The sequence below is a fragment of the Streptomyces sp. NPDC045701 genome (assembly GCF_056432045.1).
Genome location: NZ_JBWKJV010000012.1, coordinates 1 through 41856 on the forward strand (window position 1 = coordinate 1; position 41856 = coordinate 41856).

A 41856-nucleotide genomic window follows, 5' to 3' on the forward strand; every position below is an offset into this window, starting at 1 on the left:
GCACGCTGTTGAGTTCTCAAGGAACGGACGCTTCCTTTGTACTCACCCTCTCGGGCTTTCCTCCGGGCGCTTCCCTTCGGTCTTTCGTGTTTCCAGTCTAGCAGATCCGTTTTCCGTTTCCGCCACCCGCTGGAGCGGGCTGCCGGGCCGTTCTTCGCTTTCGCGCTTTCCCTTTCCGGCGGTTCCGACTCTATCAGCCTTTTTCCGGCCCCTTGACCACTCCGGCACACAGAGGTGTAGACCAGTGGTGTAGACCAGTTAGGATCCGGGCTTGAGAGTCGCTGCCGGCCTCCGACTCAGAGTTGCGTCGTGGCCAAGCAGGGGTACGACCCTACCGCCCGTTGACAGTTGAGGCAAATCGCTTCCGGAGGCCCCTAGGGCCGCCAACCTGAACCTACAGGGCGAAACCTGGACTTCTCATGACATACGCTTCGGATCAGTACGCCGTCCAGGACAGCCAGTGACGGCGCCACAGAATCTCCACCCCTGGGAGGCCCCCATGACCACCGTGACGTCGCCGCTCGAGGGCCGCGCCATCGGACTCGCCGCCGTGCCCGACCCGGTCTTCTCCGGGGCCATGGTCGGCCCGGGTACCGCCATCGACCCGGTGCGTGAGCCGTCCACGGCTGTGGCCCCCGTCGACGGCATCGTCGTGTCCCTTCACCCGCACGCCTTCGTGGTCGTGGACGGCGAGGGGCACGGAGTGCTCACGCACCTGGGCATCGACACCGTCCAGCTCAACGGCGAGGGCTTCGAGCTGCTCGTGAACAAGGGGGACACCGTCACGCGGGGGCAGGCCGTCGTGCGCTGGAACCCCGCTGCCGTCGAGGCGGCCGGCAAGTCACCGATCTGCCCGATCGTGGCCCTGGAGGCGACCGCGGACTCCCTCGGCGACCTCGTCGAGAGCGGTGAGGTCAAGGACGGCGACTCGCTCTTCTCCTGGCGGTGACGCCGGGGCCGTCGGCACCGACGGCAGTGGGTCGGGACATTCAACGTGGCGGTCCGGCCGCCACTCGATCGGAGACAGGTGTAATGGAGACAACGCTGCGGGGCGTCGGCGTGAGCCACGGTGTGGCGATCGGCGAGGTCCGCCACATGGGCACGGCGGTCCTCGAGCCGCCGGCGAAGCAGATCCCGGCCGAGGAGGCGGAGCGCGAACAGGGGCGCGCCCGCCAGGCCGTCGAGGCGGTGGCGGCCGATCTGATCGCGCGCGGCAACCTGGCTGGTGGTGAGGCCCAGGCCGTGCTGGAGGCCCAGGCCATGATGGCGCAGGACCCCGAGCTGATGGCCGACGTCGAACGCCGTATCGCCGTGGGGAGTACGGCCGAGCGGGCGGTGTACGACGCGTTCGCCGCCTACCGGGCGCTGCTGGCCGGTGCCGGGGAGTACCTGGCCGGTCGGGTCGCGGACCTGGACGACGTGCGGAACCGGATCGTGGCGCGGCTGCTGGGTGTGCCGATGCCGGGCGTTCCGGACAGTGACGAGCCGTACGTGCTGATCGCGCGGGACCTGGCTCCGGCGGACACGGCGCTGCTGGACCCGGCTCTGGTGCTCGGTTTCGTGACCGAGGAGGGCGGGCCGACCAGCCACAGCGCGATCCTGGCGCGGGCGCTGGGTGTGCCCGCGGTGGTGGCGCTGCCGGGGGCCGGTGAGCTGGCCGAGGGCACGGTGATCGCGGTCGACGGCAGCACGGGCGAGATCTTCGTGCAGCCGAGCGACGAGAAGCGGGCGGAGTTGGAGCGGGCGGCGGCGGCGCGCAAGGCGGCCCTGTCGGCGGCGACCGGTCCGGGCGCGACGTCGGACGGGCACAAGGTGCCGTTGCTGGCGAACGTCGGCGGGCCGGCCGATGTGCCGGCGGCCGTGGAGGCCGGGGCCGAGGGTGTGGGTCTGTTCCGTACCGAGTTCCTGTTCCTGGACGACAGTGAGCGGGCGCCGTCGGAGGCCAAGCAGGTCGAGGCGTACCGCAAGGTGCTGGAGGCGTTCCCGGAGGGCCGGGTGGTCGTGCGGGTGCTGGACGCGGGTGCGGACAAGCCGCTGGACTTCCTGACGCCGGCGGACGAGCCGAACCCGGCGCTGGGTGTGCGGGGTCTGCGGACGCTGCTGGACCACCCGGAGGTGCTGCGGACGCAGCTGTCGGCGCTGTCGAAGGCGGCCGAGGGGCTGCCGGTGTACCTCGAGGTCATGGCGCCGATGGTGGCGGACCGTGCGGATGCCAGGGCCTTCGCGGACGCCTGTCGGCGGGCGGGGCTCCGGGCGAAGTTCGGTGCGATGGTGGAGATCCCGTCGGCGGCGCTGCGGGCGCGTTCGATCCTGCAGGAGGTGGAGTTCCTGTCGCTGGGTACGAACGATCTGGCGCAGTACACGTTCGCCGCCGACCGGCAGGTGGGCGCGGTGTCCCGGTTGCAGGACCCGTGGCAGCCGGCGCTGCTCGACCTGGTGGCGCTCGCGGCCGAGGCGGCCAGGGCCGAGGGCAAGAGCTGTGGTGTGTGCGGTGAGGCCGCTGCTGATCCGCTGCTCGCCTGTGTGCTGACGGGTCTGGGTGTCACCTCCCTGTCGATGGGTGCGGCGTCGATTCCGTATGTGCGGGCGACGCTGGCCAAGTACACGCTGGCGCAGTGCGAGCGGGCGGCTGCCGCCGCGCGGGCCACGGACTCGGCCGAGGAGGCGCGCCTCGCGGCGCAGGCGGTCCTGTCCGGGGAGTAGTTTCCGGGAGCGAGGTCGTTGGAGGGGCTTTCCCGCCGGTGGGCGGGGAAGCCCCTCCTCGTTCGCCGGGGCTCAGTGGTGGGTGGGCCAGGGGTCGTCGGGAGTGATGTCGAATCCGGCTCGGTAGTCGACGCCGGGTTCCGGTGAGAGGGGCTCTCCGGTGTCGGCGTCGGTGCAGTAGGCGTTGAACACCTGGGCCTCGGTGAGCGGGACGAGCCGGCCGCGGTCGAGGCGCCAGCCGTGGACGCGGTCGGGTGCGGCCGGGGTGGTGGTGCGCAGGACGAGGCCTCCGGGGCTTTCCAGGGCGATCCCGGCGGCGAGGACGGTGACGAATTCGGCCGCTTCGGTGGTGTCGAGCACGGCGGGGCCGGTGGTGGGCCGGTCGGTGTGGAGGGCGGCGAGGAGTTGTTCGTCGGCGGGGATGCTGAGGACGAGGTGGTGGGTGCCGGGTCCGGCTGCTTCGAGCAGCCGGGTCAGCGTGTGCGTGGCCTGGTCGAAGGCGGCGCGGCCGATGTCCTGGCCGCAGTCGGCGCACTCGCCGATGTCGGTGAGGAGCATGGTGGCGTACTCCCAGGTGGCCTGCCGGACCGCGCGGTGGATGAGCGTCGGGACGAGCCGGTCGATGGGCTGGCCGGTGTAGGCGACGGAGGCGCCGGTGGCGGCGACCTCGGCGGTGAAGCGGCTGCGGCTGGCCGGGGAGTCGGGGTCGAGTCCCGTCTCGGCGCAGTAGTCGGCGTAGTCCTCGGGGTCGAAGAGGGCGACGGTCGTGTGTCCGCCCTCGCCGACGAGGGTCTTGAGGAGCTCTTCGACCTGGTGGAGGTAGGTGTCGTGGTCGTCGAAGGTGAAGGTGCGGTAGCGGCGGCGCATCGCGGTGAAATCCTGGTCGTCGGCGAGGAGGCCGACGGTGCTCGGTACTTCGCGGCGCAGTGCGCGTCGCATGGTCGCCGTGTCCTTGTCGTGTGCCATGGATCCCCCTTGTTCACTGGTGCTCACTCACAGTAATCGGCGGTACTGACAACGGGCCGGGTGCCGGCCGTCGGCGGACCAGGCGGCGCCGGGCGGGGCAGGCGGGGGGGCCGGTGGTGATGACGGCGGTGACCGGGAGGGGTCCGGCGCTGCGTTGGGTGGAGGCGGCGAGCCCGTGGACGCCGAGGTAGGCGCCTTGGGCCTCCGTGGGGGCGAGGGCGACGGAGAGTTCCCAGGACGCGGTGGCGTGGACGATCCACAGCGGCATGCCGACCTGGAGGATCGCGCCGTCGGGGAAGAGGGCGGCTTCGGTGGCGGTGAAGAGGAGGAAGCTGCGGTCGCGCCAGGGGCTGGACGGCTTGGGGGGGTGGCGGGGGCCGGGGTGGTGGAGGTGGCGGCGATTTGGGCGGGGGGCGGGGGTTCGGCGCCACGGAGGGAGGGGGCGGCGATGACGACGTACGACAGGGCGTTGCCGATGACGAGGGTCCGGTGCGCGGTGCGCAGGTGCGGAGCGTGTCCAAGCACCTGGGCATCGGCCCGCGGTGGGCGGGGCCGGCGTGCGACGGTATCCGGGCGCACGGGGCGAGCGGGCTGAACGTGTGGGTGCCGGTGCGCGACGAGTCGGCGGTGGTGAACGGGGTGCGGTCGGCGGGCTGGTGGGTGGCGGCGGTGGCCCGGTTCCGGATCGCGGCGCCCACCGGCGTACGGGTCACGGCGGCGGAGCTGGAAGCGGCCGACGCGGCGGCGCCGGCCTCGGACTTCGCCGCCGTGCCGGTCGGGTCCGAGGCCATGTACGGCGGGTGAGTCAGAGGCTCTCGAAGGGGTGCTCGCGGGCGAACTCCGGGGCCGTCATCCCCAGGAGGACGAGGTCGTGGTGGCGGCCCGCGAAGTATTCGTGGTCGCGCAGTCTGCCCTCCTCGGTGAAGCCGAGCCCGCGGTGCAGGGCGAGCGAGGCGTCGTTGAACGCGTGGATGCCCGCCTCGCACTTGTGGTAGCGCCGCTCACCGAACATGAAGCGCAGCAGCAGGATCACGGCGTCGCTGGCGTAGCCGCGCCGCTGGTGCTCGTGGCCGATGCCGATGCCGTACCGGAAGCGGCCGGCGCGCGGGTCGGTGGCGTGGGTGGAGAGCGATCCGACGAGTTCGCCGGTGTCCAGGGCTTCGACGGCGAGCCGGAAGCCGTCGCCCGCCGGCGGGGCGACGGACTGCTCGGCCGCCCACGCGTGGTACCGCTCGGCGGAGCGCGGGGGGTGGAGGACGTCGACGGAGCGCTGGTGCCGGCTGTGGGCGTCGAACTCCATGAACGCCTGCCAGTCCTCCGGCTCGATGCCCCTGAGCCGTACCCGCCTTCCCGTCCACAGGGAGCCGTGGGCGCTCACCGGGTCTTCCGGGCCCGTTCGCGGGCGAGGTCCTCGTAGAACCGGAGCAGGTCGAGATTGTCGACGGAGCCGGGGTTGACGGCCTTGGCGAGGTCGGTGCCCTGGAGCATGCGCTTGACCGGGACCTCGATGCGCTTGCCGGTGAGGGTGTGCGGGACGCCGGGGACCTCGATGATCTCGTCCGGGACGTGGCGCGGGGACAGCTCCTCCCGGATGATCCGCTTGATACGGGCGACCAGTTCGTCGTCCAGGGCGGCCCCTTCGGCGAGGTGGACGAAGAGCGGCATCCAGTAGCCGCCGTCGGGCTCCTCCAGTCCGATGACGAGGGATTCGCGGATCTCCGGGAGGCGTTCCACGGCCTCGTAGATGTCGGCGCTTCCCATACGGACGCCCTGGCGGTTCAAGGTGGAGTCGGAGCGGCCGTGGATGACGACGGAGCCGTGGTCGGTGATGGTGATCCAGTCGCCGTGGCGCCACACGCCGGGGTACATGTCGAAGTAGCTGTCGTGGTACCGGCTGCCGTCGGGGTCGTTCCAGAAGCGGACCGGCATGGAGGGCATGGGGTTGGTGACGACCAGCTCCCCCACCTCTCCGATGACGGGCTTTCCCCGCGGGTCCCAGGCCTGGAGGTCGGTGCCCAGGCAGGCGGCCTGGAGCTCCCCGATGTGCACGGGCAGGGTGGGCACCGCGCCGGCGAAGCAGCTGCACACGTCCGTGCCGCCGCTGACGGAGGCGATCCACAGGTCGTCGCGCACCTCGTCGTGGAGCCAGCGGAAGCCGTCCGGCGGGAGCGGTGAGCCGGTGGTGGCGACGCAGGTGACGCGGGACAGGTCGTGGTCGCGGGAGGGGTGGACGCCGGCCTTGCGGCAGGCCATGACGTACGCGGCGGAGGTGCCGTACAGGGTGGCGCCGGTGATCTCGGCGACGCGCCACTGGGCGCCGGTGTTCGGGTGGCCGGGGCTGCCGTCGTACACGACCACCGTGGTGCCGGTGAGCAGTCCGGAGACGAGGAAGTTCCACATCATCCAGCCGGTGGAGGTGTACCAGAAGAACCGGTCCTCGGGGCCCAGGTCGCAGTGGAGCCCGAGCTGCTTGTAGTGCTCCAGGAGGATGCCGCCCTGGGACTGGACGATCGCCTTGGGCAGGCCGGTCGTGCCGGAGGAGTACAGCACCCACAGGGGGTGGCCGAAGGGGACCGGCTCGAAGACCGGCTCCGTGTCCCCCGCCGTGAGGACGGACCATTCGAGGGCGCCTTCGGGTGCCTCGGTGCCGAGGAGCGGGATGTGCACGACCGCGCGCAGTGAGGGCAGTTCGCGGCGGAGTTCGGCGACGGTGTCGCGGCGGTCGTGCTCCTTGCCGCCGTAGCGGTAGCCGTCGACGGTGAACAGCACGACCGGCTCGACCTGCTGGAACCGGTCGAGGACGCTGCGGGCGCCGAAGTCGGGGGCGCAGGAGGTCCACACGGCGCCGACGGCGGCGGTGGCGAGGAGCGCGGTGACCGCCTGGGGGATGTTCGGCAGGTAGCCGCTGACGCGGTCGCCGGGGCGTACGCCGAGGGCGCGCAGCTCGGCGGCGAGGGCGCCCACCTGGCGGCGCAGCTCGGCCCAGCTGACGGGCGTCACTTCCTGCGTCTCGTCCACGTGCAGGAGGGCGGGCGCGTCGGGCCGGTCGGCGGCGGCACGCAGGGCGTGCTCGGCGTAGTTGAGGGTGGCGCCGGGGAACCACTGGGCGCCGGGCATGGAGCGGTCGCCGAGGACGCGCTCGTACGGCGTGGAGAACCGGATGTCGAACCACTCGGCGACCGCCTGCCAGAAGGAGTCGAGGTGGTCGACCGACCAGCGGTGCAGTGCGGCGTAGCCGCCGTCGGCCGGTGCGCCGTGCCGCTCGGCCGCCCAGGCCTGGAAGCGGGTCACCCCCGCCGAGTCGATGCGGTCCTGGCCGGGCTGCCAGAGCGGCTCGGGGTGGGCGTGCTCTGTGGTCATGGGGCTGCTCCCTGGCTGTACGTCCCTGTACGCGGGTCTGCGTGGGGTCGCGCGCACGTGCGGGGGTGTGCGCGTGACGCGGCTGACAGGACGATGCCATGTGATCGTTGTTCGCACCAGGGCTCTCCACCCATGGTCGGCGGGATGAACATGTGCGCCCACCACGGGTGAACGGCAGTTGAACGGGGCCTGCGGGTGCTGGAGCGGGTGGCAGGGTGAACGCATGGACGGTCGTGATCTGGTGCGCTCGGTGAGGATCTTCAGCACGGTACGGGGGCTGCGGGCGATGCGGTCGGCGTGGCGGCAGCGGCGGGCGGACGCCGTCGAACTGCGGCCTCGGGGGGCGGAGCGGGCCCGGGTGCCGGGACCCGCGGAGGGGGCCGAGCCGCTGCCGGGCGGCGGGATCGTCCGGTTCGCCCGGTCGTGGGTGCGGGTGTGCGTGGGCAGCGGCGGCACGGTGTTCTGGGGCTGGGACGGGGCGGAGCCGCTGCCGTCGTACGCGCTGGCGGGCCGGCCGCCGGAGCCGGATCCCCGGGCGGAGCTGGAGCCCGACAAGGGTGGCGGCTGGCGGGTGGTGTCGGAGCGGGTGACGGTCGCCGTGTCGCGCAACGGCGCCGTTGAGGTGCGTACGCCCGGCGGGGTGGTACTGCGGCGGGAGCTGCCGCCCAGGTGGTGGGAGCCGGTCGCCGGGGGGCCCGCGCGGTGGGTGCAGCGGACGGAGGTGCCGGCCGACGCGCGGTTCTTCGGGCTGGGCGGGCGGGCGGCCGGCCCGCGGCTGCGCGGCGGGACCTACCGGCTGTGGAACACCGACCCGCGCGGCAGCTTCGCCCCCGGCGACGACCCGCTCTACCTCACCATGCCGGTGCAGCTGGTGGTGTCGGACGCCGGGACGCACCTGGCGTTCCACGACAACACCTGGGACGGGCTGGTGACGCTGCGGGAGGGCGAGGAGGGCGCGGGCTCCGGGCACGACCGGCCGGGGGCGAGCGAGGTGCGGATGAGCGGCGGGCCGCTGCGCTGCTGGGTGGTGGTCGGCAGCCCCGCGCGCGTGCTGCACGGCTGGTCGGTGCTGACCGGTGCTCCCGCGCTGCCGCCGTCGTGGGCGCTGGGGCCGCAGCACGCCCGGTGGGGGTTCGGCAGCGAGGCGGAGGTGCGGCGGGTGGTGGCCGGCTACCGGGAGCGTGACCTGCCGCTGTCGGCGCTGCACCTGGACATCGACCACTACGACCGGCACCAGGTGTTCACGGTGGACCGGGAGCGGTTCCCCGACCTGCCCCGCCTCGCGCGGGAGCTGCGGGAGGAGGGCGTGCGGCTGGTGTCGATCGTCGATCCGGGGGTGAAGGCGGAGCGGGGGAACGCGGTCTACGAGAGCGGCGCCGTCGTCGGGGCCGCCGGGGCGTACGTGCGCGACGCCAGGGGGGCGGAGGTGCGGGGCGTGGTGTGGCCGGGTGAGTGCGTGTACCCGGACTTCACGGATCCGGCGGTACGGGAGTGGTGGGGAGGGTTGTACGAGGAGCGGCTCGCGCAGGGGTTCTCCGGGGTGTGGCACGACATGAACGAGCCGGTGTCCTTCACGCCGTTCGGCGACATGACGCTGCCGCGTTCGGCGCGGCACGCGCTGGAGGGCCGGGGCGGTGACCACCGGGAAGCCCACAACGTGTACGGGCTGGCGATGGCACGGGCCGGGTACGAGGGCCTGCGGCGGCTGCGTCCGGACGAGCGCCCGTTCCTGTTCTCGCGCTCCGGGTGGGCGGGGATGCAGCGGTACGGGGGCACGTGGTCGGGCGACGTGTCGACCGGGTGGCCGGGGCTGCGGGCCTCGCTGTCGCTGGTGCTGGGGCTGGGGCTGTGCGGGGTGCCTTACTCGGGTCCGGACGTGGGCGGGTTCGACGGCAGCCCGTCACCGGAGCTGTTCCTGCGGTGGTTCCAGCTCGGTGCCTGGCTGCCGCTGTTCCGCACGCACGCGGCGATCGACGCGGGGCGGCGCGAGCCGTGGGAGTTCGGCCCGGAGGTGCTGGAGTACGCCCGGGCGGCGCTGGCGGAGCGGGAGCGGCTGCGGCCCTACTTCGTGACGCTGGCGCGGCTGGCGCGGGTCACGGGCGCACCCTATGCGCGGCCGGTGTGGTGGGGCTCCCCGGAGGAGCGGGCGCTGCGCGACTGCGAGGACGCCTTTCTGCTGGGGGACGCGCTGCTGGTGGCGCCCGTGCTGGAGCGCGGGACGGACCGGCGGGCGGTGCGGCTGCCGCGCGGGCACTGGTACGACACGGCGACGGGCCAGGTGTACGAGGGCCCCGGGCAGGTCCTGGTGGACGCGCCGCTGTCGCGGATCCCGGTGCTCGCCCGGGCGGGTGCGGTGATCCCGGTGCGGGGCGCGGACGGGGTGGACGAGCTGGAGGTGTGGGCCCCGGCCGCGGGGCGCACCGGTGGCGGGCTGGTGGTGCGGGACGCCGGGGACGGCTGGGCGGAGGCGGAGGTCGAGCGGTACACGTCCCGGCTGGTCGACGGCCGGGTGGTGGTGGAGCGGGTCACGGACGACGGCGCGGTGGAGGTCGCGGGGAGGGTGCGGGTGCGGGGGGCGGGTCAGGCGTAGCGGCCCGCGAACCAGTTGGCGACGGCCGCCGTGTGGAGGGGGAAGGCCAGTTCCGCCGGGGCGCGCAGCAGGTGGTGCCCGGCCGTCTCGTCGGTGGCGGCGGAGGGCGGGAGACCGGCGGCGGGGCGTTCGGGCAGGAGGCCGAAGACCAGCAGGTGCCCGGCGGGCGAGCTCATCGCGTCGGCCAGGGTCACCTCGCCGGCGGCGGCCTCGATGCCGGTCTCCTCCTTGAGCTCGCGCACCACCGCGTCCCGCCAGTCCTCGGCGTGGTCGATGAACCCGCCGGGCAGGGCGATGCCGCCGCGCTGCGGCTCGATGGTGCGGGTGATGACGACGAGGCCCGTGCCGTGCGCGTCGGTCGCGGGCAGCAGTGCCACGGCGACGGGCAGCGGGTTGCGGTGGGCGACGGCGCCGCAGCCCGGGCAGGCGCGCGGCCAGCCGGTACCGGCCGGGTAGGGGGCGCCGCAACTCGTGCAATGGGAGTCCTTCACGGTGAGGGACTGTACCGGCCCGGTCCGCACCTGGTAGACGGTGTGCATGACAGGGCGCGCATCGGTGGCATCCATGGGCTTCGTGGCAGCCGTGGCATCTTCGGGAGGTTTCGTGGCTTCCGTCTTCCGGGTCCTGGTGGCGACCGCCACCGCGTTCCTCTTCGTGTCGGCGGCCGCGGCGCCCGTGGCCCGGGCCACGCCGGAGCCGAAGGCCCCGGAGGAGTTCACGGCCCTCCGCTCCATCGACCCGACGATCATCCAGGAGATGCGCTACACGACCGCGCACAACTTCGTCGGCGAACCGGTGGACGGCTACCGGCAACCGGTGTGCATCCTGACCCGGCCGGCCGCGCGGGCGCTGCACCGGGCACAGGTGAAGCTGCTGCGGCGGGGCTACTCGCTGAAGGTGTACGACTGTTACCGGCCGCAGCGGGCCGTGGACCACTTCGTCCGGTGGGCGAAGGACCTGCGGGACGAGGAGATGAAGGCGGAGTTCTATCCGCTGGTGGCCAAGTCACGGCTCTTCGCGGACGGGTACATCGCCGAGAAGTCGGGGCACAGCCGGGGCTCCACGGTGGACGTGACGGTCGTGAGGCTTCCCGCGGCGCCGACCCGTCCCTACGAGCCGGGCGAGGAACTGGTGCCCTGCTACGCCCCGCGGGAGGAACGCTTCCCCGACAACTCCGTGGACATGGGGACGGGTTTCGACTGTTTCGACACCCTTTCCCACACGGACGACCCGCGTGTCCGGGGAGTGCGGCGGGCGAACCGGCAGCTGCTGAGGAACGCGCTCGGCGCGGAGGGGTTCGTCAACCTCCCCGAGGAGTGGTGGCACTTCACGTACAAGCCGGAACTGTTTCCCGGCACGTACTTCGACTTCCCGGTCTCCAGGCGGTCGGTGGCGGGGCACTGACTCCTCACCGACGCGGCCGGCCGGGGTCGGACACGACGCCGGGGAGATCGGGGACGCGGCCCGCACCCCGGTCGGCGGGGCGGGGTACGGGCCGCGACGGCTCAGGTGGTGACGGGCTCGCGGGTGCGGGCGGCGAGGGTCAGGGCGTGCTCGACCACGGCGACGAGAACCGCCTTGACCGATTCCCGTTCCCGCGCGTCGCACATCATCAGCGGCACCTCCGGGTCGAGGTCCAGTGCCGTCCTGACCGTCTCGGCGGGAAAGCGTGCCGTCCCCTCGAAGCAGTTGACGGCCACCGCGAAGGGGATGCCGCGCCGCTCGAAGTAGTCGATCGCGGCGAAGCTGTCCTCCAGGCGGCGGGTGTCGCACAGCACCACCGCCCCGAGGGCACCCTGCGCCAGCTCGTCCCACAGGAACCAGAAGCGGTCCTGGCCCGGCGTGCCGAAGAGGTACAGCACCAGGTCCTCGCGGACCGTGATGCGTCCGAAGTCCATGGCGACCGTGGTGGTGGACTTCGTCTCGACGCCGTGCAGGTCGTCGACCGGCCGGCCCGCCTCGGTGAGGGTCTCCTCGGTGCGCAGCGGCCGGATCTCGCTGACCGCGCCCACCAGGGTGGTCTTGCCCACCCCGAACCCGCCCGCGACCAGGATCTTCAGCGTCACCGGCTCGACCGGTCGCTTTCTGCGGCCGGTGCTAGAGCGCCCGAAGGCCATTGATCACCTCACGGAGGATGCTGACGTCCGGCAGCTCGGCCGGCGGTACAGGACGGGTTACGTGGACGAGTTCGTCCTCGACGAGATCACCGACCAGGACGCGGACCACCCCGACGGGGAGGTCCAGTCCGGAGGCCAGCTCGGCGATCGACCGGGGAAGGTCGCTGCACCGCTCGACGATCTCGACGTGTTCGGGTGACAACGTCTGGTCGCGGCCGGGATCGTCGGCCGCGGGCTCGGGGACGACCACCGCGATGAGGTCGAGGCGGTGGCGGGTGGCGCTGCTGGTGCGGCCGCGTGTCATCGCGTACGGGCGGACCACCGGGCCCGCGTCGTCGTCGAACCAGTGGTGCGGCTCACGGCGGTCGCGGCGTCTGTGCCGGCTGTGCGGCCCTGCTGCGTCACTCATCGCATCCCCCTCACCCTCCGGCGTGCAGTCCGGTCCGAGGTGCCGTCGCGAGGTGTACCCCGACCCGCTTGACCATCAGCGTCATCTCGTACGCGACGAGACCGACGTCCGAGTCGGCGTCCGCGAGCACGGCGAGGCAGCTGCCGTCGCCCGCGGCCGTGACGAAGAGGAAGGCGTCCTCCAGCTCGACCACGGTCTGGCGGACGCGGCCGGCGTCGAAGTGGCGGCCGACGCCCTTCGCGAGGCTGTGGAACCCGGAGGCCACGGCCGCCATGTGCTCGCTGTCCTCGCGGCTGAGGTCCTTGGAGGCCCCGGTCGCCAGGCCGTCGCTGGAGAGCACCAGTGCCTTGCGGATGGAGCCGACCCGGTCGACCAACTCGTCGAGGAGCCAGTTCAGTTCGCCGGTCGAGCCGGTCGAGTCGGGTGCTGCTGCGGCGTTCGGTGCGGTCATCGACCGTCCCCCTCGGGTGTCGTTCCTCGTGCTGTATCGCCGTGGCCGGCGGGCGGGTGGCTCTCGGCGTTCTGTCTGCGCCCGCGCTGCCAGCCTCGTTGCATCGCCGCCATACGGCTGCGTACTTCTTCCGCTTCGCGTTCGGTGGCGCTTCCCGAATCGCGGTCGGTGTTCCTGTCCTCCGTGGTGGCGCGCCGGGCGGCCTCCCTGAGCTGGGGCGCGAGGCTCGCCTGGCGGACGCGCCGGGGCAGGCCGCGGAGCAGCAGGGTGGCGTCGTCGGGGGTGGTGCTCCCCTCCGGCGCCCGGGGCGCGGGCCCGGTGCGCGCGGTCCTGGTGCGCGCGGGCTGCGCGGGCGTGGCGTCGGCGCGGGGCCGAGCGGGTGCGGTTTCGCCGGATGCGGTTTCCGCGGGGGCGCCGGGGGCCGGGTGCGAGCGGCCCCGCTCGCCCAGGCGCCGGCCGCGGTGCGCGACGAGGGTGGGCGGTTTGCGGCGCGGGAGCGGGACGAGCCCGCCCGCCGTCCCCTCCGGGGCGGCCTGGTCGGTGGCCTGCTGGTGCTGCTCCTGGTCGGTGTGGCCGCCGGCCACCGGGCGCAGCGGCGGACGGGCGCGGAACAGCCCGCCGCGCTCGCTGTCCGTCGCCTCCAGGTCGCCGAGCCGGTCGTCGAGGTCGGTGAGGCCGGCGAGCCGGTCGTCGAGGCCGAGCGCGCCCACCGGTGCCTCCAGCTCGACCGGTCCGTCGAGGACGGACGGGCCGGTGGTGGCGGACAGGCCGGAGGGCACCTTGGAGAGCGCCGCCCGCCGGTGCGGGGCGTCCTTGCCGCCCTTGCGGTCGAGGCGGAAACCGGCGCCCTGGGTCTCGGGCGCGTCGGTGAGCAGCGCGGCCGGGATGAACACGACCGCGGTGGTCCCTCCGTACGGGGAGGGCTGGAGCGAGACCCGCACGTTCTGGCGCTGCGCGAGGCGGCTGATGACGAAGAGGCCGAGCCGGTCGGTGTCGGAGAGCTCGAACTCGGGGGTCTCGGCGAGCCGCAGGTTGGCGTCGAGCAGCGCTTCGGGGGTCATGCCCAGGCCGCGGTCGTCGATCTCGAGGGTGAAGCCGTTGGCGACCCGCTCGCCGTGCACGTGGACGGCGGTGTGCGGCGGGGAGAACACGGTGGCGTTCTCCAGGAGTTCGGCGATGAGGTGGGTGAGGTCGGCGACCGCCGGGCCGCCGACGCCGATGCGCGGCAGGCGCCGCACCTCGACGCGCTCGTAGTCCTCGACCTCCGCCACCGCGGCCCGTACGACGTCCATCAGCTGGACCGGCTTGCGCCACTGCCGTGAGGGCGCGGCGCCGGAGAGGATGACCAGGCCCTCGGCGTGGCGCCGCATGCGGGTGGTCAGGTGGTCCAGACGGAACAGGTCGGCGAGTTCCTCGGTGTCCTCGGTGCGCCGCTCCATGGTGTCGAGGAGGGTGAGCTGGCGGTGGAGGAGCACCTGGTTGCGCCGGGCGAGGTTGACGAACACCTCGGACACGCCGCGCCGCATGTCGGCCTGCTTGACGGCCGCCTCCACCGCGGCCCGCTGGAGGGTGTTGAGGGCCTGGCCGACCTGGCCGACCTCGTCCTTCTCGTACTCCAGGTGGGGCACTTCGGTCTCGACGTCGACGTGTTCGCCGGCGGCGAGGCGGCGCATCACGCTGGGCAGCCGTACGCCGGAGACCTCCTGGGCCTCCTTGCGCAGCCGGCGCAGGTCGCGCACGAGGCCCCGGCCGACGCGTACGGAGACGACGACCGATACGAGCAGGGCGAGGAAGCCGAGCACGCCGGCGACGCCCGCCTTCAGCAGGACGCTGTGGGCGACGGGCTCGACGCGGTCCTGGTAGCGGTTGCCGGCCTCGGTGTTCTGGCGGGCGAGTTCGTCGAGGACCGGGGTCGCCAGTTCCTCCCAGCGCACGGCGTCGATCGTGCGGGGCCCGTCCGTGGCCCCCGCGGCGAGCAGCGCGTCCTCTGCGTCGCGCAGCGGTCCGGTCTCGGGGCCGCGCCAGTACGTCTGGAAGACGCCCCGTTCGGAGCCGGGCATGAGCTCCAGGTTGACCTCGTACAGCAGCTCGCGGTGGGCTGCGAGGTCGGAGATGGCGCGGAGTTCCTGGGTGGTGATCCTGTTGCCGATGAGCGAGGAGACCACCAGGGCGTCCTCGCGGGACAGCATCTCGCGGGCCCGTACGACGCCAATCAGGGCCCGGCCCTGCTTGTCCATCTCCACGTTCTCCACGGCGTGGAGGTTGGTGAGGAAGCTGTAGCAGGGATCCACGAGGCGGTTGTAGAAGTCCAGCGCCTGGAGGCGGCCCACGGCGCGGCTCTCGACGGACCGGCGCAGTGCGGTGAGGTCGTCGAGCGCTGCGAGGAGCGAGTCGAGCCTGCCGGACGCCTGGGCGCTCAGGGCGTCGACGACCCCTGGGTCCTTGGCGCTGGCGCGGATCCTGGCGATGGCCCGGTCGGTCGCGGTGCGGTCGCGGCGGAGTGCGGGCAGGGCCTCGGCGGAACGCGGGTCGGCGAGGTAGATCAGCGTCTGCCGGCGCTCCCGCTGAATGACGTTGATGGTCTCCTCGAGGGGGTGCGCGACACGCTCGACTATGTGACCGACGTCGAGGAGCTGGCCTGCCTCACGGCCCGTGATGTAGGTCGCGAATCCCCAGAGACCGGTGAGGGAGAGAAGCGGCACGAGGAGCAACGCCACGATCTTCCTGCGGATCGACTTCCCGCGAAAGCGCATGGCCTCCCCCACTCGCACCCGCCTGTCGCCCGGCGTGGGTGTACACATCAACGCAGCAATAAACGGCGTGAGCCTACTACTGCACCACGGACAACTCGAAGGGACGTCCGGGCGATTTTCGGCCGCAGCACGCTACGCAGATCATGAGTTGTCCTGCTATTCGGCGAGTTGACGATCGGCGCTTTGGTGGATGACACCTGGCTGGGCGTCACTTCTCATTCATGCGCGGATGGCTGGAATTATGTGTTCCTGGGGAATCTTCCCCGGCCATCGATCGTCCTTCTGTACAGGGGAGGCGAGTTCCGCCGGCGTAAAGCGGCTCGAGACGGGCAGCCAACCCAGGAGACGGTCGGGCGTGGGGAGTGGCGGTTCGGATGGAGACGGCGGCACGGAACGAATTGTGGGTGGAGGAACCGGTGGGGCGGCGCAGGCTCCCCGATCCGGTGCGCACGGCGGCGGTGCGTGCGGTGCTGATCACGTCCCTGACGCTGGTACAGGCGGTGATCGCGTTCTTCTGCACGCTCACGGCTTCCTGGCTGGCCTTCCCGATGGTGCTCGGCAGCGTGGCCGGCACGGTGGTAGCGACCTGGTCCGTGCTGGACGTGTGGGTGACCCGGCAGGTGTGGAACCAGCGCCACGGCGTGGTGTCGATCCCCAGCAGCACGGCACGCCGGCTGCGCCGGGAACGCCGCCGGGCCGAACGGGCGGCGCGTGCGGAGGGCCGTGGGGCGGCGCGTGGGACGGCGCGCATACCGGAGCGGCGGGGCACGGGCGACAACCGGCTGTCGCGGGCCTGACGTCCGGTACGGGCCGAACCCCCGGACCGTGATGCCCGCGCGGGCGGGTTCCGGTGCGGGCCGGCTCCGGTACGGCGGGGCGTGGGCCGGCCCCGCGCCTGTCCGGCGGTACGGAGCCGGCCACCCATGCGTCCAGGGGCGGTTCAGTCGCTGATCGCCGGTTCCGGGACGGGGCCGCGCTTGAACATGCGGGTCGCGGTGATCTCCCCGTGCACCGCCGTCTCCCCCTCCTGCGCCGGCTGCGGCAAGCCGGGGCGCAGGTGTTCCTCCACACTGATGTACTTCAGCCCCGCCCGGAGGTCCGCGTCGTTGCGCAGGCGGATGACGAGCGGGAACTCGGCGAGAGCGGTCGTGTCGAACAGGCCGGTGGTGTAGAGCAGCTGGACACCGAGCGCGTCCGACACCGCGCGCTGGAGCTCCAGCAGGTACGTGGCGTTGGCGCGCCCGATCGGGTTGTCGAGGAACAGCGTGCCGGCGTGCCGGTGCTTGTCACGGCCCCGGTCGTTGCTCCGCAGAGCGGCCATCGTGCAGTACAGGGCGATGGCGGCGGTGAGCAGCTGGCCGCCGGAGAACACATCGCCCATCTGCCCGACCGGAACCCGCTCGGCCCGCAGCACCGCGTCCGGCTTGAGGATCTCCACCGCCACGCCCTTGGGCTGAAGGGCGGCCTGGACCCCGCGCAGCAGCAGGGACATGCCGTCGCGGCGCAGGTCGGAGTTCTTCCTGACGGCCGCCCGGGTCGCCTCGTCGATCACCTCGCCGAGCCGCTCGACGAGCGTCGCCTGGTTCGGCTCCTCGAACCGGATCCGGAGGAATTCCTGGCCGGACCACTCGCCGAGGCCTTCGGGAAGCCGGGACAGCCGCTGCGCCGAACGGAGCGTGGCCAGCGCGGACTCCACCAGGCCGCGCAGCCGGTCGACGATCGAGTCGCGGTTGCGCTCCAGCTGGGCCAGCTCGTCGGTGAGGACCCGCAGGCGGGGCGCGAAGGCTTCGGCCCACTTGGCGGCGTGCTCCGGCAGGGCCGACGCCGGCAGCTCCCGGATCTGCTGCCGGGCCGGGGTGCGGACCTGCTCGTAGCGGGTGGAGTTGGCGTGTCGTACGAGGACGTCGCAGGTCTCCCGTACGGCGGCGTCGGCGGCCGACAGGTCGGCGGCGCAGCCGCGCAGGGAGCGCCGCGCCTCGGCGGCGGACCCGCGCGCCTCCTCCAGGCTGCCCGGGTACGGCTCGGGGCTCTCCCGGTCCTCGTCGGGGTGCTGCTCCCTTAGCAGGTCGCGCAGGAGGGCGGCGGTCTCGTCGAACCCGCTCGCGGCGTCCTCGGCGGCCCGGTGGGCCTGGAGGAGCCGGGCGTGGGTGGCGCGGGCGGTCTCCAGCGCGTCGCTGCGGACGGCCAGTTCCGTGGTGGCCGTACGGAGGAGCGACTGGGCGTGGTCGGCGTCGGTGGGCACCAGCTCGTCGGGCAGGCCGGTGTGGGCCTCACCGTCCGCAGGTGCCAGGCGCTCGGCCTCGCCGCGCAGCCGGCCGAGCTTCTCGCTGGCCTCCGAGGCCCGGCTCTCCAGCATCTGGACCAGGGCTTCGGCGCGGGCGGCGGCGGCCTGGCGCGACGGGCCGTCGGCGCCGTCCGGGCTCTCCAGCAACTGGGCGGCCCGGGTGCGGACCTTGTTGGTGAGGCGGTCCAGCTCGGCGAGGGCGGCGCTCTCGTCGCTCTCGGCGCGGGCCTGCTCGGCGCGCAGGTCCGCGCCGACGCCGACCTTCTCGTACAGCTGGGAGGCCGCACGGTATGCCTCGCGGAGGGCCGCCAGCGGTACGCGGGGGGCGTCGGCGTCCTCCTCCGGCAGGTGCTCCGGGGCGCCGGCGATCTCGGCGCGCTCGGCCCGCAGGGCGCGGGCGGTGCGGTGGGCGTCGTCGGCGGCGCGCTGAGCGGCGCGGCGGTCCTCGTCGGCGGCGCGGGCCCGCTCCAGGCAGGTCTGGGCGCGGGCCTCGTACTCGGCGGCCTCGTCGGCCAGTTCACGGAGCCGGGTCTGCCAGCCGGCCCGTTCGCGCAGCCGGTACGCCAGGCCGGCGAGGGCGTCGGCGACCCGGCGGGCCCGCTGTGCGGCCTCCTGCCGCTCGTCGCGTACGCGTGCGGTGTCGGCCGCCGCCTCGTCGGCCTCCGCCCGCGCGGTGCGGGCCTCCGCGAGTGCCGCCTCGGCGGCTTCGGCGGCCTCACGCGCGGTGGCGGCGGCTTCCGCGAGCTCGGTGAGCATGCCGGGCGGGCAGTCGGCGCGCCAGGAGCCGATGCGGGCGGACAGCGAGCGGTCGCCGGTGAGGCGGGCGGCGAGAGCGCGGATCTCCTCGTCGCGGGCGGCGGCGCGGGCGCGCAGCGCCTGGCGCTCCTCGTCGGCGGCGTGCTCGTCGTGCATGGCCGGGTTCGGCGGGACGAGGAAGACGTCCGTGTCCGTGCCGGCCGGCGCCGGTACGGGCGCGAGGAGCGCGGCGGCGGTGCCCACGGCCACGGCGGAGCGCGGGAGCAGGGCGGCGCCGGCCAGCGCCTCGCGGGCCCGGGCGTACGAGACGGGGTCGGTGATCACGACGCCGTCGACCAGCTCGGGCCGGGCGGCGAGCACCGCGGCGTGGTCGGCGGGGTCGACCGCCTGCGCGAGGTAGCGCCAGCCGGGGAGGGCGGGGATGCCCTGCTCGCCGAGGTACTCGACGGTGGCGAGGACGTCGGGGCCGGGCGGCAGCAGCCCGCCGTCGCCGAGGGCGCCGAGGATGCGGGAGTCGTCGGCGGCGGCGGTGCGCAGCTCGAAGAGCTTGCGTTCGGCGGAGGCGATGCCCTGGTCGAGGAGGTCGCGCAGTTCGTCGGCGTACCGGTCGAACTCCTCCACCGTGAGGGGTCCTGCGGCGGTCCGCGCGGGTGGGGACGCGTCGTCGGCACCGGTGTCGGAGCCGGTGCCGCTGTCGGTGCGGGTGTCTCTGCCCTGGCGCTGGCCGGGAACGGCGGCGGGCCTGGCCGCGGACGGCCCGGCGGCGGACGGTCCCGCGGCGGAGGGCAGGCTCAGCAGCTCGGCGAGGCGCTCCTCGGCGGCGATGGACTCGGCGGCGCGGCGCTCGGCCTGGTAGGCGTTCTCGGCGGCCTGGGCGGCGTCCGCGGCGCGCGCGGCGGCCAGTTCGGCGCGGGCCTCGGTGGCGGCGGCCTCGCGGGCGCGGTCGGCCGCGGCGCGGGCGGCGTCGCGGGCCGCGTCCCAGGCGGCGACGGTGGTCTTCTCGGCGTCGCTGGCGGCGAGGGCGGCGCGCGCGGGGTCGGCGTCCGGGGCGGTGTCGTCGAGCCAGCCGGCCCGTACGGCCTCGGCGGTCTCCTGCTCCACCTCGGCGAGGCGCTGCCTGAGGTGGCCGGCTTCGCTGCGGGCGCGCTGGGCCTCGGTGGCGGCGGCGGTGGCGTCGCGGTGGGCGGTCTCGCCCGCCTCCTGGAGGGCGGCTGAGCGCTCCTCCTCCTCGTCGGCCTGCCGCTCGCCCTTCTCGGCGGCGGCGTGCAGGGCGCGTACGAGGTCGGCGGCGGCCTTCGCGCGGGCGGCGAGCGCGGGGGCGGCGTCCCGCTCGGCCTCGCGGATGGCGGCGGCCACGCGCGCGGAGCGGTCGGCGGCGGCGCGGTGCCTCAGGACCGCCTCCGCGGCCTGCCAAGCGGCGTGGAGGGTGCGGGCGTCGGTCAGTTCGCGGCGCTGGGCGGCGGCGCCCTTCTCGGCGGCGGTGAGGGCCAGGGAGGCGTGGCGGTAGGCCAGTTCGGCGGCGACGAGGGAGGCGCGGGCCCGGGCCTGCTCGGCCTCGGTGACCGTGTGGGCGGCGTCGGTGACCCGCTGGGCGAGTGCGGCGGCGCGGCCGCGTTCCTCACCGGCCCGGGCGGCGAGCCGGCCGGCGAGCGTACGGGTGCGGCGCTCGGCTCCGGCGTGCACGTCACGCGCACGCGCGCGGGTGTCGGCCGCGTCGACGATCCGGCCGAGGAGGTCGACCGAGCCGGCGGTGAAGTCCCGCTCGGCGGTGAGTTCGGCGCGGCGGCCGAGCTTGTTGCCGAAGCCGCTGACCAGGTCGGCGAGGCCGTCCGTGTCGCGGGTGTCGGTGACCGCGCGCAGCAGCAGGTCGGTGAAGTCGGAGTCCTTCTTCACCGCGAAGAGGCCGGCCGCCTCACCCTCGTCGGCGTTCATCTCCCGCTGGTAGCGGAACAGTTCGGGGTCCAGGCCGAGGTCGCCGAGGTGTTCGTTCCAGCGGTCGTGGATCTCCTCCCAGTACACCTCCAGGTGCGGGTACGCCTTGCCGGCCTCCGTGAGGGCGTCGCGGAAGCCCTTCATGGTGCGGCGGCGGCCCTGCGCACCGGAGACGCCTTCGGCGGGGGCGCGTACGGAGGTGGCTTCGGCGACCGGGAGGGAGTCGAGGCTGAGGCCGGGCCCGGGACGGAAGGAGTACCAGGCCTCGGCGAACCTGCGCGGGTCGTTGGAGACCTGCCGCCCGCGCCACTCGCTGACCTTGCCGACGACGACGAGCTCGCCGGTGAGCGTGTGCTGCCACTCCAGGGCCACGTGACCGCAGTCGTCGGCGAGCAGGAACTTGCGCAGCACGCCGGAGCTGGCGCCGCCGAGGGTGTTGCGGTGGCCCGGCAGCATCACCGAGAAGATCAGTTTCAGCAGGACGGACTTGCCGCCGCCGTTCTCCAGGAAGAGCACGCCCGCGGGCGCGGGGCGCCGCGGCGGGCCGACCGGCTCCTCCTGGAAGAACTCCGCCTGCGTCGGGGCGGGGTTGGGCACGGGCGCGCCCACTCCGCGCAGGTCCAGCACGGTGTCGGCGTAGCGCGCACCGGCCGGCCCGATGGAGTAGAGGCGGACCCGGGACAACTCGTACATGTCGGCGGACTCTCAGTCGTGTGCTGGCGTGTTGCGCGTGTGGGGGCGTGGTGCGTCGGGCGGGTCAGGCGTGGAAGGGCAGTCCGGCGTCGGCGGCCAGCTCGAGGTCGTCGCCCTCGGGCGGCGGCAGGAGGGTGGCGGAGCCGTCGCTGACCGGGACGACGCCCAGGTCCAGGAGCTCGGACAGGGCGGCGCTGCCCGCCATGTCGCGGACCTGGAGCTGGTAGCGCGCGGTGGTGCGGTAGGAACCGCCGCCCTCGTCGCCGGTGCGCTGGAGGAACCCGGAGTCGGTGAGGAACGCGACCGCCTTGCCGATGATGCCGGTGGTGGAACCGGCGAGCCGGCGGGCGTCCTTGGTGGCGCCGGTGGCGCTGCGCCGGGCGTAGACGCGCCAGGCGGCTTCCAGGCCGGGGGTGTCGGTGACGGGGTCGGTGTTCTCGCCCTGCGCCTCGGCGCGCTCCTCCAGGCGGCGGCACGCCTGGCGTACGAAGGCGTCGACGCCGTTGACGGTGACGCGGCCGATGTACCCGTCGTCGGCGAGGTCCTCGGGGCGCGGGAACGCCATGGCGGCGACGGCGAGGTGGGCCAGGCCGTGGAGGAAGCGGTCGCCGGAGTCGGTGGAGGCGCGGCGGGCGTAGTCGCCCATGCGGACGGCGAAGACCGAGTCCTCGGCGGCGGTGACGGCCATTCCCGCGCGCGGGGACACCTCCAGGACGATGAGGCCCAGTCCGGTGGCGACGGCGTCGGCGACCCGCGCGAAGGCGGGATCCTCGCGGTAGCGGCGGAGCAGGTCGGTGTATTCGGCGTCGCGGGCGGGGAGCAGCTTGGGCTGGAGTCCGAAGGAGACCAGGCGGGCGGCGTCGGCGGCGTCGGCGGGCGTGACGGCGGAGCCGCCGGCGGCCGTGGGCGTGGCGGTGCCGGACGCGGCGGGGTGGGCCGCCTGGGGGGCGTCCGGATCGCTCCACGCGTCGGCGTGCTCGGCGTGGTGGTCGCTCACGGCTGGGGCTCCTCGGTGCGGATGGATCGGGTCGGGACGGACGGGCACGGGACGGACGGGCACGGGACGGACGGGCACGGCGCGGATCGGGACGGCGCGGGCGCGGAGGAACGGCGTCCGGGAGCGGAGCCGCGCCCGGCCCGCGCACGGCGGACGGACGGGGCGGGGCATTGCGGGGGGACGCGGACGGCGGCGGCGCCGGTCATGTCGCGTCCGTACGGTCGGCGGCCATGCCCGCCGCGTCCAGCAGGGCGGTGCCGACGATCAGGTCGGCCCCACCGAACTCGGGGTCGTCCAGCTCGGCACCGTCGTCGACGGCGAAGAGCAGCCGCTGCTCGCCCTGCCGGTAGGCCGTGCCGACCGGTGGGCTCGCCGCGTGTATCGCCAGCAGCGCCACCAGGTAGGGCAGTTCGGGGTCGCGGCGGCGGGCCTCGGCGAGCAGTCCGGACAGCCGGCGCGGCGCGTCGTGCTCGAGGTCGAGCAGTTCCATGGCGGTCGCCAGCTGCGCCTCGCTGAACCGGCTGTCGTCGGGTGTCGCGATCAGGTCCGGTTCCGGCATCTCGGCCCCCAGGTGGTCCCGCTCCACCGGCGGAGTCAGCAGCAGCTCGACCAGGTCTCCCATCCGGACCGAGCCGGGTGCGCGCAGCCCCGTGCCGTGGGTGAAGTACGCGTCGGTGACCTTGATCGCCCGCTCCACCGGCAGCGGCAGGACGGGGGCGACCAGCTGGCCGTAGAGGTCGAGTCCGGAACGGGCGGTGGGCCGGGCGAAGGCCTGCCGGTCCTGCTCCGCCCGGAACAGCGGTCCGGCCTCCAGGAGCCGGGACTGGAGCTGGGTGTGGCGGCGGATGCAGTCCTTGACGATGTCGACGAGCTCGGCCGCGCGCCGCTTGTGCTCCTGGTCCTCGGCCTCGTCCCGCGCCTTGCGGATGTTGGTGAGGATGGCGTTCTCGTGGCGGTACCGGTCGGCGACGTGGTCGAGCGCCTCGTCGATCATGTCGGGTACGGCGCTGAGCCAGTCGACGGCCCGGACGTTGCGCCGGGTGGCCTCCAGGGTCTTGCGGAGCGTCTCCGCGTACTGCACGGTGCGGTACCGCGCCTGCTCGGCGGCGAGCTGGGCGTCGGCGAGCCGACCGCGGCTGATCAGTACCTCGAGCTTCACCTCGGCCGCGATCTGGGCGCTGGTGACGTCGGTGTCGAGGGCGCCGACGAGGACGTTGACCGCCTCGTCGGTGGTACGGAGGTAGACGGCGCCGCCGTAGCCGGGGACTTCCTCGATGAGCTTGAAGTCGTAGTCGCGGCGTACATAGGCGCCGTCGGTGCCGAAGGTGCCGTAGACGGCGCGGAAGCCGCGGTCGACGCTGCCGACGTTGATCAGGTTCTCCAGGACCCAGCGGGCCACGCGCTCGTGTTCGGCGGCGGGCCGCCGCGGGGCCTGGGCCGCGACGCGGGGCAGCAGCCGGGCGACGATCTGCTCGTGGTCGGCGCCGGTGTCGAAGTCCATGTTGAGCGTGACGAGGTCGATCGCGGCGAGGGCGACCTCGGCCATGGCGTACGTCGAGTACTCCCCCGCCAGGTTCGCCTTGCGCGCGTCCAGGTCGTGCAGGGGCGCGGTGCACGCGAGCGCGCGCAGCCGCCGCGCGAGCCCTTCGTCGGCGGCCGGGCCCTGCGCGGGCCGCGGCCCCGCGCTGAGCTGGGGCGGAACGAATTCCGTCGAGGCAGGCGAAGTCACGCTGCACAGATTAGGTCCTCGCACGGACAACGGTCGAAACGGCGCAGATGGCCCGCCCGGTCTGGCTCGTCGGACGGTCCGCGCGGGTGCCGCCGGGCGGTGCCGCGGCGGGCACCCGGCCGGGGCCGGCGGCGTGCGCACGACGGGCGCCGTCCCGGGCGCGGCGGTGCGGTCAGTCGGTGGCCACTGCCGGGACGTTCTCCATCGCCTCAGCGTAAACACGGACCAATCGCTCGCGGGAGTCGTCCAGGTACTCCACGAGGAGCCGCTCCGCCTCCGCTCGCTCCCCCGCACGCAATGCGTCCAATATCTCCCGGTTTCGGAGGAGATACGGCTCATGCAGCGCACGCGGGTCGTCCACCAGGTGGAAGACGAGCCGGAGTTCGGCGAGGACACCGCGCATCAGTTCGTCCATGCGGTCGCTGCCCGCGAGGGCGACCAGTTCCCGGTGGAAGTGGATGTTGGCGGTGGAGACGCCCCTCCAGTCGCCCTCGCGTGCGTCGCGCTCGCCTTCGGCGACCGCCCGGACCAGGCCGTCGAGGCGGAAGGGCGGTTCCCCCAGGTCGTGCACGACGGCGCGTTCGACGAGCCGCCGCGTGCGGTAGATGTCGACGACGTCCTCGACGGCGAGGATGCGCACGAACACCCCGCGGTTGAGTTCGTGGACCAGCAGCCGTTCGTGGGTGAGCAGCCGGAACGCCTCGCGCAGGGTGTTGCGGGACACGCCCAGCGCGCCACCGATGCTGTCCTCCGACAGTCGTGTGCCGGGCGGGAAGAACCCCTCGGCGATCCGGGTGCGCAAGATGTCCGCGACCCGCTCGGCGGTGCTCGTACGCCCGAGCAGCGCCCGGTCGTCCGCCAGCCCACCGCTCCCGGAGTCCGTCTTCCCCACTGCGACCTCATCTCGTCCGTCCGCGGCTTCCGCTCCGCCCATCGTAGAAGCAAAGAAGAAGCCGAGAACGAGAGAACGAACCTCTTGTCGGATCGTTCAACAATCCCTACTTTGAGGGGCACGGACCGATCCGCTCCACCCCCACCGCTCAGGCCCGCCTCCCCCTCTGCGAGGTGCAGATGAGTACGACCCGGACCTCTCGGCTCCCCCAGGGCGAACTGCCCGCCGACACAGGCGCCTTCGCCTGGCTGCGCGCCCTGGGACCACGCGGCCGGCGCGCCTTCGGCGGCGCTTTCGGCGGCTACGCCCTGGACTCCTACGACTTCTTCACGCTGCCTCTGAGCATGGTGGCGATCTCCGCGTACTTCAGCCTGAGCAGCGGCCAGACCGGCCTGCTCACCACCGTCACGCTCGTCGTGTCCGCCGTCGGCGGCGTCCTCGCCGGCATCCTCGCCGACCGGATCGGCCGGGTGAAGGCGCTGATGATCACGGTCATCACGTACGCGTTCTTCACCGTCCTGTGCGGATTCGCCCCGAACTACGAGACCCTGCTGGTCTTCCGCGCCCTCCAGGGCGTCGGGTTCGGTGGCGAGTGGGCGGTCGGCGCGATCCTCGTCGCCGAGTACGCCTCCGCCAAGCACCGCGGCCGTACGCTGGGCGGCGTCCAGAGCGCCTGGGCGGCCGGCTGGGCCCTCGCGGTCATCGTCTACACGCTGGTCTTCCACTTCCTCGACCCGGACACCGCGTGGCGCGTGATGTTCTGGACGGGCGCCCTGCCGGCCCTGCTGGTGATCTGGGTGCGCAGGAACGTCGAGGACGCGCCGCACGCCGTCGCCGTACGCGAGTCGGGCACCGGACGCGGCTCCTTCACGGCCATCTTCCGGCCGGATCTGCTGCGTACGACGATGTTCGCCGTGCTCCTCTCCACCGGCGTCCAGGGCGGCTACTACACGCTGGCCACCTGGGTGCCGACGTACCTCAAGAGCGACCGCGGGCTGACCGTCGTCGGAACGGGCGGCTACCTGACGTTCCTGATATCCGGCGCGTTCATCGGGTACCTGACGGGTGGTTACCTCACCGACCGGCTCGGCCGCAAACGCAACATCGTCGTCTTCGCCGTCCTGTCGGCGGTGTGCATCATCGCGTACACCAACATCCCCTCCGGGGCGGACGGTCTCGTCCTCGTCCTGGGCTTCCCCCTCGGGTTCTGCATGTCGGCCATCTTCAGCGGTTTCGGGTCGTTCCTCGCCGAGCTGTACCCGACGGCGGTACGCGGCACCGGGCAGGGATTCACCTACAACACGGGCCGCGCGGTGGGCGCCTTCTTCCCCACCCTCGTCGGCTTCCTCGCCGACAGCTGGGGCGTCGGCGGCGCCCTGGTGTTCGGCGCCGTCGGCTACGGCATCGCCGTACTGGCCCTGCTGGGCCTGCCGGAGACGCGCGGCCGCGAGCTCACCTGACGCAGCAGTAGGGAGACACCACCATGACCTGGGCCTCGATCGACCTCAACGCCGACCTCGGAGAGGGTTTCGGGCGCTGGCGGCTGACGGACGACGAACAACTCCTGTCGGTCGTCACCAGCGCCAACGTGGCCTGCGGGTTCCACGCCGGGGACGCCGTCACCATGCGGCGCGTCTGCGAACTCGCGGCCGGACGCGGGGTACGGATCGGTGCCCAGGTGTCCTACCGTGACCTGGCCGGCTTCGGGCGGCGCTCCATGGACGTGCCGTACGACGAGCTGGCCGCCGAAGTGGCCTACCAGATCGGCGGCCTGGAGGTGTTCGCCAGGGCCGCCGGTGCACGCGTCTCGTACGTGAAACCGCACGGGGCCCTCTACAACCGCGTGGTGCACGACGAGGGTCAGGCCCAGGCCGTGGTCGACGGCGTGCTGCTCAGCGGCGAGCGGCTCCCCCTGCTGGGGCTGCCCGGCTCGCGGCTGCACGACGTGGCCGAGAAGGCCGGTCTGCCGGTGATCACCGAAGCGTTCGCCGACCGCGCCTACACCGCCGCCGGGACGCTCGTGCCGCGGAGCGAGGAGGGGGCCGTCATCACCGATCCGGCGGCCGTCGTGGAGCGGTCCGTTTCCATGGCCCGATTCGGTGTCGTCACCTCCCGGTGCGGGCGCTCGGTGCCCGTCCGCGCCCGGTCGCTGTGCCTGCACGGCGACACGCCCGGCGCGGTGGACCTGGCCCGCCGGGTCCGGACCCGGCTGGAGGCCTCCGGTGTCCGGGTGGAGGCGTTCGTATGAGGACCGTCGCGGTCGGCGAGCACGCTCTGCTCGTCGAACTCGGCAGCGGCGAGGAGACCGAGGCCTTCCACGCCGAGCTGCTGCGCCGCCGTGCGGCCGGTGCGCTGCCCTCGGTGACCGAGATCGTGCCGGCGGCGCGGACGGTGCTGCTGGACGGTGTGGCGGAACCGAGGCGGCTCGCCGCGCTCATCGCAGGGTGGGAGGCCGCGTCGTCGCACGCGCGCGTGGAGCCGGCCGTCGACATCCCGGTCCGGTACGACGGGCCCGACATCGGGGCCGTCGCCGCGCTGTGGGGCGTGACGCCGCAGGAGGTGGCGCGGATCCACTCGGCGGCCGCGTTCCGGGTGGCGTTCTGCGGCTTCGCGCCCGGGTTCGGCTACCTGACCGGGCTGCCGCCGGCGTACGAGGTGCCCCGGCGCGCCACCCCGCGTACGGCCGTACCGGCGGGCTCGGTGGCGGTGGCGGGCCGCTACACGGGCGTCTACCCGCGAACGTCGCCGGGCGGCTGGCAGCTCATCGGCTCGACGGACGCGGTGCTGTGGGACCCGGCGCGGGAGCCCGCAGCGCTGCTGGCGCCGGGCACCCGGGTGCGGTTCGTCCCGGTGGGCGTGGGGGGCCGATGACCGACCGGGCCTTCGCCGTCGTACGGGCCGGGGCGCTGACCACCGTGCAGGACCGGGGACGCCGCGGCCACGCGCACCTGGGCGTACCGCGGTCCGGCGCCCTCGACCCGTACGCCGCCGCCCTGGTCAACCGGCTGGTCGGCAACCAGGCGGACGCCGCCGTGCTGGAGACCACCGTCGACGGCTGCGCGGTGCGGCCGCGCTGCGCCGTGACCGTCGCGGTCGGCGGCGCGCCGTGCGCCGTCACGGTGGACGGCCGGCCGGTGGCGTGGGGCGCGCCCGTGCGGGTCCCCGCGGGCGCCGTGCTTGAGGTGGGCGCCGCGGTGCGGGGCCTGCGCTCGTACGTGGCGTTCGGCGGGGGCGTCGCGGCCGAGCCGGTGCTCGGCAGCCGCTCCACCGACCTGCTCTCGGGGCTCGGGCCCCCGCCCCTGGCCGTCGGAACCGTGCTCCCGCTCGGGCCGCGGCACCCGGGCGCGCCGGGGTGCGACGTCGTGCCCTGGCCGGCGGCGCCCGGGGAGCTGGTGCTGCGCGTCCGGCCAGGCCCGCGCGACGACTGGTTCACCGGCGCGGCGCTGCGGGACTTCGCCACGCGCGCGTACCGGGTGTCCCCGGCGAGCAACCGCATAGGGCTGCGCACCGAGGGCACGCCCCTGGAGCGTGCCGTGGCCGGCGAGCTGCCCAGCGAGGGCATGGTCCTGGGCGCGGTCCAAGTACCCCCGGACGGACGCCCGGTGGTGTTCCTCGCGGACCACCCGACCACCGGCGGCTACCCGGTGGTGGCGGTGGTCCGGGAGCGGGACCTGGCGGCGGCCGCCCAGGCCGTGCCGGGGACGCCGGTGCGGTTCATCCCGGTCCGCTAGGGCGGCCCCCGCGGCCGGACGGGGGCCCGTAACCACCGCCGCCGGGGGTCGCGATCACCAGGACGTCTCCGGGTGCCACGTCCACCACGTCGACGCCCTCCAGCCGCCGGACGGTGCCGTCGGCGCGCCGCACCGCGTTCTCGCCGAGCGCCCCGGGAGCGCCGCCCGCCATGCCGTACGGGGGGACCCTCCGGTGCCCGGTGAGGAGCGCCGCCGTCATCGGCTCCAGGAACCGGATGCTCCGTACGACCCCGTCGCCGCCCCGCCACCGGCCGCGCCCGCCGCTGCCGTCGCGCACCGCGAAGGCGTCCACCCGGACGGGGAGGCGCCACTCCAGGACCTCGGGGTCGGTGAGGCGCGAGTTGGTCATGTGGGTCTGTACGGCGTCGGCGCCGTCAAAGCCGTCCCCCGCACCCGAGCCGCTCGCCACCGTCTCGTAGTACTGGACCCGGTCGTTGCCGAAGGTCACGTTGTTCATGGTGCCCGAGCCCTCCGCCTGGACGCCCAGCGCGGCGTACAGGGCGCCGGTCACGGCCTGCGAGGTCTCCACGTTGCCCGCGACCGTCGCCGCCGGGTGGGCGGGGGCGAGCATCGACCCGTCCGGCACGCGTACGTCGAGGGGTTCCAGGCAGCCGCTGTTGAGGGGGATGTCGTCGTCGACGAGGGTCCGGAAGACGTACAGCACGGCCGCCATGACCACGGACGTGGGGGCGTTGGTGTTCCCCGGCTGCTGCGGTGAGGTGCCGGAGAAGTCGAGGACGGCGGCCCGGCGGTCGCGGTCGACGCGGACGGCCACCCGGATGACGGCGCCGCCGTCGGTCTCGTACCGGTAGGAACCGTCCCGGAGGGTGGCGACGATGCGGCGCACGGACTCCTCGGCGTTGTCCCGCACGTGCCGCATGTACGCGTGGACGACGTCGAGGCCGAACCGGTCGACCATGCGGCGCAGTTCGTCGATGCCCTTCTCGTTGGCGGCGATCTGGGCGCGCAGGTCGGCGAGGTTGGTGCCGGGGTCCCGGGACGGGTAGGGGGCCTCGGTGAGGAGCTTCCTGGTCTCGGCCTCGCGCAGCCGCCCGTCCCGCACGAGCAGCCAGTTGTCGAAGAGGACGCCCTCCTCGTGGATGCTGCGGCTGAAGGCCGGCATGGAGCCGGGGGTGATGCCGCCGATCTCGGCGTGGTGGCCGCGCGAGGCGACGAGGAAGCGCAGGTCGTCCCGGGGCCCGAAGACGGGTGTCACGACGGTCACGTCGGGCAGGTGGGTCCCGCCGTGGTACGGGTCGTTGATCGCGTACACGTCTCCGGGGCGCATGGTGCCCTCGTTGCGCCGCAGCACCTCCTTGATGGACTCCCCCATGGAGCCGAGGTGGACCGGGATGTGGGGCGCGTTGGCGATCAGGTTGCCGGCGGGGTCGAACAGGGCGCAGGAGAAGTCGAGGCGTTCCTTGATGTTGACCGAGTGGGCCGTGTTCTCCAGCCGTACGCCCATCTGTTCGGCGATCGCCATGAAGAGGTTGTTGAACACCTCCAGGAGGACCGGGTCGACGTCCGTACCGACGGCGCTGCGGCTCGGGCGGGGACGGGTCCGCGTCAGGCGGAGGTGACCGGTGCCGGTCGCGACGGCCCGCCATCCGTCGTCGACGACGGTGGTGGCGTCCGGCTCGGCGACGACGGCCGGCCCCGGCACGGTGTCGGCGGGGCGGAGGTCCTCCCTGCGGTACAGCGGGGTGTCCCGCCACGCGCCGTCCACGAACATCCTCGCGGTGGCGTGCGGTCGCAGAGGGCCGTCCCTGGGCGGCTGTTCCGCTGCGAGGGGATGGTGGGTCCCGGCGCGGCCCACCGCTTCGACCGAGACGGCCTCCACCACCAGGGGCTTGTCCATGGTGAAGGCGTACCGCGCCCGGTGCGCCGCGGTGAACGCCTCGCTCATGGCCTCGGCCGAGTCGAGGGGTACGGGCAGACTCGCGTCGGTTCCGGCGTAACGGAGCAGCACGCGCGCGTGGGTGCCGATGGTGCCGTCGGGCACGCCGTCGGCGCGTAGTTCGTCCCGGGTACGCTCGGCGAGCCTTGCGCAGAGGTCCTGCACGCGCGCGTGGAGGGCGGCGTCCAGTTCCGCCTCTACGGACTGCTGGCGCATGGCGGTGGCGTCGGCGAGCCCGATTCCGTACGCGGAGAGCACACCGGCCAGCGGTGGCACCAGGACCGTTCCGGCGCCGAGGGCGTCGGCGACGGCGCACGCGTGCTGGCCGCCGGCCCCGCCGAAGCTGGTCAGCGCGTAGCGGGTGATGTCGTGGCCGCGCTGTACGGAGATCTTCTTCACCGCGTTCGCCATGTTCAGCACGGCGATCTCGAGGAATCCGGCGGCGACCTCCTCCGGTGCGGGGGCCGTTCCGGTGTGCCGCCGCACGTCCTCGGCGAGGGCGGTGAAACGGGTGCGCACCACCTCGGCGTCGAGGGGCTGGTCACCGTCCGGCCCGAAGACGGCGGGGAAGTGCTCCGGCCGTACGCGGCCGAGCATCACGTTGGCGTCGGTCACGGTCAGCGGACCACCGCGCCGGTAGCAGGCGGGCCCCGGGTCGGCACCTGCCGAGTCGGGTCCGACCCGGTACCGCCGGCCGTCGAAGTGGAGGACCGACCCGCCGCCCGCCGCCACGGTGTGGATGCTCATCATGGGCGTACGCATGCGTACGCCCGCCACCTGTGTGCCGAGCTCCCGCTCGAACTCGCCCGCGTAGTGCGAGACGTCGGTGGACGTACCGCCCATGTCGAAGCCGATCACCCGGGTGAAGCCGGCCCGCTCGGACGTACGGGCCATGCCCACGACGCCGCCCGCGGGGCCGGACAGGACGGCGTCCTTGCCCCGGAAATGGGCGGCCTCGCGCAGCCCGCCGTTGGACTGCATGAACAGCAGCCGCACACCGGCGAGTTCGCCGGCGACCTCGTCGACGTACCGCCGCAGGATCGGTGAGAGGTACGCGTCGACGACCGTGGTGTCGCCGCGCGGCACCAGTTTGATCAGCGGGCTGACCTCGTGCGAGCAGCTGACCTGCGTGAACCCGGCCACTCGGGCGGCCTCGGCCACGCGCAGCTCGTGATCGGGGTGGCGGTAGCCGTGCATGAGGACGACCGCGGCGCTCCGCAGACCGTCGTCGTGGGCGGCCTTCAGCCGCTCGCCCACGAAGGCCGTGTCGAGCGGCCGGACGACCGTCCCGTGGGCGTCGACGCGCTCGGGAACCTCGATGACCCGGTCGTACACGGCCTCCGGGAGCAGGATGCGCCGGTCGAAGATCCGGGGCCGGTTCTGGTAGGCGATGCGCAGCGCGTCGCGGAAGCCCTCGGTGATGAGCAGGACGGTGGGTTCCCCGCGCCGCTCCAGGAGGGCGTTGGTGGCGACCGTGGTTCCCATCTTGACCGAGGCGATCCGGTCCGCCGGTACGGGGTCGCCCGGGGCGAGCCCGAGGAGGAGCCGGATGCCCGCCACGGCCGCGTCCCGGTACCGGGCGGGGTCCTGGGAGAGCAGCTTGCGGGTGACCAGGCGGCCGTCGGGTTTCCGTGCCACGACGTCGGTGAAGGTACCGCCGCGGTCGATCCAGAACTCCCAGCGCCCGGCCATTCCCCCATTGTGGCAAGGAACACCCTCATCAGCCCGGGGACGGCCGGGCGGGGCGGTCGCGCGGACGCCGTGCGCGTCCGTAGGCCGGGCGCCCGCCCCGCGCGATGATCAGACCTTGGGCAGGTCGGGGCCGATCCTGCTCCGTACGGCGGTCTGCACCTCGTCCTCCTCCGCCGGGTCGGCGGCGAGGCGGCGCAGCCGCTCGGCCACGCGCACGTCACCGGTCTCGGCGTGCAGTGCGGCGACCTCCCTGGTGGTCTCCTCGCAGTCCCACAGGCACTCGACGGCGAAGCCGGTCGGGAAGGAGGGGTCCGTGGCGGCGAGAGCGCGGGCCGCGCGGCCCCGGAGCTGGGACGACGCGGTCTCGCGGTAGATGTGGCGCAGCACGGGCGCGGCGCAGGCCACACCGAGCCTGCCCGTGCCGTCGACGAGCGCGTAGAGGGAGTGGGCGTCGGGGCCGTCGGACCGTACCGCCTCGCGCAGCGCGCCCAGGACGAGCGCGGCGTCGCGGGCGTCGCCCCGGCAGGCGAGGACGCCCGCGGCGGACGCGCCCAGCGGGTCCGGTCGGTGCACCCAGCCGCGCGCCCGGTCGACGGCCTCGTCGCCGCACATGCGCTCGAAGGCGGCGACGGCCGCTTCCGCGACGACCCGGGAGTCACTGGCCGCCGCGGCCTCGATGAGGTCGAGCACGACGGCGTCCCGCGCTTCGGCGAGGTAGTGCAGGGCGGCGCAGCGGGCGGCGTCCGGACCTCCGCGGGCCGTCTCGACGATCAGCCGGCGGTCGTCGGGGCCGGCGACGGCGGTGAGGCAGCGGGCAGCCGGTACGTGGAGGGCGGAGCCGCGCTCCAGGCCCTCCTGGGCCCAGTCGAAGACGGCCTGGACGCTCCAGCCGGGCCGGGGCCCGGTGGGGCGCAGCTGGCGCTGCCAGCGGTCGAAGGAGCCCTGTTCCCGGGCGGCGCGCACGCGGGCGCCGATCGCCTCGCGCCGGTCGTCGGCCCACAGCCGCCAGGGGCGCGGCTCGAAGGCGTCCCGCACGGCTGCGGCCAGCTCGGCGTCGCCCTCCGGGGTGGCGGGGAACCTGGCGAGGATCGGGGCGGCGAGGCCGCGCAGTCCGGAGTCGTCGTCGCGCAGGGCGAGCTCGTCGAGGGCCCAGGACCAGTTGGTCCCGGTGGCGGCGTACCGGCGCAGCAGCAGGAGGGCGTCCTCGCGGCCGTAGGCGGCGAGGTGGCCGAGCACGGCGAGGGCGAGACCGGTCCGTGACTCCTCGCCGTCGAGGTGGTCCTCGACGCCGAGGAGATGGGCCTCGATCTCGTCGAGCCGGCCGTGCAGATCCAGGTAGAGGCGCGCGTAGTAGAGGGAGCGGTTCTCGACCTGCCAGTCCTGGCGGGGGTCGTTGAGGACACAGTGGTTGAGGGCCGCGAGGGCTTCCGCCCGTGGCGCGGCCAGCGCGTGCAGCGTGCCGTCGCCGCGACCCCTCTGCAGCAGGCCGAGCAGGGTACCGCTCGGCGCTATGACTGGATCGAACATGGAAAATGCCTCACATCAAGCTGTCGACGCACCCGGAGGAGACCGGGGACCCCGGGGTGACCCGGGAACGGTGATTACCTAGGCCGCGCAGCAACATGTGGAGCCGCCCGTCGTCTTCCGCTTGGTGATGACCATCTTCCTCTGCCTCTCGTCGGTGGCCCCATGCGGGCCCGACGCCATGATGACCCAGCCATTTCGCCACCGCGACCACATTTACGGCACCGCTCTCACCTGGGGTTCGACGCCCGTTCACCGGGACCCGAACAGCTCCAGGAGGTGCGTCTTCCCGAACATCCTGGCGGTATCCACGGCGGACGGAGTGCCGGCTTCCGGATCGGCGCCGGCCGCCAGGAGGGCACGGACGATGCCGTCCTCACCCTTGAAGACGGCGCCCGCGATGGGCGTCTGGCCCCGGTCGTTGATGCGGTTGGGGTCGGCGCCGCGCTCCAGGAGGGCCGCCACCGCGTCCTCCTGGCCGTGGTAGGCCGCGAGCATCACCAGGGAGTCGCCCTTGTCGTTGGTGAGGTTCGCGGGCACGCCCGCGTCCACGTAGGCGGCGAGCGTCTCGGCGTCGCCCTGTCGGGCCAGGTCGAAGACCTTGGACGCCAGCTCGATCACCTCGGGGTCCGGGGTTTCACTCATCGGACGTACCGCCTCTCATCTCATCGACGCGCCATGACCACCATGGCGCACGCGGCCCTGACGGCCGTTTGACCTGCATGGACCCGGTCGGACCGGTACGCACGGCGGGAGAGCCGTACGAGTGAACCGACAGGGTACTGCCCGGCCGATCACATGACCCGGCCCGCCGGTGGCGAAGGATGGGCCGCGGCACGCGGGCGCGTGCCGGGCACCGCTCCCGTCCGCCAGTGAAGTGAAAAGCAGATAAATTCACCCATTTGCATCTTTAATCACATAGATACTTGCTGTGAGGCTGGAAGTACTCAAGGTGAATGTCCCCTCACCCAGGAGATCCCCTCATGATCCTGTCCATCTCAGGCGTGGTTCTGCTCGGCATCATCGTCTTCCTCTTCTTCAAGAAGGACGGGCTCAAGGCCTCCCACGCCCTCGTCTGCGCACTGTTCGGCTTCTACCTCGCGGGCACCGCGATCGCCCCCAGCATCACGGCGGGCGGCGCGAGCCTGGCCAGCCTGCTGGGCGGGATCAAGTTCTGACCCGCAGCGGCCCCTTCCACGACTTCAGGATCAGGAGTACGACGTGGCACGGCGCCCTCTTCCGCGCATCTCGAACCTCCCGGGCATCGCGAGCATTCCGGGCGGCGCCACCGCCCGGATCGCCCGCGGCCGGGAGATCGCACGAACGGCCGCCGACGGCGCCACGGACGTCCTCCATCCGCTGATCACGATCAGCCGGGGCCTGCGGAAGCTGGGCGGGGCCGGACGCGCCAGATGGGCCGCGACCCCCAAGGAACGGCGCGGTCCCGCGCTGTTCGTGGTCGCGGCCTGCGTGCTGGCCGTCGCGCTCGTCCCCTACGGCCCCCTGCTGGCCCTGGTCTCGCTGATGGGCGCGGCGGCGTGGCAGGGGCGCGAGCGCCCGGTCGTCAGGACGGGGCCGGACGAGGCGGAGACCGAGCGGCTCCGGTCGCTGTACGAGGCGCTGGTGCCGTACTTCTCCGTCCCGGAGGACCCGAGCCCGCTGTTCCTCCACGGCGGTGACTGGTCCAAGGCGTTCGGTGACTTCGCGTTCGACGGCGACGGACGGCCGTCCCGGCTGCGCATCACCTACCCGGCGTACTTCACGGATGGCGAAGGCGCGAGCCGGGCGAGGATCGAACAACTGCTGCGTGCCAAGTCGGGGCGGGGCCGCGAGTACCTCTTCGACTGGGACGAAGAGGGAAACCAGCTCTTCATGCGGGTGCTGCCGGCGCTGTCCACGTCGGTGGCCGCCCAGCGCTTCGTCACCGTGCCGGGCGAGACCGTACTGGGCTTCACCGACCCCGAGGCGGTGCAGCGGACGGTCCCCGTGCGGGACGGCGACGAGACCCGGGACGCCCCTCCCGTGGTGTGGCGCACCGGTCCGCGCTCCACCGAACCGCACCTGCTGGCCGTCGGGCAGCCCGGCAGCGGCACGACGACTCTGCTGCGGTCCATCGCCCTCCAGGCCCTCCAGCACGGTGACGTCCTCGTCGTCGAGGGCAGCGGGACCGGCGAGTACGCCTGCCTCGCCGGGCGTACGGGGGTCCTGGCCGTCGAATGCGGGCTCGGCGGAGCGCTGGCGAGCCTGGAATGGGCGGTGCACGAGACGGAGCGGCGCCTGATCGCGGCGAACCGGGCGCGGCAGGCCGGGTATCCGGCACCCGAGGACACCAGGCGGCCGCTGTGGATCCTGGTGGACCGGCCGAGCGTGTTCGGCCACCTGGCCGCCGCCGACGGGCGGGTCGACCCGCAGACGTTGCTCCAGGTCCCGCTGCGGCACGGCCGGGCGGCCCACGTGACGGTGGTGGTGGCGGAGCAGCTCGACGGCCTGGACACGCTCAGCGAGGCGGTCCTGACCCACACCCGGGCCCGGGTCGTCCTCGGGTCCGCCGACCCCGAGCAGGTGGGGTACGTCCTGGGCGCCGCGCCGCACACCACGCCGGTCCCCCACTTCCCGCCCGGGCGGGGGTACGCCCGGCTCGGTACGGGGCCGGTACTCCGGCTCCAGGTCCCGGCGACGCCCGACCCGTACGACGACGCCACGACGGAGGCGCACCGGCAGGCCGTCCTGGACCTGCTCCCCGAGCGCCGGCCGGACCCGGCGCCCGCGCAAGCACCTGCGCCCGCCCCGGCCCGGCCGCCGGTCCAGCCACCGGTCCAGCCCCCCGCCCCGGTCCCGGCAGCACCGGTGGCGGTACCCGTACCGGCGGTCGCCCCCGCCCCGGCTCCCACCCCGGTCCAAGCCCCGCCTCCCCCGCCCGCCCAGGCCCCACCGGCCACGCCTCCCCCGGCCGCCCAGGCCGCACCGGCACCCGCTCCCGCAGGCGCCCAGGCCCCGCCTTCCCCGCCCGCCCCGGGTGCCGCCGGCTGACCCACGGCACCCGCCGCACGCGACGGCGCCCCGCCGGCCGGCGGGCGCCCCGCCCCCTACGCCACGAACGTCCGCAACGACTCGCCCGAACCGGCGCTCGCGCCCGCCCTCACCAGCCGCGCCGCGGCCGCGAGCCGCACGGCGGCCTCGTCGGCGACGGGACCGGCGACGGTGAACGGCAGCCTGACGTACCCCTCGAAGGCGCCGTCCACCCCGAAGCGGGGCCCCGAGGGCACCCGTACTCCGACCCGTTCGCCCACTTCGGCCAGCCGGGAGCCCGACAGGCCACCGGTGCGCACCCACAGGGTCAGGCCGCCGCGCGGCACCTCGAACTCCCAGTCGGGCAGCTCCCGGCGTACCGCCGCCACCAGCGCGTCCCGGTTCTCCAGCGCCTGGGTGCGCCGCAGGGCCACGGCCTCCTCCCAGCCGCCGGTGCGCATCAGCCAGTTGACGCCGAGCTGCTCCAGAACGGGGGTGCCGAGGTCGGCGTACGCGCGCGCGGCCACCAGGGAGCGGATCACGTCGGGCGCCGCGCGCACCCATCCGATGCGCATGCCCGCCCAGAACGCCTTGCTCGCCGAACCGACCGTGAGCACCGTGCTCCCCGCCGGGTCGAAGGCGCACACGGGGCGGGGCATGTCGAGGCCCTCCTCCAGGTGCAGCTCGGTCATGGTCTCGTCGACGACGAGGACCGTCCCGGCCGAGCGGGACGCGTCGACCATGGCGCGCCGCCGGTCCTCGTCGGCCAGCGCCCCGGTCGGGTTGTGGAAGTCCGCCACGACGTAGGCGAGCCGCGGGGCGGCGTCCCTCAGCACCTGGCGCCAGCGCGGCAGGTCCCAGCCCTCCAGTCCCTCGGACATCGCGACGGGCACCAGGCGGGCGCCGGCCTCCCGCATCAGCTGGAGGATGTTGGCGTAGGACGGTGATTCCACCGCGATGCGCTCGCCGCGACCGGCGAAGAGGTGGCAGATGGCGTCCATGGCGCCCATGGCGCCCGTGGTGACCATGATCTGCTCGGGCATCGTCGGGATGCCCCGCTCCGTGTACCGGTCGGCGAGCATCTGCCGCAGCGCGGGCAGGCCGGCCGGGTAGTCCCCGTGCGTGTGGGCGTAGGGCGGCAGCTCCTCCAGGGCGCCCTGGAAGCCGCGGGTGAGCCAGGGCTCGGGCGCCGGCAGGGAGGCGCAGCCCAGGTCGATCATGGAGCCGAGCGACTCCGGCGGCAGGGGTTCGAGGCCCCGGGCGGGCAGCGGGTTCCCGGCGGGCACGGCCGTCCAGCTCCCCGCGCCCCGGCGCGATTCCAGGAACCCCTCGGAGCGCAGCGCCTCGTACGCGGCGGCGACCGTCGTACGGCTGACGGACAGCGCGAGGGCCAGCTCCCGCTCGGCGGGGAGCCGGGCGGCGACCGGGACACGCCCCTCCAGCACCAGCAGCCGGATGCCGTCGGCGAGCGCCCGGTAGGCGGGCGGCTTGCGGGTTCCGGGGCCGGCCGGCCGGGTCTGCTGCGCGCTGAGTTGACGGGCCAGCTGGGCGGGACCCACTGCCGAAGTCCATTCAGCCATGGAATTCAGTCCACCTTCCTCGAATTGGACCTGGTTGGCATCCAAAGCCCTGCCACAGGGTGGCATGAGCCAGTCCACCACCATCACCTCGGGGGGCACAACCCATGTCGACGACGTCCGGCACACCGGATCCCGGCACCGCTTCGCGGCACCTCGTCCGCCGGCTGCTCCAGCTGTACGTCGGTCTGGCCCTGTACGGGGCCAGTTCGGCGCTGCTCGTCCGCAGCGGCCTCGGCCTGGAGCCGTGGAACGTGCTGCACCAGGGACTGGCCGAGCGGACCGGCCTGAGCATGGGTGTCGTCCTGACCGTCGTCGGTGCCGCCGTCCTCCTGTTGTGGGTGCCGTTGCGGCAGAAGCCCGGCCTGGGCACGGTCTCGAACGTTCTCGTCATCGGTGCCGCGATGGACGGCACCCTGTGGTTCGTGCCCGACGTGCACGGCCTGTTCGCCCAGGTCCCGCTGATGGCCGGTGGAATCGTGCTCAACGGCGTGGCCACCGGCCTGTACATCGCCGCCCGCTTCGGCCCCGGCCCGCGCGACGGGCTGATGACGGGCCTGCACCGGCTCACCGGCCGCTCCCTGCGTCTGATCCGCACGACGATCGAGGTCACCGTCGTCGTCACCGGGTTCCTCCTGGGCGGTTCCCTGGGAATCGGGACCGTGCTGTACGCCCTGGCGATCGGTCCGCTGGCCCAGTTCTTCCTGCGCGTCTTCACCGTCCCGGGCCCCACGGGCGGGCGTTCCGGCAGCACCGTGGTCGCCTCCGGGAAAGCCGGGCAGGCCATACTGCGGCGGTGACTCGCGTACGCCACCCCTATCTGGACCACCCCTCTCCCCTCATACCCTTCGCCCACCGCGGCGGTGCGGCGGACGGGCTGGAGAACACGGCGGCCGCCTTCCGGCGCGCCGCCGCGGCCGGTTACCGCTACTTCGAGACGGACGTCCACACCACGGCCGACGGCCGGCTGGTCGCCTTCCACGACGCGACGCTGGACCGGGTTACGGACGCCCGGGGCCGGATCCGGGACCTGCGCTGGAGCGAGGTGCGTCACGCGCGCGTGGCGGGCAAGGAGCCGCTGCCGCTCTTCGAGGAGCTGCTGGAGGAGTTCCCCGACGCCCGCTGGAACGTGGACCTCAAGGCGGAGCCGGCTCTGGGACCGCTGCTCGCGGTCGTCCGCAGGGCGGACGCCTGGGACCGGGTGTGCGTCGGCTCGTTCGACGAGGGCCGGGTGGCCAGGGCGCACCGCCTCGCGGGCCCCCGGCTGGCCACCTCGTACGGCGTGCGGGGCGTCCTGGGGCTGCGGCTGCGGTCGTACGGGATCCCCGCCGCGCTGCGCGCGGGTGCGGTGGCGGCGCAGGTGCCGGAGGTCCAGGGCGGGGTCAGGGTCGTGGACCGGCGGTTCGTGCGGGCGGCGCACGCGAGGGGCCTCCAGGTGCATGTCTGGACGGTCAACGATCCCGGCCGGATGGCCGCGCTGCTCGACCTGGGGGTGGATGGCATCATGACCGATCATCTGGAGACGCTGCGCACGGTGCTGACCGACCGGGGGGTCTGGGTCTGAGCGTGCCTCCCGTCTTCCGCCAAGGGGACGAACGAGGGGGACGGGCGTGAGCGACGCCGAGACCGCCGACCGGGCCGCCGGTACGGCAGAGCCGTCCGACCGGCGACGCGAGCAACGCGGCTGGTACTTCTACGACTTCGCGTGCTCCGTCTACTCCACGAGCGTGCTGACGGTCTTCGTCGGCCCGTACCTGACGTCGGTCGCCAAGGCCGCCGCGGACGCGGACGGCTTCGTCCACCCGCTGGGAATCCCGCTCCGCGCGGGGTCGGTCTTCGCGTACGCCGTGTCCGCCTCCGTCGTCCTGGCGGTCCTGGTGATGCCACTGGCGGGCGCGGCGGCGGACCGTACGGGCCGCAAGAAGCCGCTGCTGGCGGTGGCCGCGTACCTGGGGGCCGCCGCCACGGCGGCCATGTTCTTCCTGGAGGGTGACCGCTATCTCCTGGGCGCCTTCCTCCTGATCGTGGCGAACGCCTCGCTCACGGTGTCGATGGCGCTGTACAACGCCTATCTGCCGCAGATCGCCGCGCCGGAGGAGCGGGACGCCGTCTCGTCGCGCGGCTGGGCGTTCGGCTACACCTCCGGCGCGCTGGTCCTGGTCCTGGACCTGGTGCTGTACACGGGTCACGCGTCGTTCGGGCTGTCGGAGCCGGAGGCGGTACGGATCTGTCTGGCCTCGGCCGGTCTATGGTGGGGCGCCTTCACCCTCGTACCGCTGCGGCGGCTGCGTGACCGGAGGGTGGCGCCCGGCCGCGAGGGCTCGGTCGGTTCGGGCTGGCGGCAGTTGCGGGCGACGCTCCGCGACATGCGGCGGCATCCGCTGACGCTCTCCTTCCTCCTGGCGTACCTCGTCTACAACGACGGGGTACAGACGGTGATCTCCCAGGCGTCCGTCTACGGCTCCGAGGAGCTGGGCCTGGAGCAGACCACACTCATCACGGCCGTGCTCCTAGTACAGGTTCTGGCGGTCGCCGGGGCGCTGGGCATGGGACGGCTGGCGCGGACGTACGGCGCGAAACGCGCGATTCTCGGTTCGCTCGCCGTGTGGACCCTGATCCTGGCGGCCGGATATTTCCTGCCGGCCGGGGCGCCGGTGTGGTTCTACGCGCTGGCCGCGGCCATCGGGCTGGTCCTGGGCGGCAGCCAGGCGCTGTCCCGGTCGCTGTTCTCGCACCTGGTCCCGCGCGGAAAGGAGGCCGAGTACTTCTCGGCGTACGAGATGAGCGACCGGGGGCTCAGCTGGCTGGGGCCCCTGGTGTTCGGGCTCGCGTACCAGCTGACCGGCAGCTACCGGGATGCGATCATCTCTCTGGTGATCTTCTTCGCGCTGGGATTCGTCCTGCTCGCGCGGGTACCCGTCCGGAAGGCGGTGGCCGAGGCGGGCAACCCCGTCCCGGACCGGATTTAGACGCGGAAGTGAAAGGCCGGTAGTGTACGCCTTTGGCCTGCCAGGCGGACCGTTACTGCGTGCTCTTACAGCAAAGACGCTGGGTGACATCTGCTGCCAGATGTGACAAACCGGGCACTGGTGGGTACAACAAGGGGCGGCACGACGGGCGACGCATGACCCGCAACGGGAATCTTTACCGCCGACCGGACGTTGACCGGATGACGACGACAGCGACACCTGTCCTGTGGGCGACAAGCCCGGGAGGCACGATTCATGAGTGAGCGAGCTCTTCGCGGCACGCGCCTCGTGGTGACCAGCTACGAGACCGACCGCGGCATCGATCTGGCCCCGCGCCAGGCGGTGGAGTACGCATGCGAGAAGGGGCATCGTTTCGAGATGCCGTTCTCGGTCGAGGCGGAGATTCCGCCGGAGTGGGAGTGCAAGGTCTGCGGAAGCCAGGCACTCCTCGTTGACGGGGACGGCCCCGAGGAGAAGAAGGGCAAGCCGGCGCGTACGCACTGGGACATGCTCATGGAGCGGCGCACCCGCGAGGAGCTCGAGGAAGTGCTGGCCGAAAGGCTGGCGGTCCTGCGCTCCGGCGCCATGAACATCGCCGTGCATCCGCGCGACAGCCGGAAGTCCGCGTAACCGCACCACAGCGGGAGCGCGCACAGCGAGCGGCGTACGCGCCGTGGAGCGAGAGCCGCGGGGGGGGGGGGGGGGGGGGGGGGGGGGGGGGGGAGGGGGGGGTGGGTTGGGGCGGTGGCGGAGGGGGGGGGGGGGGGGGGGGGGGAGGGGGAGAGGGAGAGGAGGGACGGGGGA

At 73.7% G+C, this 41856-nt stretch carries 33 protein-coding genes; 16 read left to right on the forward strand and 17 right to left on the reverse strand.

Annotated elements, in window-relative coordinates; translation table 11 throughout:
* The first annotated feature begins 499 nt into the window (after positions 1-499).
* Together AC07DW_RS15670 and ptsP are read left to right on the forward strand one after the other, a co-directional pair.
* Positions 500-949, forward strand: coding sequence for a PTS sugar transporter subunit IIA (locus AC07DW_RS15670; RefSeq protein WP_478858203.1), 450 nt, complete (start codon positions 500-502; stop codon positions 947-949).
* An 83-nt stretch (positions 950-1032) separates the two neighbouring features.
* A complete protein-coding gene (gene ptsP, locus AC07DW_RS15675) occupies positions 1033-2703 on the forward strand; it encodes a phosphoenolpyruvate--protein phosphotransferase (protein ID WP_478858204.1) in 1671 nt (556 codons plus the stop codon).
* A 72-nt stretch (positions 2704-2775) separates the two neighbouring features.
* On the opposite strand, the gene AC07DW_RS15680 is transcribed toward ptsP, so the two are convergent.
* Both AC07DW_RS15680 and AC07DW_RS15685 read right to left on the reverse strand, forming a co-directional pair.
* Positions 2776-3669 (reverse strand): hypothetical protein, encoded by an 894-nt coding sequence (locus AC07DW_RS15680; RefSeq protein ID WP_478858205.1) that lies wholly within the window; start codon positions 3667-3669, stop codon positions 2776-2778.
* Between the two features lie 13 nt (positions 3670-3682).
* A complete protein-coding gene (locus AC07DW_RS15685; protein WP_478858206.1) occupies positions 3683-3937 on the reverse strand; it encodes a hypothetical protein in 255 nt (84 codons plus the stop codon).
* A gap of 245 nt (positions 3938-4182) precedes the next feature.
* Between AC07DW_RS15685 and AC07DW_RS15690 the strand changes: the two genes are divergently transcribed.
* Positions 4183-4473, forward strand: coding sequence for a hypothetical protein (locus AC07DW_RS15690; RefSeq protein WP_478858207.1), 291 nt, complete (start codon positions 4183-4185; stop codon positions 4471-4473).
* Between the two features lies 1 nt (position 4474).
* Here AC07DW_RS15690 and AC07DW_RS15695 read toward each other — a convergent pair whose 3' ends face one another.
* Together AC07DW_RS15695 and AC07DW_RS15700 are read right to left on the reverse strand one after the other, a co-directional pair.
* Positions 4475-5047, reverse strand: coding sequence for a GNAT family N-acetyltransferase (locus AC07DW_RS15695; RefSeq protein WP_478858208.1), 573 nt, complete (start codon positions 5045-5047; stop codon positions 4475-4477).
* Positions 5044-7029 (reverse strand): acetoacetate--CoA ligase, encoded by a 1986-nt coding sequence (locus tag AC07DW_RS15700; RefSeq protein ID WP_478858209.1) that lies wholly within the window; start codon positions 7027-7029, stop codon positions 5044-5046. Before AC07DW_RS15700 ends, AC07DW_RS15695 begins: the two co-directional genes overlap by 4 nt.
* Positions 7030-7252: 223 nt before the next feature.
* On the opposite strand from AC07DW_RS15700, the gene AC07DW_RS15705 reads away from it, so the two are divergent.
* The gene (locus AC07DW_RS15705; RefSeq protein WP_478858210.1) at positions 7253-9619 is read left to right on the forward strand and encodes a glycoside hydrolase family 31 protein; all 2367 of its coding nucleotides are present in this window, start codon (positions 7253-7255) and stop codon (positions 9617-9619) included.
* Here the strand turns inward: AC07DW_RS15705 and AC07DW_RS15710 are convergent.
* Positions 9610-10158: an NUDIX domain-containing protein gene (locus AC07DW_RS15710; protein ID WP_478858329.1), complete on the reverse strand. Its 549-nt coding sequence runs from the start codon at positions 10156-10158 to the stop codon at positions 9610-9612. The two genes, AC07DW_RS15705 and AC07DW_RS15710, sit on opposite strands and share 10 nt — an antisense overlap.
* Positions 10159-10183: 25 nt before the next feature.
* On the opposite strand from AC07DW_RS15710, the gene AC07DW_RS15715 reads away from it, so the two are divergent.
* Positions 10184-11023 carry a M15 family metallopeptidase gene (locus AC07DW_RS15715; protein ID WP_478858211.1) on the forward strand — a complete coding sequence of 280 codons (840 nt, stop codon included), beginning with the start codon at positions 10184-10186 and terminating at the stop codon, positions 11021-11023.
* A gap of 101 nt (positions 11024-11124) precedes the next feature.
* On the opposite strand, the gene AC07DW_RS15720 is transcribed toward AC07DW_RS15715, so the two are convergent.
* Genes AC07DW_RS15720 through AC07DW_RS15735 form a run of 4 tightly spaced genes read right to left on the reverse strand, consistent with a single transcriptional unit; the run spans position 11125 to position 15349 of the window.
* Positions 11125-11736, reverse strand: a complete 612-nt coding sequence (locus AC07DW_RS15720; RefSeq protein WP_478858212.1) for a GTP-binding protein — start codon at positions 11734-11736, stop codon at positions 11125-11127.
* Complete coding sequence (locus tag AC07DW_RS15725) at positions 11717-12145, reverse strand: DUF742 domain-containing protein (protein ID WP_478858213.1); 429 nt, start codon at positions 12143-12145, stop codon at positions 11717-11719. The genes AC07DW_RS15720 and AC07DW_RS15725 overlap by 20 nt, the downstream gene beginning before the upstream one ends.
* A 10-nt stretch (positions 12146-12155) precedes the next feature.
* Positions 12156-12596 carry a roadblock/LC7 domain-containing protein gene (locus AC07DW_RS15730; protein ID WP_478858214.1) on the reverse strand — a complete coding sequence of 147 codons (441 nt, stop codon included), beginning with the start codon at positions 12594-12596 and terminating at the stop codon, positions 12156-12158.
* A complete protein-coding gene (locus AC07DW_RS15735; protein ID WP_478858215.1) occupies positions 12593-15349 on the reverse strand; it encodes a nitrate- and nitrite sensing domain-containing protein in 2757 nt (918 codons plus the stop codon). Before AC07DW_RS15735 ends, AC07DW_RS15730 begins: the two co-directional genes overlap by 4 nt.
* 374 nt (positions 15350-15723) lie before the next feature.
* On the opposite strand from AC07DW_RS15735, the gene AC07DW_RS15740 reads away from it, so the two are divergent.
* Complete coding sequence (locus AC07DW_RS15740; RefSeq protein ID WP_478858216.1) at positions 15724-16146, forward strand: hypothetical protein; 423 nt, start codon at positions 15724-15726, stop codon at positions 16144-16146.
* A 143-nt stretch (positions 16147-16289) separates the two neighbouring features.
* Here AC07DW_RS15740 and AC07DW_RS15745 read toward each other — a convergent pair whose 3' ends face one another.
* From AC07DW_RS15745 to AC07DW_RS15760, 4 genes are all read right to left on the reverse strand, one after another.
* A complete protein-coding gene (locus AC07DW_RS15745) occupies positions 16290-21014 on the reverse strand; it encodes a hypothetical protein (RefSeq protein WP_478858217.1) in 4725 nt (1574 codons plus the stop codon).
* A gap of 64 nt (positions 21015-21078) precedes the next feature.
* The gene (locus tag AC07DW_RS15750) at positions 21079-22011 is read right to left on the reverse strand and encodes a hypothetical protein (RefSeq protein ID WP_478858218.1); all 933 of its coding nucleotides are present in this window, start codon (positions 22009-22011) and stop codon (positions 21079-21081) included.
* Between the two features lie 202 nt (positions 22012-22213).
* Positions 22214-23740 (reverse strand): hypothetical protein, encoded by a 1527-nt coding sequence (locus tag AC07DW_RS15755; protein ID WP_478858219.1) that lies wholly within the window; start codon positions 23738-23740, stop codon positions 22214-22216.
* A 172-nt stretch (positions 23741-23912) separates the two neighbouring features.
* On the reverse strand, positions 23913-24674 hold the full coding sequence (locus AC07DW_RS15760) for a GntR family transcriptional regulator (protein ID WP_478858220.1): 762 nt from the start codon (positions 24672-24674) through the stop codon (positions 23913-23915).
* Between the two features lie 137 nt (positions 24675-24811).
* Between AC07DW_RS15760 and AC07DW_RS15765 the strand changes: the two genes are divergently transcribed.
* Genes AC07DW_RS15765 through AC07DW_RS15780 form a run of 4 tightly spaced genes read left to right on the forward strand, consistent with a single transcriptional unit; the run spans position 24812 to position 28363 of the window.
* Positions 24812-26092, forward strand: coding sequence for an MFS transporter (locus AC07DW_RS15765; RefSeq protein ID WP_478858221.1), 1281 nt, complete (start codon positions 24812-24814; stop codon positions 26090-26092).
* Between the two features lie 23 nt (positions 26093-26115).
* Positions 26116-26880: a LamB/YcsF family protein gene (locus AC07DW_RS15770; protein ID WP_478858222.1), complete on the forward strand. Its 765-nt coding sequence runs from the start codon at positions 26116-26118 to the stop codon at positions 26878-26880.
* Positions 26877-27503 (forward strand): 5-oxoprolinase subunit B family protein, encoded by a 627-nt coding sequence (locus AC07DW_RS15775; protein WP_478858223.1) that lies wholly within the window; start codon positions 26877-26879, stop codon positions 27501-27503. The genes AC07DW_RS15770 and AC07DW_RS15775 overlap by 4 nt, the downstream gene beginning before the upstream one ends.
* Positions 27500-28363, forward strand: coding sequence for a 5-oxoprolinase subunit C family protein (locus AC07DW_RS15780; protein WP_478858224.1), 864 nt, complete (start codon positions 27500-27502; stop codon positions 28361-28363). The genes AC07DW_RS15775 and AC07DW_RS15780 overlap by 4 nt, the downstream gene beginning before the upstream one ends.
* Here the strand turns inward: AC07DW_RS15780 and AC07DW_RS15785 are convergent.
* From AC07DW_RS15785 to AC07DW_RS15795, 3 genes are all read right to left on the reverse strand, one after another.
* Positions 28347-31973, reverse strand: a complete 3627-nt coding sequence (locus tag AC07DW_RS15785; RefSeq protein WP_478858225.1) for a hydantoinase B/oxoprolinase family protein — start codon at positions 31971-31973, stop codon at positions 28347-28349. The two genes, AC07DW_RS15780 and AC07DW_RS15785, sit on opposite strands and share 17 nt — an antisense overlap.
* 108 nt (positions 31974-32081) lie before the next feature.
* On the reverse strand, positions 32082-33500 hold the full coding sequence (locus AC07DW_RS15790; RefSeq protein WP_478858226.1) for a HEAT repeat domain-containing protein: 1419 nt from the start codon (positions 33498-33500) through the stop codon (positions 32082-32084).
* A 249-nt stretch (positions 33501-33749) separates the two neighbouring features.
* Positions 33750-34142, reverse strand: coding sequence for an ankyrin repeat domain-containing protein (locus tag AC07DW_RS15795; RefSeq protein WP_478858227.1), 393 nt, complete (start codon positions 34140-34142; stop codon positions 33750-33752).
* A gap of 338 nt (positions 34143-34480) precedes the next feature.
* Between AC07DW_RS15795 and AC07DW_RS15800 the strand changes: the two genes are divergently transcribed.
* Together AC07DW_RS15800 and AC07DW_RS15805 are read left to right on the forward strand one after the other, a co-directional pair.
* Complete coding sequence (locus AC07DW_RS15800) at positions 34481-34675, forward strand: hypothetical protein (protein ID WP_017949565.1); 195 nt, start codon at positions 34481-34483, stop codon at positions 34673-34675.
* A gap of 43 nt (positions 34676-34718) precedes the next feature.
* A complete protein-coding gene (locus AC07DW_RS15805; protein WP_478858228.1) occupies positions 34719-36527 on the forward strand; it encodes a hypothetical protein in 1809 nt (602 codons plus the stop codon).
* A gap of 56 nt (positions 36528-36583) precedes the next feature.
* On the opposite strand, the gene AC07DW_RS15810 is transcribed toward AC07DW_RS15805, so the two are convergent.
* Positions 36584-38086, reverse strand: coding sequence for an SCO1417 family PLP biosynthesis transcription factor (locus AC07DW_RS15810; protein ID WP_478858229.1), 1503 nt, complete (start codon positions 38084-38086; stop codon positions 36584-36586).
* 104 nt (positions 38087-38190) lie between these two features.
* On the opposite strand from AC07DW_RS15810, the gene yczE reads away from it, so the two are divergent.
* From yczE to AC07DW_RS15830, 4 genes are all read left to right on the forward strand, one after another.
* On the forward strand, positions 38191-38883 hold the full coding sequence (gene yczE, locus AC07DW_RS15815; protein WP_478858230.1) for a membrane protein YczE: 693 nt from the start codon (positions 38191-38193) through the stop codon (positions 38881-38883).
* Entirely contained in the window at positions 38880-39647 is a 768-nt protein-coding gene (locus tag AC07DW_RS15820; protein WP_478858231.1) for a glycerophosphodiester phosphodiesterase family protein, read from the forward strand. Before yczE ends, AC07DW_RS15820 begins: the two co-directional genes overlap by 4 nt.
* Positions 39648-39693: 46 nt before the next feature.
* On the forward strand, positions 39694-41052 hold the full coding sequence (locus AC07DW_RS15825; protein WP_478858232.1) for an MFS transporter: 1359 nt from the start codon (positions 39694-39696) through the stop codon (positions 41050-41052).
* 255 nt (positions 41053-41307) lie between these two features.
* Positions 41308-41682 (forward strand): RNA polymerase-binding protein RbpA, encoded by a 375-nt coding sequence (locus AC07DW_RS15830; RefSeq protein ID WP_026278069.1) that lies wholly within the window; start codon positions 41308-41310, stop codon positions 41680-41682.
* The last annotated feature ends 174 nt before the right edge of the window (positions 41683-41856 follow it).

Coding starts and splice junctions, on each gene's coding strand:
- AC07DW_RS15730 (WP_478858214.1), bottom strand. CDS start 12,596: ATGACCGCACCGAACGCCGCAGCAGCACCCGACTCGACCGGCTCGACC.
- AC07DW_RS15745 (WP_478858217.1), bottom strand. CDS start 21,014: ATGTACGAGTTGTCCCGGGTCCGCCTCTACTCCATCGGGCCGGCCGGT.
- AC07DW_RS15720 (WP_478858212.1), bottom strand. CDS start 11,736: ATGGCCTTCGGGCGCTCTAGCACCGGCCGCAGAAAGCGACCGGTCGAG.
- AC07DW_RS15735 (WP_478858215.1), bottom strand. CDS start 15,349: ATGCGCTTTCGCGGGAAGTCGATCCGCAGGAAGATCGTGGCGTTGCTC.
- AC07DW_RS15725 (WP_478858213.1), bottom strand. CDS start 12,145: ATGAGTGACGCAGCAGGGCCGCACAGCCGGCACAGACGCCGCGACCGC.
- AC07DW_RS15785 (WP_478858225.1), bottom strand. CDS start 31,973: ATGGCCGGGCGCTGGGAGTTCTGGATCGACCGCGGCGGTACCTTCACC.
- AC07DW_RS15810 (WP_478858229.1), bottom strand. CDS start 38,086: ATGGCTGAATGGACTTCGGCAGTGGGTCCCGCCCAGCTGGCCCGTCAA.
- AC07DW_RS15685 (WP_478858206.1), bottom strand. CDS start 3,937: ATGCCGCTGTGGATCGTCCACGCCACCGCGTCCTGGGAACTCTCCGTC.
- AC07DW_RS15715 (WP_478858211.1), top strand. CDS start 10,184: ATGGGCTTCGTGGCAGCCGTGGCATCTTCGGGAGGTTTCGTGGCTTCC.
- AC07DW_RS15770 (WP_478858222.1), top strand. CDS start 26,116: ATGACCTGGGCCTCGATCGACCTCAACGCCGACCTCGGAGAGGGTTTC.
- AC07DW_RS15705 (WP_478858210.1), top strand. CDS start 7,253: ATGGACGGTCGTGATCTGGTGCGCTCGGTGAGGATCTTCAGCACGGTA.
- AC07DW_RS15795 (WP_478858227.1), bottom strand. CDS start 34,142: ATGAGTGAAACCCCGGACCCCGAGGTGATCGAGCTGGCGTCCAAGGTC.
- AC07DW_RS15680 (WP_478858205.1), bottom strand. CDS start 3,669: ATGGCACACGACAAGGACACGGCGACCATGCGACGCGCACTGCGCCGC.
- AC07DW_RS15830 (WP_026278069.1), top strand. CDS start 41,308: ATGAGTGAGCGAGCTCTTCGCGGCACGCGCCTCGTGGTGACCAGCTAC.
- AC07DW_RS15670 (WP_478858203.1), top strand. CDS start 500: ATGACCACCGTGACGTCGCCGCTCGAGGGCCGCGCCATCGGACTCGCC.
- AC07DW_RS15800 (WP_017949565.1), top strand. CDS start 34,481: ATGATCCTGTCCATCTCAGGCGTGGTTCTGCTCGGCATCATCGTCTTC.
- AC07DW_RS15760 (WP_478858220.1), bottom strand. CDS start 24,674: ATGGGCGGAGCGGAAGCCGCGGACGGACGAGATGAGGTCGCAGTGGGG.
- ptsP (WP_478858204.1), top strand. CDS start 1,033: ATGGAGACAACGCTGCGGGGCGTCGGCGTGAGCCACGGTGTGGCGATC.
- AC07DW_RS15775 (WP_478858223.1), top strand. CDS start 26,877: ATGAGGACCGTCGCGGTCGGCGAGCACGCTCTGCTCGTCGAACTCGGC.
- AC07DW_RS15780 (WP_478858224.1), top strand. CDS start 27,500: ATGACCGACCGGGCCTTCGCCGTCGTACGGGCCGGGGCGCTGACCACC.
- AC07DW_RS15710 (WP_478858329.1), bottom strand. CDS start 10,158: ATGCACACCGTCTACCAGGTGCGGACCGGGCCGGTACAGTCCCTCACC.
- yczE (WP_478858230.1), top strand. CDS start 38,191: ATGTCGACGACGTCCGGCACACCGGATCCCGGCACCGCTTCGCGGCAC.
- AC07DW_RS15740 (WP_478858216.1), top strand. CDS start 15,724: ATGGAGACGGCGGCACGGAACGAATTGTGGGTGGAGGAACCGGTGGGG.
- AC07DW_RS15790 (WP_478858226.1), bottom strand. CDS start 33,500: ATGTTCGATCCAGTCATAGCGCCGAGCGGTACCCTGCTCGGCCTGCTG.
- AC07DW_RS15700 (WP_478858209.1), bottom strand. CDS start 7,029: ATGACCACAGAGCACGCCCACCCCGAGCCGCTCTGGCAGCCCGGCCAG.
- AC07DW_RS15765 (WP_478858221.1), top strand. CDS start 24,812: ATGAGTACGACCCGGACCTCTCGGCTCCCCCAGGGCGAACTGCCCGCC.